This is a genomic window from Aurantimonas sp. DM33-3 (genome assembly GCF_014334315.1).
Lineage (GTDB): Bacteria > Pseudomonadota > Alphaproteobacteria > Rhizobiales > Rhizobiaceae > Aurantimonas > Aurantimonas coralicida.
On sequence record NZ_JACSGS010000018.1, the window covers coordinates 1 to 56,695 of the forward strand.

The window sequence follows — 56,695 nt, forward strand, 5'->3', positions numbered from 1 at the left end:
CCTCATCGATGCATCCGTGCGGGCGAGGTCCGCGAATTCCGCATCGAGGGCCCCGATCCGGTTGTCGAGGGCATGCCATTCGTCCCGCATATCCTCGATCAGCACCCTCATCCGACGGCCGATGGTCGTGTCCCCATCCGTGGTGTAGCTCTGCGGTAGCGTCGTCGATCTCGTCCGCGCATTTCATCGCGCTGTAGGACGGATCGGCGGCGCGGTGGTCACCAGCGGTTTCCGGTTAGGCTTGGGTTGCGACATCCAACCCGGACCGGAGATCCCCTGATGACCGACGACATGATGAGCCTGCGCAGCCTTCTGGAGAAGACCCCTGATGCCGATCTGCTGCGCGAGATGATCGGCCTTGCCGCCCAGCGGCTGATGGAACTGGAGGTCGGTGCTGCGACCGGCGCCAGCTATGGCGAGAAGAGTGCCGAGCGCCTCGCCCAGCGCAATGGCTACCGCGACAGGGACTGGCAGACGAGAGCCGGCACAGTCGAGTTGCGCATTCCGAAGCTGCGCAGGGGCAGCTACTTTCCCGGCTTTCTGGAGCCACGGCGCATGGCCGAGAAGGCCCTGACTGTTGATTTCCACGCGGAACTGACCCGGGAAGTCGCCTGATTTCCACTGAGATTTGACCCATGTGACCTTCCCCTCCGATCGCGCTGAGCGAGGGGGGCATTGGAGTGATCCACATGGGACTTTTGAACGTCATCCGCCGCTTGGCTCTGCGTGAGAAGCTACCGATCCGCGAGATTGCCAGGCGGACCGGGCTCTCCCGGAACACCATCAAGAAGTATCTGAAGGCTGGCACGATCGAGCCGAAGTTCTCGGTGCCCGAACGGCCGAGCAAGCTGGACCCGTTCGCCGACAAGCTTGCGGCCTGGCTGAAAGCTGAGGCATCGAAGTCACGCAAGCAGCGCCGGCCTCTGACACACCTGCACGCCGATCTTGTCGCTCTCGGTTCACCGGTTCCTACAACCGGGTGGCTGCGTTTGCTCGCGAGTGGTCTGCCGATCGGCAGCGCGAGCAACACACGACAGGGCGCGGTATCTTCATTCCCCTGACGTTCCGCTCCGGCGAAGCCTTCCAGTTTGACTGGAGCGAGGACCATGCCTTGATCGGTGGCGATCGAACCAAGCTGCAGGTCGCTCATATCAAGCTGGCGCACAGCCGGGCCTTCCTGGTCCGCGCCTATCTGCTCCAGACTCACGAGATGCTGTTCGACGCGCATTGGCACGCCTTCCGGGTCTTCGGCGGTGTGCCCGAGCGCGGCATCTACGACAACATGAGAACGGCGGTGGACCGTATTGGGCGCGGCAAGGAGCGCTAGATCAACATGCGCTTCCTAGCGATGGCAAACCATTACGTCTTCGAGCCGGAGTTCTGCAATCCAGCCTCTGGCTGGGAGAAGGGGCAAGTCGAGAAGAACGTGCGGGATGCACGACCGCGTCTTTGGCAGCCGATGCCGGACTTTCCCGATCTCGCCGCGCTGAACGCCTGGCTTGAGCGGCGCTGTCTGGAGCTTTGGCGGGAGATCCCGCATGGCCGCCTTGCGGGGACCGTTGCCGATGTCTGGGCCCAAGGGCAGCCCGCCTTAATGCCGGTGCCGCCCGCCTTCGACGGGTTCGTCGAGCAGAGCAAGCGGGTCTCGCCAACCTGCCTGATCAACTTCGAGCGCAACCGTTACAGCGTCCCGGCGTCTTTCGCGAACCGGCCCGTCAGCCTCCGTATCTACCCGGACCGGCTTGTCGTTGCGGCCGAGGGGCAGCTCCTGTGCGAGCATGAGCGGCGGATTGATCGATCGCATCACCTGCCACCGCGCACAATCTATGACTGGCGTCATTATCTCGCGGTCATCCAGCGTAAGCCCGGCGCGCTGCGCAACGGCGCCCCTTTCGCTGAACTGCCGTCAGGCTTCCGGCGATTGCAGGAGCAGATGCTGAGACAGCCTGGTGGCGGTCGCGAGATGGTCGATATCCTTGCCCTGGTCCTGCAGCACGATGAGCAGGCTGTACTGGCCGCAGTCGAACTGGCCCTGTCCGAGGGGATCGCAACCAAGACCCACGTGCTCAACATCCTGCACCGTCTGATCGACGCGAAGACGATCGACGGTCCGGTTATCGACACACCGCAAGCGCTGCTGCTGCGCCGGGAGCCCGAGGCCAATGTCGAGCGCTACGACGGTCTGCGTGCCTGCAGTCGTGGAGGCCGCCATGCGTCATGATCCCGCCAGCGGCGCCGTCGTCATCATGCTGCGCAGCCTCAAGATGTATGGCATGGCACAGGCCGTCACCGATCTGATCGAACAAGGCGCGCCTGCCTTCGATGCCGCCCTGCCGATCCTGACGCAGCTTCTGAAGGCCGAGATGGCCGAACGCGAGGTGCGCTCGATCGCCTACCACATGAAGGCTGCACGCTTCCCGGCTTATAAGGATCTGTCAGGCTTCAACTTCTCGGCCAGCGAGATAAACGAGGCTACGGTGCGCCAGCTTCATCGCTGCGAGTTCATCGAAGGAATGCAGAACGTCGTGCTGATCGGCGGGCCAGGCACAGGCAAGACACACGTCGCGACCGCCCTCGGCATCCAGGCAGTCGAGCATCACCGGCGGAAAGTCCGGTTCTTCTCGACCATCGAACTCGTCAACACGCTCGAACAGGAGAAGGCCAGGGGCAAGGCCGGCCAACTGTCCGAGACCCTTGCCCGTCTCGACCTCGTGATCCTGGACGAGCTTGGATACCTGCCGTTCAGTGCCTCCGGCGGCGCGCTGCTCTTCCATCTGCTGAGCAAGCTCTACGAGCGCACCAGCGTTGTCATCACGACCAATCTGAGCTTCAGCGAGTGGGCCACCGTCTTCGGCGATGCCAAGATGACCACCGCTCTACTCGATCGGCTCACCCATCGCTGCCACATCTTGGAAACCGGAAATGACAGCTTCCGCTTCAGGGCGAGCACCGCAACCACCAACCGCAGAAGGAAGGAAAGCGAACATACCTTGACCCAGTCATGACCATCTCAACTTAACTCGAAGCCGGGTCACTTCTCGATGGAAAACCCGGGTCAGTTCCGCGTGGAAATCAACATAAGGGGATCCTCGATCGCGTCGGAATGTCGAAATGCGGAAACGGTGGTATCCGTCGTCATAGATGGGGTGGTTGCCGCCCTCCCGATACGGCATCGCAATGTGCCAAGGTCGTGGTGTTAAGAGCCACGAAGCGGAGAGGACGGCAGATGAAGGATACGATGATCGGCGTGGATCTGGCAAAGAATGCGTTCCAGCTCCACTGCGCCTCGATGACGGGGCAAGTGAAGTTCCGAAAGAAGCTGACGCGGCTGCAGTTCCTGAAGTTCATGGCGGAACAGCTACCAACTGTGGTGGTGATGGAGGCTTGCGGCAGCGCCAGCTATTGGGCGCGCGAGATGGTCAAGTTCGGCCATGAGGTGAAACTGATCGCCCCACAGTACGTCCGGCCCTTCGTAAAACGCCAGAAGAACGACATGGCAGATGCCGAGGCAATCGTCATTGCCGCGCAACGCCCCGAGATGCGTTTCGTCGAACCGAAGTCAGAGAAACAGCAGGCGCGTGCTGTGATGTTCCGCAGCCGAGAGCGCCTTGTCCACCAGCGCACAGAACTGGTGAACGCATTGCGCGCAGTCCTTTACGAATACGGCCATACCATTCCGCTGGGAATCAGACAGCTCAAGCGAATTGAGGCGCTGCTTGATGAGCCAAACAGCGATCTGCCCGCGCTGGTCCGTGCGGAATGTCGGGACATGATGGCGCAGATCGCGGAGAAAACCACCCGAATCGAAGCCCGAACGAAGCGCGCCGCGGAATTGGCCGCCTCGGACGACATGGCAAAGCGTTTGCAGACGATGCCGGGGGTCGGACCGCTGACCGCGTTGGCGGTCGAAGCCTTTGCTCCGGACATGACAAGCTTCCGGCGCGGCCGCGACTTTGCGGCATGGCTCGGGCTTGTCCCGCGTCAGCATTCCACGGGCGGCAAGCAACGGCTGGGGCGTGTGTCGAAGGCCGGCCAAGCCGACATCCGACGACTCCTGATTATCGGGGCGATGTCGCGACTGAACTGGCTAGGCCGCCGGACTATTCCCGAGGGGTCCTGGCTCGCGCGCATGGCAGAGAGAAAGCCGCGGATGCTCGTCGCCATCGCTCTGGCGAACAAGATGGCGCGGGCAATCTGGGCCATGCTGACAAAGAACGAGGACTATCGTGATCCGGCATGGGCTGCCGCTGCATGAGCTTCATGGCGCGGACGACAGCCCGCCGCCGGTGACGGAGGTGTGAGAAGCCGAAAACCAGAATGGGCAAAAGATCGAACAGATCCGGACGGTAAAACCAGGCGATACGCCAGAGCCCCGAGCTCGTTTCATAGATTTGGACCCGTTTCGCGGATCACCATACCGGCCAGCGACACGTGAACGCCGCAGAAACAGGCCTGACACAAGACCGCGCTCGATCGCATGCTCATAGGTAGAAAACTTCTTGCATCACGGGCGGCAACCACACAAGGCGTATCGCTCCTCTGGAGGTTCGGGCAGGCTTCAACAACCGCCCCGATACGCCGCCTTTCTCAAACCGTCATCACCCAGTTTCCGCCATAGCTCGATTTTCGCCACTGGCGACCCGAACGGCCCGTGCCGAACTCGATCGCGACCGCGCGAAGACGCCTCACAAGCGCACTCGTGCCAAGTCTCGAGCGATGTCCCTTTTGTGCAACTAGAGCACATCCGGCTTAATCCGGTCCATAGCCGGCAGCGGCGAAGTAGTTGGCGCATTCGTCTGGCTTGAAGAGCGGGATGACGGCGCCGACTGCATCCCACAGCCCGTCGACTGTTCTTTTGGCCTTCGATCTCATCATTGCCTTGAGCTTGGAGAAGGCCATCTCGATTGATGGTGTGGATGGCTCCTGCTCCCGGCGTCGCACTGCGCCATGGTTGGGAAGTTGTCGTCCCGAGCAATGGAGCCTTCCACGTCAGTGCTTGCCACAGTCGGTATCGATCTCGCAAAGAGCGTTTTCCAGATCCACGGCGTCGATGAGAACGGTCGCGTTCTCATCGACGCCAGCTCCGCCCAAGCCAGTTGCTCGCGTTCTTCATGAAGCGGCCGCGGTGCCTGATCGGCATGGATGCGTGTGCGGGCGCCCACGACTGGGTCGCAGGCTTCAAGAGATGGGCCATGATGTTCGCCTCATGCCGCCGTCATACGTGAAACCCTACGTGAAGCGCGGAAAGACGGACGCTGCGGCAATCTGTGAAGCGGTGACGCGTCCCTCCATGCGGTTCGTCGCCGTGAAGAGCGAGGCCTGCTCGTCGGTTCTCGTTCTTCATCGCACACGAGACTTAATGGATTTTGCAACTGGCCTTGCCGCCGAGGACTCCTGCGCTTCGATCACAAGTCCGCCGACCGTTGCGCGTCGACAAAATGATCCCTCTTCCAGCACGAGCGCCATGTCAAATGCGAAGAGGCCCCACTTTGGCCCCACCCTCCTTGTTCAAGGCCCTGCTTCTTCTGGTAGTCTTCCCGAAGCTACAAGAATGCGTTGGTTTCATCGAAGGGCGGGCGCCGCTTGCGCGCTCCATTCCACCTTCTTGCTCCTCTTAAGGAGCCGCGATACGGTTCGTTTCCGTATCGGCGCGCCGCTGGAGAGGCTTCGCCGTGCTGAGCTTCGCCTCTAGGAGGTGCCGAACTCGCATGACCTCTGCCGGATTAGGTGCGGGCAGTTTGAATGCCGGAAGCTTGCTGCCCCCCTTCGGCGGCCGCGCATAGTGAGTGAGAGCCGTAAGGTCCGTCCCGTGGCCCAACAGAGCGCCGACCTCCGCCCGCGACAGGACCGCCTTCGCGGCGGCAGCGAACGTGTGCCTTGCCGTGTAAAATGTGGGACGGCGCGTTCGGCGCGGCCAAACCTCCTGAGAAACCTCACCGAGGGTGTCCCTGAGTTGAGCGTAGTAGGTCTCCCAAACCTTTCGCGCTCGTCTCCGATCTCGGGGCAGTTGGGTCGCTATATGTGCCAGCCAGTCTTGGATCGCATGAACTTCGGTGCTGCAGCCGCTCCACGACAAGCTCCGGGTCGGTCCGTGCGACCGGCCGTTCGTACTCTTGCCGTTCTGCACCTCCAACTTCCATTCGTTTTCCGCGTCCTCGAAAAGCTCCGCATTGATCCACTCGCAAGGCCGAAGGCCGGTGACGAGGCCGGCCGTGAACAATAGGAGAACCGCCGGGGCGTGACGCCGGTGGGAATCCAAGAGGGCCGCGACAATCTTCGCCCAATCCTGCTCGCAGATACGCTTCTGCTTCAGCGCAGAAGTTCGGGAAGGGATCTGCCCCCGTGGCGACAGCGGAGTTCCGCGGGTCGAATCGAGGATGGCTACGGCCCGTTGCACCTCCATACCCAAGCTCGGCCGCAAGCCTTTGACGTCAAGAATGGCTTCAAAGACCGAGATCGATGCAGCACGATACTGCCGGAAGCTGGAAGTGGCCAACACACTGCGGCGGTCTTTGAGCCACGCGGCGAAGCCCGGGAGCGAAGGGCATCCTGACGCATCGAGCTGATAGTTCGCCAAAAGCAGTGCGACGCGATTTTCGTAACGGTCGGTCGTTTCTGCAGATCGGGAAATCACCCCACCAGAAAATGAAGCACTATCAATAGCTTGTAGAGAGGTCGCCGTCACAGCGCGACCTCCAAGGTCCAGTGCCCAGTTTCATCCTGTCGGGTGCACCATCTCCGTACCAATCTGCGAACACCGAAGCGCCAGCGGCTTTGCTTTCTGCACGGCTCGCCGTCCCGAACATCACCTGCTCGAGTATCGCCGACGATGCGGATCGTCGCGTCGTTCGCCTCGACCTGCTCAGAGCGGGCGCGCGGGTACGCCTCGGAGAGCAAGACGTCACCGGTGGGGTGTTCTCGCGCATGGTCCGGCCGATCGGACCGGGTTTCCGTGACGGGATCCACCGCTAATTCTGAGGTACCTGGGCCGGATAGACGATTCTTCCGTCGCCCGTCTTCTCCGCTCCCGGCGTCGGGGTGGCAGGGTCGATGCGGCCGGGGGCCATCAGGTGATCGACAGAGTGTCCGTTGAGCAGGAGATGGTCCGTGATGATCCGGCGGTGGCAGCGCCACCAGACCGCCTCCGAGCACATCATGGCGATACGCTGATCTCGACCACGGCTTAGAAGATCCTCGAACGCGGCTGCGAACGCTTCGCCGAGGGCGTAGTCCGCGTAATTGTGGAAGCTCTGGAGGCGCCACATGGCATTGCAGCATTCATCGACGCCGGATTGTTTGCGACGTCGACCTCCGAGGTCGGGGGCGTGCAGATAGCCGATCTGAACCTGTCCGAGCTCATCCGGGAAGCTGTCGATATTGTAGACCGGATTGCTGCGGGAGCGCGGAAAGGAGCGAACGTCCACGAGGAGGCCGATCCGGGCCTCCCGCAGCATCCGGATGGTCTCCTGAAGCTCGCGGTTCGAATGACCGATGGTCGTGAACTGCGCGACCATCAATCCACCTTCGTCAGCGCACTCTCCTTATGCGCCGCGATGTGGTCGGTCTTGTCGCTCTCGATCTCGTATTGGGGGTCATCTTTCGACGCTCGGCGACGGTGGCCCTTGTAGTCGAAATCGGCATGGTGAACCCTGAGGATCCTCCCGGTCACATGACCGGCTTCGGAATTCCAGCCGACGTGGTCGCTTTCGGAAAACTTCGCCATGCCGTCCTCCTTCTGCAGCGAAATTCCTCCTGTGCCGCATTGTTCCGATCGGCTGGCGAACCGGGCGGGGATCCCGGATCTGGCGCGATGGTCCGCGCCAGTGCCGCAGCGGCGGCCAGCGCTATTGCGGTTCCATTCGTCTCGGCGCGGCTGGCCTCGTCGCTGTCGCAGACTCATATAACCTCCGACGCAAAGCGGAGATGACCATGGCAGAACACGAAGTCGAGCAGACGCGGAACGACACGCTGATCGCAGAGAACGGCGAGCGCGCGATCTACAGATTCGAGATCAGGAAGCCTGACGGCATCTGGACGCCCATGTTCCGAGGGCAGGACACCATTCATGACGTTCAGGGCGGCGAAGTGGCTGCCCCGGCGCATCCGACCTTCCCCACCGAAGAGCAGGCCCGGGAGTGGCTGGAGGCTCGCACGGACTGACGCGCCGGTTGTCCGCGATTCTTGCCGCATTTCGAGCGCGGGGCTGCCCGGCAGTTCCGCGTTCGCAGGCTGGGTCTGATCTGCGTGTCACTCACGGACGCGGATCAGCCCGCCTAGTCTTCTCACCATGCGAGCAGATGCGTTTGGGCGACGGCCTGAATCATCTCAGCACCGCGACCTGACGCAGGCGGTCGGCGGCGAAATCGACGAAGGCCCGGACCTTTGCGGCGGCCCGGCGGCCTTCGACGTGAACGAGATGGATCGGCAACGGTTCGGGCTCGTGATCGGCGAGCACCGTCTGCAGGGTTCCGCCCTCCAGATCGGGCCCGATCTGGTAGGACAGCACCCGGCACAGGCCCCAGCCGCTGCGCACGATGGCGATCGAGGCGGCCACGCTGCTGACCGTCAGGCGCGGCTCCACCCTGACGATCCGGGTTCCGTCCGGGCCGAACCGCCAGGCCTTGACGGGACCGTCGGGCATGGTCGCGACGAGGCGGTGCTGCGCCAGATCGGCCGGGTCCTGCGGAATTCCGTGCTCGGCGAAATAGGCCGGCGCCCCGCAGACCACCCGGCGGACCTGACCGATCCGCACCGCGGCGAGATCGGAGGACGCCAGGGGACCGATCCGCAGGGCGACATCGATCCCTTCCTCGACGAGATTCACGATCCGGTCGACCATCAGCACTTCGGCGCTCATCCCCGGAAAGGCGTCCAGGAACCCGGTCAGCAACGGCGCGATGTAGATCCGCCCGAACTCCTGCGGACAGGTGACGCGAAGTTGACCGACCGGCTTGCCGGCTGCGCCGGACGCTGCCTCGTCGGCGGCCTGCAGATGCGCGAGGATTTCGCGCACCTCCGCCAGATATCGCCGCCCCACATCGGTCAGCCGAACCTTGCGCGTCGTGCGGGTGAACAGCCGGGCACCGAGGCTTGCCTCGAGGGCGTTGACGCCCCGCGTGGCCGACGGACCGCTCAGCCCCAGGGTCCGGGCTCCACCGGCGAAGCTCTCCGCCTCGGCGACGGCAACGAACATCCTGAGAGACTGCAGCCGATCCACCGCGGCCTCCATTGCTTCGAGAACTGCAACAGTGCGCTGCTGGTTTCGCCCATTCTTCCGGAAGATGAGCATCGCTAGCTTGTCGGCGAGACGCAAGCCACGCCCATCCGAAGGAACGCGATCCATGCGCCAGGACAGCTCTCCCGCCACCCGACCGGTGACCCTCTATCGCAACCCGAATTCCGGCCATTGCCACAGGGTGGAGCTGATGCTCCGCTTCCTCGGGCGGCCCTATGCGACGGTCGACCTCGACATGGCCAATGGCGCCCACAAGCAGCCGGATTTCCTGGCGCTCAGCCCGCTCGGACAGGTGCCGGCGATCGAGGACAATGGCGTCACGCTGGCGGATTCGAACGCCATCATCACCTATCTCGCCTTGCGCTACGGCGACGGCCCGGCCTGGACCGGCCGCACGCCGGTCGAGGCGGCGGAGGTCCAGCGCTGGCTGTCGATTGCCGCCGGCGAGATCGCCTCCGGCCCCTGCGCGGCGCGACTGGTGACCCTCTTCGGCGCCAGGCTCGACCACGATCTGGCGAAAGCGCGGGCACATGCGCTCTTCGCTGTGATGGACACCCATCTCGACGACCGCGACTGGCTGGCCGCCGATCGCCCGACCCTCGCCGACGTGGCGGGCTACAGCTACATCGCCCATGCGCCGGAGGGCGGCGTCAGCCTCGCCCCCTACCCCCAGCTTCGCGCCTGGCTCGCACGGATCGAGGCGCTCCCTGACTTCATCGGCATGGCCCGGTCGCCGGCGCTCGCCTGACACCGGCAGCAGGCCGCCCGGACACGTTCCGCTGCAAACCCCAGGAGCAGCCCCATGGCGTTCCCCACTTTCCACGCCGGCGAACTGGAAGCGCAGCGCCGGGCCGGCGTCGGCGACGTCGCGGCCGCGGCCGCCGGCTTCATCCGCGACCGGATCCCCGAGCAGCATCGGGCCTTCTTCGCGTCGCTGCCGTTTCTCGTCATCGCAAGCGGCGACGAGGCCGGCCAGCCCTGGGCCTCGATCATGGAGGGTCCGGAAGGCTTTGCTACCTCGCCGAACCCGCGCCAGTTGCGGTTGGCGGCCAGCCTCGACCGTGCGGACCCGCTGGCCGCCACCCTCGCCTCCGGCAGCGCGATCGGCATGCTCGGGATCGCGCTCGACAGTCGCCGGCGCAACCGCCTGAACGGGTTCCTGCGCCCCGAGGGGACGGGCTATGTCGTCGACGTCCACCAGAGCTTCGGCAATTGCCCGCAATATATCCACGCGCGGGAATGGTACCGGATCGAAGCCCGCCAGACCCCTCCCGCCCGGCACTTCGACCGGTTGCAGCCATCCCACGAGGCCTGGATCGCGGCTGCGGATACGCTCTTCATCGGCTCGGGCGTCGGGGCCGACGGAAGCCGCACGGCGGGCGGCTTCGATGCCTCCCATCGCGGCGGCGAGCCGGGTTTCGTGCAGGTCGCGACGGACGGCTCCCTGCAGATCCCGGACTATCCGGGCAATAATTTCTTCAACACCATCGGCAATCTCATCCGCGACCCCAGGGTCGGGCTGCTGTTCGTGTCCTTCGAGACCGGAAGCCTTCTGCATATCGCCGGGTGGGCGCGGATCGAGTGGGATGCGGCGGGCAGCGACGATCCGCAGGCGCGGCGCGTGATCCGCGTCGCGATCGATCGCGTGGTGGAGCGCCCCGGTGCCCTGTCGCTGCGCTGGCGCCGGGACGGCGTGGAAACGCTGGGAATGACGGTGATCGACAAGGTCGTCGAAAGCGATGCCATCACCTCGTTTCATCTCGCCCACCGGGACGGCGGGCCGCCGGCGCCGTTCCAGCCAGGCATGCATCTGCCCGTTGCACTGACGGTCCCCGGACAGCCGGGCCCGGTGCGGCGCAGCTATTCGCTGTCCGGCAGCCCGACGGCGCGGCATTACCGCATCAGCGTCAAGCGGGAGGACCGGGGGATCGCCTCGCGCTTCCTGCACGATGAGATCGCTGTGGGCGACACGATCATGACGGGGCCGCCGGCGGGTGCCTTCCAGGCTCCGTCCGGCGACAACCCGCTGGTGCTGGTCAGCGCGGGGGTCGGCGTCACGCCGATGCTCTCGATGCTGCATGCCGGCGTGGAAAGCCGTTCGGGCCGGCCGATCCGGATCGTCCACGGCGCCCGAAACCGGCGCAGCCACGCTTTTGCCGCCGAAATCGACGCGCTGGTTGCCGTGGGCGCGTCCATCGTACGCCGGATCTATTACAGCGCCCCGGACGCCGCGGACGCGCCCGGCGTTCACTTCGACAAAGCGGGGCGGATCACGGCCGCGGACCTCATCGCCCTTAATGCAGGTGCAAATGCCGATTACATGCTCTGCGGTCCCGAGCGTTTTCTCGCGGACATCCATGCGGGCCTCGAAGCCGGCGGCGTCGATCCCGGGCGGATCCATTTCGAGACCTTCGGTCCCGGCGGATGAGACGCCGATCGGAGGGTGAAGCAACTCCGCCGGCGCGCCGGCCAGACCGGATCGGGATGCGGTGCCCGCGCTGTCCTAGCCGAGGGCGTCGATGACGCCTTGGGTCGTCGTCACGGTGGCGACGTTCTGCATGGCGTAGTTGATCGAGGCCTGGTGCCAGTCAGCATTCATGGTCGAACAGGCATCCTGCGGCACGATCATGTGGAAGCCCTTGTCGGCCCCGGTGCGGGCGGTGTGCTCGACGCTCATGTTGGTCCAGGCGCCGCAATTGATGATCGTGTCGCGTCCGCCATGGCGCAGATAGGCTTCGAGCCGGGAGGTCTCCCAGGCGCTCATGCTCATCTTTTCGACCACCAGATCGCCGGGCTGCGGGGCGAGGCCATCGACCGGGGCGGCGCCCCAGGTGCCGCGCACCAGGGCATTTTCGCGCTTCAGGCCCTTCATCAGTTCGGCATGCTGGGCGAGATAGGGCGCGCCCGGCTCGATCAGCATCCAGACATGCAGCACCATGATGCCGCGCCGGCGCGCCACCTCGGCCAGCCGCGCGGCATTGGCGACGACGTTCTGGGCCCGGGCATGGTCGGGCGCGCCTGAGGCGGCAAAGGCGCCGCCGTCGATGATGACGTCGTTCTGCAGGTCCTGCAGGATCAGGGCGGTGCGGGCCGGGTCGATCCGTGCGTCGAGCCGCGGGCGAAGGTTCAGCGCCGGAGCGGCCACCCGGCCCGATGACGGCGCCGGGGATGGCGTGGGGGTGGGGGCCGGGGCGGCAGCGGCGCGCCGCTGCGTGGTGCGCGGATACATGAAGGGTTCGTCGCGGCCACGGGTCAGGGTCTGGACCGAATAGAGCGACGACGTCGCGCACAGGAACAGCGTCGACCAGTCGTCGCCGCCCCAGTGCAGATTGGCGACCATCTCGGGGCAGTTGATCTTGCCGATCAGTTCGCCGTGGAACGAGTAGACCCAGACGCCGCCGGGGGCGGTGACATAGATGTTGCCGTCCTTGTCCGCCTTCATGCCGTCGGGCAGGCCGGGCTTCAGCCGGTCCTGGATGCCGCCGGCGAAGAGCCGGCCGTTCTCCAGCCCCTTCGCCGTCACGTCGAACAGCCGGATATTGGCCTGCTCGGTGTCGTTCACCCACATCCAGCGCTGGCAGGGCGAGAAGGTGAGGCCGTTGGGCTGGCTGAACAGATAGCGGTCCACGACCAGTTCGGGCTCGTCCCCCGGGACATGGCCCGGGGCAAGGCGATAGACGCCCTGAAAGCCGAGCTGCAGCGGGCGCGGCACGCCGAAATGCTCCCGGCGACCATAGGTCGGATCGGTAAACCAGATCGCGCCGTCATTGCCGACGACGATGTCGTTGGGGCTGTTCAGCTCGCGGCCCTGATAATGCGAGCAGAGGACGGTACGCGTCCCGTCGGGCGCGATGCGCGCGACGGAAGAGGTGGAATGCTCGCAGACCAGAAGGTTCAGGTCGGCGTCGTAGGTCATCCCGTTGGCCTTGTTGGTCGGCTTCTGGATGACGGCAACGCCCTGCCCCGGCGTCCACTGGCGGCGCGTATCGGCGGGCATGTCGGAGAAGATGAGGTTGCCGTTCACCGGGTGCCACAGAGGCCCCTCGGTGAAGGTGAAGCCGGTCCCCAGCAGGCGGACGGGGGCGTGTTCCTCGACGATGTCGCGGAAGAAGCCGTCCGAGATCGCTTCATGTGCCATGGCCTTGCCCCTCTCGTCGCGAATGGATGCCGCGCCCGGCACCAGCCGGCCGCCTCTGGTTGGCGGCGCGGTTCATGCCCCTATGCCCCCTGGTCAGCCGGCAAAGTCAGACCGGGAACCAGGGACGGTTCGGCAGGGTCTCGGTCATCGGGCCGGGCACGGTCATGCCGAGCCGCCCGACCACCTTCTGGCGCTCGATCTTCGCCGGCCGGTCGTGGATCGGCAGCAGGAAGGTGTAGTTGTTCAGGAGCTTCTTGATCGCGCCCTTCTCGGCCCGCTTGGATTCGGAATGGTTGCCGGTGACGCGCGGCTCCATCCAGTTGTTGGTGTGGACGTGGTTCACGATCTGGTCGTTGAAGTCGTAGATGACGTCGCCGCAGATGCAGGCGAGGCCCTCGGCGGTCTCGACGATGACATTCATCGAGCCTTCGGTGTGGGCCCCCGCCGGCTCGCACCAGACGCCCGGAATGATCTCCTCGGCGCCGGTGATGTCGAGATCGAGGAAGCGCATCGCCTCGGGCTCGTAGATGCGGTCGACCAGATGCTTGATGTCGGGCTTGGGATATTGCGGGAACATGATCCCCGACACCGAGAACTCCATCTCGCGCCGGTTGATGACCACGGTCGTGTTCATCGGGAACAGATCGTCCTTGCCGGCATGGTCGATATGCAGATGGGTGTGCAGCACGTAGCGGATGTCGCCGAGCTTCAGCCCGTGCCGGGCGAGTTGGTTCTCGATCATGTTCTCGTGGAACTGGAGGCCGCGCATGCCGAGGCTCTCCATGATGGCGTTGTCGCGGTAGCCGGTGTCCACCACGATCGGATATTCGCCGCCGGTGATCAGAAAGCCGTAGACCGGCACCCTTCGGGTGCGGCCGCATTCGTGCCCGAGGACGAGGAAGCTCGTCTCCAGCTCGATGTCGCCATAGTCGAGGATGTGGATCTGCAAGGCCATGATGGTCTCCCCCCTTGTGTCGTCTACAGCCGGTAGATGCGGGCTGCGGTGTCGTTGAAGATCGCGGATTGCTTCTTGGCGGACAGGGACTTCGCCCCGGCGCGAAAGGCGTTGAACAGCTCGGTGTAGGAGGTCCAGAGCTTCTCGATGGGGAAGTTCGACCCGTACATGCAGCGCTCGGCGCCGAAGAGCTTTTCGGTCGCGAGGATCATCTCCTCGATGAAGGCCGGATCGTTGCGATGGATGAAGGTGCCGAAGGCACTGAGCTTGGTGACGACGTTCGGGCAGTCGGCCAGCCGTTTCATGCCGTCGCGCCAGGCGCCGTCGCCGGCCTCGGACCGGTCCTCCTTCATGCCGGCGTGCTGCAGGATGAAGGTCACCTCGGGGCAGGCCCGGGCGAGCTCGGCGGCGCCTTCCATCTGGCCCGGAAACACCTGCAGGTCGAAGCTCCAGCCATAGTCGGCGAGCCGGGCGACGTTCTTCTGCACGGTCTCGTCGCGGGCGAGATCGGGGGTCCTGGCAAAGCGGTAGAGCGGGTTCTCGTGCCAGTGGAGCTGCTGGCGGATGCCGCGCATCCGGTCGTGGCGCTTCAGCTTGTCGAGCTGGGCGGACACGTCGCGTTCGGTGAAGTCCGTATAGCCGACGATGCCGGCGATGGTGCCGTGCTCCTCGGCGATTTCCTGAACCCAGGCGACCTCGTCGGCGGCCCAGTTCGGGGCCCAGTTGGCCTGCACATAGACCGATTTCGCAATGCCCGTGCCGGCGAGGTCGGCCTGGTATTCGCGGATCGAATAGTCGCGCATGATCGCGCGGTAGGGCCCGAAGATGCGCGGCTGTTCCGGGCCGATCAGCCAGGGCAGGTCCGCCTGGCGCCAGATGTGATGATGCGCGTCGATCATTTTCGTCTCGCATATTCGAGGAAGTGATCCGCCACCCGGCCGGGCGAGGCGCCGTCGCCGAGATGGTCGAGGACGGGCAGGATTATCTGCAGCCCCGCGGTGCGCGGGGCGTAATGCGGGTCGGCGGCCAGCGGCGACAGCCAGTCGACCCGCCAGGCGATGCGGGAGAGGCGGTTGACCGCGTCGACCATCGCCGCCGGCGAGCCGCGCTCGAGGCCGTCGGACACCACGGTCACCGCCGCGCCGCGCGCAAAGCCGGCGTAGCGCGGCACCGCGAGAAAGGCCTGCAGGGCCTCGCCGATCCGCGTGCCGCCATCGAAATCGGCAACGGCCTCGGCGGCGCGGGGCAGCGCCTGTTCGGCGTCGGCCGGCTTCAGGGCCGCGGTGATCCGGGTCAGGCGGGTGCCCAGCGTGAACACTTCCGCCCGGTCGGCGGCCTGCACCAGCGCATGGCCGAGGCGGATCATGCCCTCGCTCTGCGTCTTCATCGAGCCGGACACGTCGATCAGCAGCAGAACCCGGCGCTGGCGCGACTTGCGGCGCGTCTCGTGCAGGCGCAGCACCTCGCCGTCGCGGCGGGCGGCCTCGCGCAGGGTCCGACGCAGATCCATCCGGTCGCCGTGCCGGGTTGCGCGCCGGCGGTAAGACAGGCGGCGCGGCAGTGCGGCCGGCGCGTGCCGCAGGAGGCGCGCTGCCGCCGCGTCGTCGCGGCTGGCGATGCTGCGCGACGTCAGGCGTTCGGCCTCGGTCGCATCCGCCCCCGCCTCGCTCTCCTCGTCCCCGGCTTCGATGTCCTGCGTCCCGCCGGTCGGCTCGTGGGCTTCCGATTCCTCGTCCTCGGTCTCTGACGGGGCCCGGATGACCTGGTCGAGAAACACGGCGCGGAAGATCGCGTCGTATTCGGCAACACGTTCGGGCGGCACGGCAAACAGCGCCCGCCCGGCGCGCCAGATATCGGTCATGTCCCGCGGGCCGAGAACGCCCACCGCCGCGATGAAGTCCACGGTCTGGTCGGGCGAGACGGCGAAACCGGCCTGACGCAGGGACGGCGCAAAGCGCAGGAACGGATCGAGGGCGCGCGGGGTCATGCCGCCTCGCCCGGCAGGATCGCCGCCAGCCGGTCCCGCATGTAGGAGAGGTCGTCATGGTCCTTCAGCGCGACGCCGATCGCGCGGGCGAAGGCGTCGGGCCAGCGGGCGCCCTGCGCATTCAGCAGCGTGGCGGCCTCGGCCCATTCGACGGTTTCGGCGACACCCGGCGGCTTGGCCAGCGGCTCCTGCCGCAAGAGGCCGACCGAGGCCACCACGGCCCGGGCCGTCGCTTCGGCGACGCGCGAGGCGCGGGTCATGACGATCCGGGCCTCGAGCTCCGGCGAGGGATAGTCGATCCAGTGATAGACGCAGCGGCGGCGCAGCGCCTCGTGCAGGTCACGGGTGCGGTTCGACGTCAGCGCCACGACCGGCGGCTGCACCGCGCGCACCGTGCCGGTCTCGGGGATCGAGATCGTGAAATCGGAGAGGAATTCCAGGAGGAACGCCTCGAACTCGTGATCCGCCCGGTCGATCTCGTCGATCAGCAGCAGCGTGCCGGTGGGATTGCGCAGTGCCGCCAGCAGCGGCCGTTCGAGCAGGTAATCCTCGGAATAGAGATTGACGTAGTCCTGCCCCGCCTGCCGGATGGCCAGCATCTGGCGTGGGTAGTTCCATTCGTAGAGCGCCGAGGCGGCATCGATCCCCTCGTAGCATTGCAGCCGGATGACGCTGCGGCCAAGGACGCCGCCGAGCGCCTTGGCCGCCTCGGTCTTGCCGACCCCGGGCGCGCCTTCCAGAAGCAGCGGCTTGCCGAGCGCCAGCGCCAGATAGGCGGCCGTCGCCAGCGCGTCGTCGGCGATGTACTGGGCGCCGTCCAGCGCCGTCTGCAGCTCCGCGGGAGACGAGATGCCGGCTATGGTCGCCCGGGTCACCATCAGGCGGCGCGTCCTTTCGAGCGGGCCGGCGGGCGGGCGCCGCCCATTTCGCGCAGGCCGCGCAGGATCTTCTCCGGCGTGATCGGCAGCCTGTCGCAGCGCAGGCCGATCGCGTCGTAGATGGCATTGGCGATGCCGGGCAGCACGGGGTTGGCGCACATCTCGCCCGGCCCCTTGCCGCCAAAGGGCGCATCCTCGGCCGGGCGTTCCAGGACGGCGATGTGGTGGGGCACGATCTGGGCGGGCCCCGGCATCAGGTAGTGGTTGAAGTCCGTCGCCCCGTGCCGGCGGTCGGGATAATAGGGCTCGGTGGTCTCGTAGAGCGTGTGGCTGACGCCCATCCACGCCCCGCCGATCAGCTGCTGCTCGACCAGTTTCGGATTGAGCGCACGCCCCACCTCATAGGCAGAGTTGATCTCCTTCACCTCGACCTCGCCGGTCTCGTCGTCGACCTCCAGGTCGATGATGAGGGCCGCATGGGCGAAACAGGTCACCGGCGTCATCTCGCCGGTCTCGGGATCGGCGCTGGATGGCGGGATCAGGAAGATGCCGCGGCCCGACAAGGTGCGGCCCTGCTTGAACTGCGCGGCGATGGCCGTCTCGGCCACGGTGATCGCGCGGCCCGGCGCGCCCTTGACGTGGATGTTGCCCTTGCCGTCGGTCGTCAGGTCGCCGGCATCGACTTCCATCTCCTCGGCCGCCGCCTCCAGCATCTGCCGCCGCGCCTCGGCGCTCGCCCGGATCACGGCATTGCCGACCCGGTGCGTGCCGCGCGAGGCGAAGGAGCCCATGTCGTGCGGGCCGGTGTCACTGTCGGCGGTGTCGACATAAACGTCCTCGATCGGCACGCCGAGGGTTTCGGCGGCGATCTGGCGCGACACGGATTTCATTCCCTGGCCGAGATCGATGGCAGAGAGCGCCACCATGAACTTGCCGTCGGGCGTCGAATGGACCAGCGCCTGCGACGGGTCGCCGCCGAGATTCATGCCGATCGGATAGTTGATGCAGGCAAAGCCCCTGCCCTTGTGAATGGTCATGTCAGCGCCTCCGCGTGCCGGACAGGAAGGGCGAACTGCCGGGACGGCGCGTACCGCGGGAGAACGGCTTGTCGGGCCGATAGGGCTCGGGTTCGGTCGGTGCCGGCCGCTGGTAATGCGCATCGTGCGGCGCCCCGGTTGTCGAGGCGGGCGGCGAGCCCGGCGCCGGCTGCGTGCCGTAGGATGGTGACGCGGGCGGCGGAGCAGATCGCGCGGCCGGGGACGGCGCGGCTGGGGGCGGTGTCGGCCGGGGCGGCACGATACCGCCGCCGGTCTGGGACGCCGGCCGATAGGGCGCGGAAGGCTGTGCGGCGCCGGAGGCCGGGCCCATTGCGGCGGGCGGCGTCTCGCTACCCATCCGGTGGCCGATGCGGTCCGCCTCGATCTGCATGTCGGGGTTCTGCGGCGGCGCCGCGACGATGGTCGCGCCATGCTGGCCGGCCGGCACCCGGCCGCGGCCGTTTTTCGAAGGGGCGGTCGAGGCCGTGCGCCCGGCCCGGCGCTCGCCGATCCGGCCCTCGTCGTCGGTCACCGTCTCGGGGATCGCCACCCGCTCCGGCGTGCCGCCGCCCGTCAGCGACGATTGCGCCATCGCCTCCCCGGACAGCGGCCATTGCGCCTTGCCCGCCGCCACCTGGCAGCATTCGATCAGCGCGGTGTTCTTGGCCTTGCGCCGATGCGCCTTCATGTCGCCGTCGCGATAGGCGTTGAGGATGCGCAGCTCGATCGGGTCCATGCCGACGGCCTCGGCGACACGGTCCATCTGGCATTCGATGGCAAAATCCACCGCCGTGATGCCGAAGCCCCGCATCGCCGTCGCCGGGGTGCGATTGGTGACGCAGCAATAGACGTTGGACGCCACATTGGGGATGAAATAGGGGCCCGGCAGATGGCCGGTGCCCTTGACGATGGCGTAGGAGGACAGGCGCGTATAGGCGCCGCTGTCGAAGAAGCCGGTGAATTCGCGCGCGACGATGCGCCCGTCGGCCATCACGCCGTCCTTGAGCCGCCAGCGCTCGGCGCCGCGCGGCGCGCCGACCTGCATCTCCTCTTCCCGGTCCCAGGCAAAGCGCACCGGCCGCCCGGTCAGGATCGCGCCGAGAACGGCGGTCGGCTCGACGATGCTGTCGACCTTGCCACCGAAGCCGCCACCGGCCGTGCCGCCGATGAAGTGCAGGCGCGAGGACGGGATGTCGAGGAGCTTGGCCGTGGTGCCAAGCGAGAAGAACAGCGCCTGCGTGTTGGTGTAGCAGACATAGCGGTCGTTCTGTTCGGGCGCCGCGATGGCCCCGCAGGTCTCGATCGGCGCCTGCTCGATCGGCGACATCTGGTACTCGGCCTCGACGATATGGTCGGCGCGGGCGAAGGCCGCGTTCACGTCGCCGAAGCGCAGTTTCTGGTGATCGTAGCGCTCGTGATAGTCGAAGCTGTTGTTGGGATAGACCTCGTTGACCACCGGCGCGCCGGGCTTCAGCGCCTCCTCGGGGTCGAGGACATGGGGCAGCACCTCGTAGTCCACCCGCACCTGGGCCACCGCCTCGCGCGCCAGGCGTTCGGTGTCGGCGATCACCCAGGCCACCGTCTCGCCCTTGTAGCAGACCTTGTCGTGGGCGCAGAGGGGCTCGTCGTCCTTGCCGAAATTGATCAGCGACAGCAGGGTGTTGAGGTTGTTCGGCACGTCCCTCGCGGTCGCGACGCGGCGCACGCCCGGCATCCGCTCGGCCTCGCGCGTGTCGATCGAGCGGATTCGCGCATGGTGGTGGGGCGAGCGGACGGCGCGCATATGCAGCAGGCCGTCGAACAGATGGTCGTCGTAATAAGGCGTGCGTCCTGTGACATGGCCGAGAATGTCCTGGCGGATGGTCGGCTGGCCGATCTCCTTCAGCGTGTCGTCGCGTTCGTCGGCGAACAGGTCCTTGCGGAACTCGATGCTGGTCATGCCGCGCCCCTCATCCGCTGGCTCGCCCTCATGACCGCGTCGATGATGGGTTCGTAGCCGGTGCAGCGGCACAGATTGCCGGAGATCGCCTCGGCCACCTCGTCGCGGCTCGGGCTGGGCTGCCGGTCGAGCAGCGCCTTGGCGGCCATCAGCATGCCGCTGGTGCAGAAGCCGCACTGGGCGGCGAACTCTTCCATGAAGGCCGTCTGGAGCGGATGGAGCTGCGGCCCGCCGGCCAGTCCGCCGGTGGTATTGATGCGCCGCCCCTCGACGGTTTCGGCCAGTGTCAGGCAGGCCAGATGCGGCTGGCCGTCGATCAGCACGGTGCAGGCGCCGCAGGTGCCCTGGGCGCAGCCCTGCTTCGGCGACAGATCGCCGGCGCCGCGCCGCAGGACGTCGATCAGATTGGCGCCCTCGTCGACGAACAGCGCGGTCTCGGCGTCGTTCAATGTGAATCGGACGGGTGTCTTGGCCATCAGCGCGCCTCCCTCAGCAGCAGGCGCCGCAGATGCACCGGGGCGACCTCGCGCCGGTACCATTCGCTCGCCAGCGCGTCGTCGGCCGGGGCGAGCCCGTCGAGACAGGCGGCCACCGCGCGCTCGATGCCGGCCGGGTCCAGTGTGCGGTCCCGCAAAGCGCGCTCCGCCGCCTTGGCGCGCAGCGGGGTCGGCCCCATGCCGCCGAAGGCGATCCGCGCGTCGGTGATGCGGCTGCCGCCCTGCAGCCAGGCGGCGATGGACAGCATCGACACGCCCTTCGGCTTGACCCGGCTGATCTTGGCCCAGCGGAATTCCGACGCGGTGGCGCGCGGCAGGATGACCGCCGTCACCAGTCCGCGCTGGCGGTCGCGACCGGCGAGGAAGGTTTCCATCGGCTCGGAGGCACCACCGGCCATCTCGACCCGCGCATCCAGCGCCAAGAGCGCGGTGGCCAGGTCGCCATAGGGATGCGCCGCGAAGAGATTGCCGCCGACTGTCGCCATATTGCGGACCGCAGGCCCGCCGATCATCCGGGCCACCGGATGCAGGATCTCGGCGTCGCGCGCGGCGAGAAGATCGGCCATGGTGGCGCCGGCGCCGATCCTCAGGCCGGTGCCGTCGGACCGTATCTCGCGCGGCATGGTGCGGGCCCGCACGATGCGGTCGAAGGACGGATCGGCGTAGTTCACGCCGCGCATCACCAGCGTGCCGCCGGCCAGGAAGCGGGTGCGATCGCCCATCTGCCGGGCCGCCTCGTCGAGTGTCGCGCAGGTCTGAACGCTCAGCATGTCAGGCCCCCAGCTCGGTTCGGATCGCCTCGAAGCCGGCGACATAGATGCCGTCGCCGACCGCGGCCCCCAACTCGGCCTCCCGGCCCTTCGGCGTGTCGAAACGGCTTTCCCAGTGCCAGAAGGTGGCGTCGCCATCGGTGACCGGGGACAGCCGGATGTGGGCGACGTAGTTGAGCAGCGGGATCGGCGTATCGAGCAGGCAGTAGGTCATCGACATCTCGGCATCCGACAGGGTCAGCAATTGCTCGCGCAGCTCCTCGCCGGTCTCGAGCCGGAAGCGGCGCACGGCGCCCACCTGGTCGGTCACGCGGCCGCGCTCGACCTGGCTGGTGGCGACCGCCGGGTGCCAGCGGTCGTGGCCATTGAAATCGCGCACGATCTCCCAGACCGCCTCGACCGGCGCCTCCAGAACGGTGCTGCGAACGACGTGAACCATGAGCGCCGCCTAGCCCCCGAAATGCCGTTTGAGCGCGTCGAAACCGCCCTGGAACACGTTGCGGCCGGTGCCGGTGACGAGATCGGTCTCGTCCTTCGGATCGCAGCTGAATTCGGCCGACCATTCGGCGAAGCAGTGTCCCGTATCGGTGACCGGCGTCAGGCGCAGGGTCGCCATGTAGTCCGACCAGGGCTGCGGGCCGTCGAGCATGACGTAGGTGACGAACAGGTCGTAATCCGACATGCCGACGAGCTGCTCGCGGATGTTGTCGCCGCTCTGCAGGTGGAAGCTGCGGATGCAGCCGATCTTGTCGGAGGGCAGGGCGTCCTCGATGCGGCTGTCGCGGATGCGCGGATGCCATTTCGGCAGCGCGTTGAAGTCGCGGATCCGCTCCCACACGCGGGACGCCTCGGCCGGAATGACCGAGCTGACATAGACCCTCGCCATGTCAGCGGCCCTCCTTCTTGTCGGCGGCGACCTTCGGCGCCTTGGCCCGCGCCGCTTCCGACGCCGCGCGGGTCATGTCGGAGGCGTTGCGGAAGATGTCGGACTTGGCGATGTTCGCCCCGTCGATGCCGATGTCGGAGAGGAGGCTGTCGACGAAGGGCGCCTGGACGCGGTAGCGCAGGGCCGAGTTCATCACCTCGTCCGTCGGGCTCGGGCCCTGCCCCCCGCCGCCGCCACCGCTGGCGCCATTGCCGCTGCCGCCGCCATTCGCCCAGTCGAGGCCCTGTGTCCCCGACCCGCCGAGCTGCATGATGCGGATGTCGTTGATCTTCTCCAGCGGCTTGACGCTGGCCGCCACGATGCCTTCCACATGCTCCAGCATCTTGCGCTTGAACAGGCTGGCGCGGGCGCCGTCGGTGAGGACGTTCTCGGCCTCGTTGATGAGCTTCTGCGCCTCGGCCTCGACCGCGGCACGGATCTTCTCGGCCTCGGCGCCGATGCGCTTGCGCTCGGCTTCCAGCTCGGCGCCGGTCACGCCGACCGTCTTGGCACGGCGTGCGACCTCGCTCTCGGCCGTGGTCTTGACCTTCTCGCTGGCCTCGACGGCGCGGGCGCGGGCGTTCTCGGCCTCGACCGCGGCGGCGCTTTCATCCAGCGACTTGCGATACAGCGCGATGGTCTTTTCCATCGTCGCTTCCTCGACGGCCCGTTCGCGGGCGATCTCCAGCTTGCGGCGCTCGGCCTGATGGCCGATGCGGGCGTCGTCGAGACCCCGTTCCGAGGCGATCTTGGCGCGCTCGACCTCTTCCTGGCTGGCGATCTCGGCCTCGCGCAGCGCCTGCATGCGGGCGACCTCGAGCTGCTCCAGCACCTTGCGGCGCTCGAGCTTGCGGGAATCGAGGTCCTGCTCGGCGAGGATCTTCTCGGCATCGACCGTCTTGGCCTTGGAGACGCGGGCCGCCTCGATCGCCTCGTCGGCGGCGATCTGCGCGGCATCCATCGCCTTGTTGCGCTCGATCTCCAGCTCGCGGATGCGGCGGTCGCGGGCGATCTTCTCGGCCGTGGTCTCCGCCTCCTTCTCGATCCGCTGGCCCTCGACCAGGCGGCGCGAACTGATCTCGGCGGCCTCGATGGCCTCCTGATGCTCGATCTCGCGGGAGCGGATTTCCGTGTCCCGGTCGATGGCGGCGGCGCGGGTGCGCTTCTCCTCGGCGATCCGGGCCGTGGCGATCGCCTCCTGCGCCGTCACGCTGGCGACGTCCACGGCGCGGTTGCGGGCGATTTCGCGCTCGCGCATGTCCTGCTCGTAGGCGATGCGGTCGGCCGCGAGCTTCTTCTCCTTGGCGATGCGCTTGGCCTCGACAGCCTCCTGCTTGGCGGTGTCGGCAAAGGCCACCGCCTGTTCGCGGGCCAGATCGCGCTCCTTGGTGCGCTCCTCGCTCTCGATCCGCTCGACCGAGGTGCGAGCCTCGGTGGCGATCCGGGCCTTCTCCACCGCCTCGCGCGACGCGATCTCGGCCTCGTCGATGGCGCGGTTGCGGGCGATTTCGAGGCTGCGAACCCGCTCCTCCTGTCCGATACGCTCCTTGGCCGTGGCCTCGGCAGCCTCGATCTCGGCGGCGTCGAGCAGGCGGCGGCGGGCGATCTCCAGCGCACGGGTCTCCTGTTCGGAGGCGATCCGCTCGGCGGCGAGGGTCTTCTCGCGGGCGATCCTGGCCGCCTCGGTCGCCTGCTGCGAGGCGATCTCGGCCTCTTCCAGCGCCTTCTTGCGCTCGATCTCCAGCGAGCGGGTCTCGCGGTCGGAGGCGATGCGGGCGGCGCTGACGGCGCGTTCCTGGATGATGCGCAGCTTCTCTGCCGCTTCGCGGGCGGCGATCTCGGCCTCCTCGATGGCCAAATTGCGGGCGATCTCGCGTTCGCGCGTCGCGCGCTCCAGCGAGATGCGGGCCTCGCTGACCTCGTTCTCCTGTGCGATGCGGGCTTTTTCGACGCTCTCCTTCGCGCTGATCTCGGCCTCGTCCACGGCCCGCTTGCGGGCGATCTCGTTGGACTGGGTGTCCTGGTCCTTCTCGATGCGGGCGCGGGTCAGCTCGCGCTCCTGGGCGATGCGCGCCTTCTCGATGGCTTCGCGCGCCGCGATCTCGGCGGCGTCGGTGTCGCGCGTCGAGGTGATGCGGGTTTCCGACAGGACGCGCTCCTGCTGGATGCGGGCCTTTTCGATGGCCTCGCGCGTCGTGATCTCCGCTTCGTCGATGATGCGGGCCCGCTCGATCTCGTGCTGGCGGATCGTCTGTTCGGACGCGATGCGCGCTTCGGCGATGCTGCGCTCGTTGGAGATGCGGGCCTTCTCGATGGCCTCGCGGTTCAGGAGGGTGGCCTCCTCGCCCTCCTTCTCGCGTTCGGAGCGTTCGCGGGCCAGATCGGCGCGCTGCTGGGCGCGGCGGAACTCGATCTCGCGCTCCTGCTCCAGCCGGGCGTTCTCGCTGTCGCGCTCGATCCCCAGCGACTGCTTCTCGGCCTCCAGATTGCGGGCGCGGATCAGGAGGGAGGTTTCCTGCTCGATGTCGTTGCGCATCTTGCGCCGGCTCTCGATCGCCTCGATGACGCTCGTCAGACCCTCGGCGTCGAAGCGGTTCGAGGGATTGAAGAACTCGATCTCGGTCTGGTCGATGTCGAGGATCGCGACGCTTTCCAGTTCGAGCCCGTTCTTGTCGAGCCCCTCCTGCGCGGTGGCGATGACCCGGCGCACATAGTCGCCGCGATGCTCGTGCAGTTCCTCGATCGTCATCTCCGCGGCGACGGTGCGCAGCGCCGAGACGAACTTGCCCTCCAACAGCTGATGGATGCGTTCGGGCTCCAGCGTGCGCCGGCCGAGCGTCGAGGCGGCGAGCGTCACGCCCTCCCTGGTCTGGGCGACGCGGACATAGAAGGACGCCTCCACGTCGATCCGCAACCGGTCCTTGGTGATCAGGGCCCGCTCACGCTCGCGCGTGACGTTGAGGTCCATCGAGTTCATGTTGACGGGGGTGATGTCGTGGACGATCGGCCAGACGAAGGCGCCGCCGTCGATCACCACCTTCTCGCCGAGGAAACCGGTCCGCACAAAGGCGATTTCCTTGGTCGACCGCCGGTAGAGCCAATTCATCACCCAGTAGAGGATGAACACGACGATGACGGCCAGGATGAGCCAGAGGATGAGTTGTCCGATGAGTTCGCCGGTCATTACTGATCCCTCCCCGCTTCGGCCCTGCGGCCGATCATCTTGAACCGTCGCGTCTGCTCGGTGAGCGCGATTTCGGTCGGCAGCCGTTCCATCGAGGAAGCGCCGTAGAAGCCGTGGCAATTCGTGGTGTTGGCGAGGACGTATTCGGCGTCCTCGGGCTGGGCGACCGGGCCGCCATGGACGAGGACCAGCACGTCCGGATTGACCTCCAGCGCGGCCTTCGCCAGCCGGTCGGTCACCGCCGGCGCGTCCTGCAGCGCCACGCCGGTTTCCGCGCCGATCGCGCCGCCGGTGGTGAGGCCCAGATGCACGACGATGATGTCGGCACCGGCCGCCGCCATGGCGCGGGCATCGTCCTCGCAGAACACGTAAGGGGTCGTCAGCATGTCCCGCGCATTGGCGAGGCGGATCATCTCGACCTCCAGCGCGTAGGACATGCCGGTCTCTTCGAGATTGGCGCGGAAGCTGCCGTCGATCAGGCCGACGGTCGGAAAGTTCTGGACGCCGGAAAAGCCCGCCGCCTTCACCTCGTCGAGGAAGCGGTCCATCATCCGGAACGGGTCGGTGGCGCAGACGCCGGCCAGGACCGGCGTGCGCTTGACCACCGGCAGGACCTCGTTCCCCATCTCCAGGACGATGGCGTTGGCGTCGCCATAGGGCATCAGGCCGGCCAGCGAGCCGCGCCCGGCCATGCGGAACCGGCCGGAATTGTAGATGACGATGAGGTCGATGCCGCCGGCCTCCTCGCATTTGGCCGACAACCCGGTGCCGGCACCGCCGCCGACGATGGGCTCGCCCGCGTCGCGCATGGCGCGAAATCTCGTCATCAGGGTCTGGCGGTCGTGCATGGTCAGGCTCTCCGGGACAGTTTCGACGGGCTTTGCGGGCGCGAATGCAGGCTTCGGAAGCTGCGCAGGATCTCCGCCGCGAAGGCCGGGTCGTTGATGTTGTGGGGGACGCGAACGAGCTTGCGGGACGCGGTCTGACGCACCGTTTCTTCCAGCGCGGCAAACAGCGCGCGGTCGGCGGCCGGGTCCCAGAAGGTCTGGCCGGGCGCATCGAGCGCCGAGACGCCGCCCTCGGGCAGGTAGAACCGCACCGGACCGTTCATGCGGTTGAGCTTCTCGCCGATGAAGCGGCCCATCTCGGCGTTTTCCGCCGGTGTCGTCCGCATCAGGGTGATCTGCGGATTGTGCTCGTAGAACAGCCGGTCGCGATAGCGCTCGGGCACCGTCTCGGGGGCGTTGAAATTGACCATGTCGAGGGCGCCGCAGGCGCCGATATAGGGCTGTCCGCTGGCGATCATCGCGTCGAACCGGGTTTCGTCGGCCGCGAAGACGCCGCCGGCGACCATGTCGCAGATCTCGGTGGTGGTCAGGTCGAGGACGGCGCCGAGCATGCCGCTCGCCACGAGCTTTTCCATGGTCCGCCCGCCGGTGCCTGTGGCGTGGAAGACGAGGCAGTCATAATCGGCTTCCAGCTCCTTCACGACGGCCTGGACGCAGGTCGTGGTGACCCCGAACATGGTCAGGCCCACCGTCGGGCGGTCGGCCGCCGGGGCAGCGCTCGCCCGCGCCTTCACCATGCCGGCGACGGCGTTGGCGGCATTGGCCAGAACCTGCCGGGTGATCGTGTTGAGCCCCTGCACGTCGGCGACGGACGGCATCAGGGTGATGTCGGAGGCGCCGACATATTGCGCGGTGTTGCCGGAGGCGACGGTCGAGACGACGAGCTTGGGAACGCCGACGGGAAGGCTGCGGAAGGCCGGCGCCACCAGGGCCGTGCCGCCCGATCCGCCGGCGGCCAGCAGCCCGGCGACGTCGGTCTGGGCCTGCATCCAGCGCTCGAAGGCGAGGGTCATGCCGGCCACGGCACTCCCCCGGTCGCCGGTGAAGACGCCCGCCGCGCCGCGCGGATGGTGGCCCGCCACGACATTGGGCGGCGTGTCGGCGCCCGACGGCTTGCCGCTGGTCGACAAATCGACCATGGCGACGCGCAGTCCGGCAGCCTTGACGATGTCGCGCATGTAGCGCAGCTCGGCGCCCTTGGTGTCGAGCGTCCCGCAGACATAGACGGTGCCGCCCCGCGTCGCCGCGGGCGCCATCGGGCGGCCTGCCGTGGTCGGGGTCTCGGCCGGCTTGGTGACGGTGCGCGCGGCGCGCTCGATGACGTGGACCGGCACGTTCACCGACCAGCGGGTCGGGAGCTTCGGATTGGACAGGTAGATGCGGACCGGGCCGCTCTCGGCCGGCGTCGCGGCCTCGCGGCGCGGGGCATCGGGCCCCGACGTCTCGTCATGGGCGTGGCGGCCGACGCCGAGAAGCGCCTGCTGCAGGTCGCGGTCGGCGGCGAGAACGCTCGCCTCCATCACCCGGTCGACCTTGCCGTTGATCATGATCGCGACGCGGTCGGCGACGGAACAGGCAACGCCGATATTCTGCTCGATCACCAGGACGTCGATGTCGCCTTCCTCACCGAGCCGCACCAGCATTTCGGCGACCTGGTTGACGATCACCGGGGCAAGGCCCTCGGTCGGCTCGTCCATCACCAGAAGGCGAGGGTTGAGGAGCAGCGCCCGGCCGATGGCGAGCATCTGCTGTTCGCCGCCGGACAATTGCCCGCCGCCATTGCTGCGGCGCTCGGCCAGGCGCGGAAACACCGAATAGATGCGTTCGGGCGTCCAGGCGCCGCCCTTGCTCGCGACGAGCTGCAGATGCTCGTCGACCGTCAGCGACCGCCACAAGCGGCGCCCCTGCGGCACGTAGCCGACGCCCATGCGGGCGATCTCGGCCGGGGTGCGTCCGGCAATGGCCTGCCCGGCCAGCGCGATCGACCCGGCGCGCACCGGCACCAGGCCCATGATCGCCTTGCACAGGGTGGTCTTGCCCATGCCGTTGCGGCCGACGACCGACAGGATGCCGCCGCCGATGCGCAGGTTCACGCCCTGCAGGGCGTGGCTGTGGCCGTAATAGACGTTGAGGTCGCGGACCTCGAGGATGGGCGTACCCTCAGCCATGCCCGCCTCCGAGATACAGCGCCTGGACCTCGGGATCGTCCTCGATCTCGGCCGGCTTGCCTTCCTTGAAGACACGGCCGTTGTGCATCATCGTGACCCGCTCGCTGACCCTGAGGGCCACGTCCATGTCGTGCTCGATGATGATGAAGCCGACATGGCCCGGCAGGCCGGTCAGGATGCCGATCAGTTCGCGCCGCTCGGTCGGCGACAGGCCGGCGGCGGGCTCGTCGAACAGGATGAAGCGCGGCGCCCCCGACAGCGCCATGGCGATCTCCAGCTGGCGCTGCTGGCCGTAGCTGAGATCGGCCACGGTCTGGTCCATCACGTCGCCGAGATTGACCGTGCGCACGAGATCCTCGGCGGTCGCCACCAGCGCGTCGCGGTTGCCCGGTCGGCGAAACGAGAACCGGCCGCGCGAGACGCCGCGGCAAGCCAGATAGACATTGTCCCGGACGCTCAGCCCGCTGAACAGCAGCGAGATCTGATAGGTGCGCCGCAGGCCGCGCCGGATCCGCTCCTGGGCGGGAAACTCGGTCACGTCCTCGCCGAAAAAGCGGATCGCGCCGGTGGTCGGCGGAAAATCGCCGGTGATGCAGTTGAACAGGGTGGTCTTGCCGGCGCCGTTCGAGCCGAGCACCGCGTGGCGCTCGCCGGGGCGCACCTTCAGGTCGATGCCGCCCAACGCCTCCAGGGCGCCGAAGCGTTTCGAGACGCCGCGCAGTTCGAGGGCGTAGTCGTCGCTGGCGCCGCGCGAGGGTGCGGCGGTGCTCATGGCGCCTGCCTCCGGTCGGTGCCGGTCAGCGGATCGCGATTGCGGTTCTCGCGGAACTTGTCCCACATGCCGAGGAATCCGTCGGGCGAGAAGAACACCACGACCAGGAAGCCGATGCCGACCAGGAGCTGGAAGCGTTCGCCGGACAGGCCAAGCGAGATCAGGACGTCGGTGGAGAAGGTCTTCAGAAGCACGTAGATCAGCGCGCCGATGAAGGCTCCGATCGGATGGCGCAAGCCGCCGACGACCGCGATGACGAGGATGTCGATGGCCGGCTGGATGCCGACCGTGCCGGGCGAGATCTGCTGGCTCTGCCAGGTCAGGAGGATGCCGCCGACGCCGGCGATCAGCCCGGCAAAGGCATAGGCCGCGACCCGGTGCGCGGTAACGTTGTAGCCGAGCGCCGCCATCCGGCGCGGATTGTCGCGCACGCCCTGCAAGGCCAGGCCGAAGGGCGCGCGGCTGATGTAGAGGACGGCGAAATAGCCCACCGCCGCCCAGAACAGCGACAGATAGTAGAACGGCACCGACTCGCGCCAGTTCACCCCGAACAGCTGCGGCGGCAGCACCGAGTTGAAGCCCGAGAAGCCGTTGAAGACGTCGAAGTTCTGGCGGGTGAAGTAGAAGAACGCCGCCGCGATGGCGAGGGTGATCATGATCGTGTAGATGCCCTCGGTCCGCACGGCGAGCCAGCCGACCGCGGTGGAGAACAGCATGGTGATCGCCAGCGCCAGCGGGATCACCACCCACCAGGGCCAGCCCTGCGAGACCGCGCTGACGCCGCTCACGCCGAAGATCGCGACGAGGTAGCCGGCCAGTCCGGCGAAGGACATCTGCGCCAGGCTGACCATGCCGCCATAGCCGGCGAGGAACATCAGGCTCAGGGCGATGAGGCCGAGGACGAAGGCCCAGCCCATGATCTGGAACAGGAAGAAGCCCGAGGCAAAGGCCGGCATCACCAGAAGCAGCAACCCGACCACCCAGTAGGCCGCGGGGACCCGCTCGAGGCCCGAGGGCCGAGCCGTGACGGAGGGCCTGTCGATCGCCACCATCTAGGCGCGCCCCATAAGGCCGTAGGGGCGGAAGGCCAGCACTACGACCATGATCAGGAAGGTCAGCACCACCGCGTAGGTCGGAAAGTAGACCGAGCCGAACTGCTCAGCCATGCCGATCAGCAGGGCCCCGAGGGCGGCGCCGGGGATCGAGCCCATGCCGCCGACGATGACGACGACGAGGGAGGCGAGGAGAAACCGCGTATCCTCGCCCGGCGCGACCGACTGGAAGGTGCCGCCCACCACCCCGGCGACCCCGGCAAGGCCGGCCCCGAAGGCGAAGACACAGGCGAAAACGAGCTGGATGCGCACGCCGGTCGCCGACAGCATGTCGCGATCGTCGACGCCGGCGCGCACCAGCATGCCGATCCGGGTCCGGTTGAGCATCAGCCACATGGCGAGGCCGACGACCACGGCGGCGAGGAAGATGACGATGCGCACGGACGGATAGCGCAGGAAGATCAACTCGCCGCGCCGGTCGTAGCCGGTGGTGAAGAAGGTATCGAGCGGCCCGGAGAGCCATTGCGGCGGGGTGATGTTGTAGAAATCGCCGCCGAAGCTCCACAGCATCAGGTCGGCCAGCACGATGGAGATGCCGATGGTCACGAGGGTCTGGCGCAGATCCTCGCCCTCCATCCGGCGGAAGACGAAGATCTGCATCAGAACGCCAATCAGGCCGACGATGATGAAGGCCACCGGGAAGGCCAGCAGCCACCAGCCGGTGATGTCGGCGGTGTAGAAGCCGACATAGCCGCCGATCAGGTAGAGCGAGCCATGGGCGAGATTGACGTTGCGCATCAGCCCGAAGATCAGGGTGAAGCCCGACGCGACGAGGAAGTAGAGCCCGCCGAGGGTGACGCCGTTGAACAGCGCGTTGAGGAAGATCTTCTTGCGGCCGATGACGTCTTCGAGGCCCTCGGGCCAGACGGCGAAGATCGCCCACAGGAGGACGACCGCCACGATTGCCAGGATCGCGGTCCAGATCGGATGCCGGGTCGCAAAGACCCTCACGTCTCGGCCCTCCGGCCGGTCCGTGCCTGGCAAACCTCAGGTCGCGTCACAAAGATCACGGCTCATCTCCCCCGAGCCAGTGGCTCTTCAGGGACAGATGCTAGTTCGGGCGGGGGCTCGGCGGCATACCCGATAGTCTGGTGCGGTCCCCCATCATCGGAAAAGCGCCCGACGTCACATGCGCCACCCGGCGGTATTCGCTCGGCGCGATGCCGACATTGGAGGAGAAGAACCGGGTGAAGCTCGCCTGACTGGAAAAGCCGAGATCGAAGGCGATGTCGGTCACCGATTTGGGCGTGCTCAGAAGGTCCGAAATGGCGTTTTCGGAGCGCAGCGTGTTGATGTAGACATTCGGCGTCACGCCCATGAACTGCTTGAACAGCTTGAAGAAATGCGGGCGCGACAGGCCGACGGAGCGGGCGACCTCGTCGATCGGCATCTCCTCGCCGACCTTCTCCTGGATCAACCGCAGCGAGCGGCGCACGCGAAAGTCGGAGAACCGGCGCAGGGCCGAGGGGCGGCGGCCGTGGCGCTGGTCCCAGGACAGGCTGAAGCACTCCTGCGTCAGGGTGAACAGCAATTCGTCGAACGCCATGGCGTTCTCGTTGCCCATCAACAGGACGGTGATCCGGGTCAGCAATTCGCGCTGCCTCTGGTTGAGGGTCAGCCGCGACCGGCCGAAGGACAGCGAGAACTCCGCCATGTCGCTGTTTTCCAGGAACCACATCGGCTTGATGTAGAGAACGAGGCAGATGTTGATCCGGCCTTCCGGCACGTGGAAGGAGTGCGGCTCCCACGGGCTGACCGCGACGGCATGGCCGGGTGTCAGGTCGCTGCGCGCATTGTGCACCATCAGGCTGGCGGCATCGCCGCCCACGTAGAACACCAGATGCCCCTCGCGATGGGCATGGGTGGTGATGGTGCGATCAAGCTCGTACAGCGCGGCACGGCCGAAGGCGCCGTGACACACCGCGATAGCATGGCTCATTTCGTGATCCTCCCGATCAACGACGGCCGCGCGGCTTCTCCCTCCGCTTCGACCGGCCAATTATCGGGCCATGTTCCGCGCGGCCAGACAAGTTCGAAGAACAAAGAAACAGTCTTTGCGGTATACAGCGCACGCCGGCCGCGAGTGCTTCAAACGTGCCTAAGAGGCGGTGTAGGCCGTCTTCACGCTGCTGTAGAATTCCGCTGCGAAGGCCCCCTGCTCGCGCGGCCCGAAGCTCGAGGCGCGCGTTCCGCCGAACGGCACGTGATAGTCGACGCCGGCCGTCGGCAGATTGACCATGACCATTCCGGCACGCGCGTTGCGCTTGAAATCGCTGGCGTATTTCAGGCTCTCGGTACAGATGCCGGCGCACAGCCCGAAATCGGTCTCGTTGGCGGTCGCCAGCGCCTCGTCATAGTCGCGCACCCGGATGACGGAGGCGACGGGACCGAACACCTCCTCGCGATTGATGGCCATGTCGCTGGTCGTTTCGGTGATCAGGGCCGGCGACAGGAAGAAGCCCTCCGTCGCCTGCGTCACCCGGTCACCCCCGACCCTGAGGCTGCCGCCCTGGGCTCGTGCGCGGGCGATGGCCGCCTCGTCGATACGAAGCTGCGCTTCGTCGACCACAGGCCCGATGTCGGTGCCGTCCTCCAGCGCATGGCCGGTGCGCAGCCCGGCAAGGCGCTCGGCGACCGCGCTGACGAAACGGTCGTGGATGCGCTCGGTCACGATCAGCCGCGACGAGGCGGTACAGCGCTGCCCGGTGGAGAAATAGGCGCCGTCCACGGCCGCCGCGACGGCGCGGTCGAGATCGGCATCGTCGAGGACGACGAGCGGGTTCTTGCCGCCCATTTCCAGCTGCACCTTGCGCTGCAACGGCGCGCTGGCGGCCATGACCCGCGCGCCGGTCGCCTGCGAGCCGGTGAAGCTGATCGCATCGACGCGGGCGTCGTCCAGCATTGTCTGCCCGACGACGGAGCCGGGACCGGTCAACAGATTCAGGACGCCGGCCGGCAATCCGGCGCGCTGCAGAATATCGGCCAGCGCCCAGGCGCAGCCGGGCGCCAGTTCGGCGGGCTTGAACACCACCGTGTTGCCCCAGGCGAGCGCCGGCGCGATCTTCCAGGCCGGGATCGCCATCGGGAAGTTCCACGGCGTGATGATGCCGACGACGCCCACCGGCTCGCGGGTGATCTCGATATTCACGCCGGGACGGACCGACGGCAGGAACTGGCCGCCGGTGCGCAGCGGCTCGCCGGCGAAATAGCGCAGGATGCGACCGGCCCGCGCCACTTCGGCGATGGCATCGCGCAGGACCTTGCCCTCTTCGCGGGCCAGCAGGCGGCCGAGTTCGTCGGCCCGGCGCAGCACCTCCTCGCCCGCCCGGTGCAGGATGTCGGACCGGGTCTGCGGATCGGTGCGACCCCAGGCGGGTGCGGCGGCGGTCGCCGCGGCGATGGCGGCCTCCGCCTCGGACCGGCCGGCCTGGGCATGGACATCGACGATGTCGGAGACGTCGGACGGGTTCACATTGGGCAAGCCGTGGGAGGTCGTGACCCATTCCCCGCCGATCAGCAGCGGCTTCAAAAGACCCCCTCCAGCACCGTGCGGGCAGCGCCTTTCGGCAGGATGTCGGCGCGCTCGGCCTCGGACACCGCCTCGTCGAGATCGTCCGGCGTCAGCCCGAGATCCGACAGGCGCGGCACGAGGATGGGGATCGCGCCGAGATAGGCCGACAGCCGCTCGGTCGCGGCGCCCTCGCGCCGATCCGCGCCGGCACCGATCATCCGGCCGAGGAGATCGGTGCGCTCGACTTCCGCCTCCATCGCCGCCAGCGCTCCCGGCAGGAGCAGCCGCGCGGCGGCCAGCGCATCGAGGCCGGAATGCTGGGCGGCCAGCACCACCGCCAGCATCTGGGCCGGGCCCAGCCCCTTCTGCTGGCTCAGCGCGGCATTGAGGCCGGCGGCCATCAGCTCGCGGCTGACCGTGACGTCGGGGGCCGCCGCGAGCCGCGGCAGATTGGCGACGCTACGGCTGAAGGCGTCGAGCGCCATGCCGTCGGCGGTCGGATTGTAGGTGGAGGCCAGATAGGATTCGAGACTGCGCACCAGGCTGCGCAGGGCCGAGCGCAGATTGTCCTCAGCACCGGCCGACAGGATCAGCGTCGGATCGCAGATCAGGACGTCGGGCAGGCCGCTGCGCCAGCTTTCGACATTGCGCCGGCAGGGGTCGGGCAGGCCGTCGATGCCCGGCACGGCATAGAGCTTGGGCCGCGGCCCGAATTGCGACAGCATCTTGCGGGCCTTGCGGCCGAGCTCGATCGCCCGGGCCGCCCCGAAGGCGATGATGGTGTCGACGCGCTGGCCGGCGAACTGCTCGCACAGGGCCACGGCGGCGGTCGACAGGTCGGCCGTTTCGGCGAGATCGAAGGACAGGATGTCGGTTGCGACCGGCAGGCCGGACAGGATGACCTCGCGGCTCTCGGCGGCGCCGGGCGCGTCGGGGACGATCAGCAGCGGTGCGAGCAGCGCCATGCTCTCGATCTCCGAATGCAGCGCCTCGGCGAGAACGGCGTCGGCAAAGTGCACGCGCGTGGGATAGGTGATGAGCGTCATTGCCCCGGCCGATGCGATATGTCGGGAAGACGGCGGCCCGGGCGCATGCGCACCCGGGCCGCTGGCTCTCGCGTCAGTAGGACTTCTGACAGGCCGGAACGTCGCGGCTCGGCAGGCCGATGGCATCGAAGGCGGCCCGCTCGATGCCCAGCGTCTGGTTCACGTCGTCGACCTTGCGGACCATCTTGTTGGCCAGCGTGCCGTCATCGAGTTCCACCACTTCAGTCACGAAGTTCGCGCCGATCGCCTGGCGGTTCTCGTCGAGGGTGATGTCGCCGTTCGGCGCCTCGAGCTTGAGGTTCGACAGGCAGTCGCGGAACTTCGTCTGGCCGTCGGAGAGGTCGCCCTCGACCGTGCTGAGGCACTGCAGCGCCGCGCTGGTGGCGTTGTAGTAGCCGGTCGCGAACAGCGACGGGGTCGGGAAGCGATCGCTCTCGGGGAAGCTGTCCTGATAGAGCTTCACCCATTCCTGCCAGCGCGGATCGTCCCAGGTGTCGGCCTGCGGGCCGGAGGACGGGACCCCGATCAGGGCCTGCTTGGCGCTGCCTTCCGACGACAGCACCGATCCGTCGACCATGATCGAGCCGCCGATGAGGTTCGCCTGGCCGCCGGCCTGCTGATACTGGTTGAGGAAGTTGACGGCGTCGCCGCCGCCCAGGCCCAGATAGATGGCGTCCACGTCGTCGGGCAGCGCCGCGATGATCGAGCCGAAATCCTTGGTGCCCAGCGGCACCCAGAACCGGTCGGTGATCTCGCCGCCGGCCCGGCAGAACTCGGTCACGAAGCCGAAGACCTGAGTATAGATGAAGGAATAGTCCTCGCCGATGGTGGCGACGTATTTGTAGTCCTTCTCGTTGAAGACGTATTCGCCGAGACCCGCGGACCATTGCGCGCCGTCGATGTTGAAGCGGAAGAAGTTCTCGGACGGCGTGACGTAGGTGGTCTCCATAGCGCCGGAGATGCCGTTGATGAAGGTGACGTCCGGCCGGGTCTTGGAATAGTCGCGGATCGCAATGCCCTCGGAGCCGGACAAGGGCCCGATGACGATGTCGACGCCGTCCTGGTCGACCAGCTTGCGGGCGCCGCGGGTGGCGCTGTCCGGCGTGGTGTCGGTGGACTGGGTGATGACCTCGATCTTGCGGCCACCGGCCTGGTAGTCGGCCGCCTTCAGCGCCGCCTCCAGGCCGCGCACGCCGTCCTGGCCCGGCACGGTATAGGTCCCTTCGAGCGTTACCAGCACGCCGATCTTGACCGGTTCGGAACTATCCTGCGCCACAGCCTGCGTTGCGCCCGCGGCAAGCAGGGCGAGTGTCGATAAACCGCACATCCATGTAGTTTTCATCTGTTATCCTCCCATAGACTTCGGTCCGCACCACGCCGCTCCTGAGACGGGCCGCCCGAATGCCAAGCCTGACCGAGCCGGCCGAAAGACCGATCACCGGAAGTGCGCTGGCGTATCCTGTGATCTTTTTTTTGCGCCTTGGCGCTTACTGTCGGTCCGCCGGGTCACGCTGCGACAGGCCGCCGAGGCGCAGGCCGAGCACCAGCGCGCCGCCGACCGCGACGAGGGCGGCGATCATCAGCGTCTGCTGCCAGACCGGCCCGTCCGACGGGAGGGTCGAGACAATGCGGATCAGGGCGCCCGCGACACCCAGCGCGAGCGCTTCGAACAGCCCGTCGAGACGCCGCGAGAACAACAAGGCGGCGACGCGGAAGGCGGCGACCAGCATCAGCGTCTGCCCCAGAAGCGCCAGCGCCGGCGTACAGCGGATCATGTTGCCGAGGCTCGTGGCGTCCGCGACGCAGACGCCGTCGGTGAACAGCAGCATGTAGAGCTTGAGGATCAGCGCGATGGCGAGGCCCAGGCCCAAGAGCATCTGGCAGACCACGAGGACGATCTGGGCCGGGCGCTCGAAGGCGCGATAGAGCGACAGGGCCGCCGGCGTGGGCTGGCGGGGTTCCACGTCGCGCTCGTCGTCGCGCCACCGCTCGTCCTGCATGCTTTCGCCCCTCCGTGCCGATACCGGCCAAGGGTCCTCGCCCGGTCGCATAGGCTCAAGCCCGGCGCGCGGCATGCCGTACCCAGGCGTCTGATAAAACGCGTCCGTCTGGCCAGTGGGCGGGAAGGTCGGCCCGCCTCCGCGTTCCGGCATCGCGCCACACGATCGCGCGAGCGGCGGCATCGGCGCTGGTCCGGCAGAGGGTTCGGCAGGCATAATGATCGGCGCGCGGTTGCCGCAGATCAGCGGGCTGCGATCGAGGGAGTGGTGCCGGTTTGGGTTTGCGAGCGACGACAGATGCGGGACGCCCCTGCGCGGAGGGTATCGGCAGCAGGCGCCCGGCGCGGCGCGCGACAGGCTGGCCGGCAGTGGCCCGCGCATGGGGATGCCGCGTGGTCGCGGCGGGGATCGCGGTGGCGATGATGGCAGGGGCCGCTCCTGCCGCGCCGGCCTGTTCCGGGGAGCCGCGCTTGCAGATCAATGGCGTCAATCTGATCCGCACCGAGAATGCGCCCTTCGGGTCGCCGGCCAGCCGCGAGAGCCTCGCCCGGCTGGTAAAGCTCGGCGCCGACAACGTGGCGATCGTGCCGTTCCTCTGGCAGCCGGGGCCTGACGATCCGCAAATCGGGCTCGGGTCCGACATGAGCCTCGACGAGCTGCGCGTAGCGATCGCGGCGGCGCAGGCGGCGGGGCTCGACGCCTTCGTCAAGCCGCATGTGTGGGTGCCGCAGACATGGGCCGGCGCCATATCGATGCCCGACGATGCGGCGTGGACCACCTGGTTCGGCCATTACCGCACGGCGCTGATCGACATTGCCCAGGTGGCGGCGGATGCGGGCGCCACCTCCCTCGCCGTCGGCACCGAGCTGGTGCAATCCACCGGCCGGCCGGAATGGCCTGGGCTGATTGCGGAGATCAGGGCGATCTTCCCCGGCACGCTCGTCTATGTCGCCCACAATGCCGACGAGGCCGAGACGGTGCCGTTCTGGGCGCAGCTCGACCGGATCGGCGTCAGCCTCTATCCGCCGCTCGGCGCCGACGATGCGCGCCAGGACTGGGCGGCGGCGATGGCCGACCAGCTCGACCGCATCGCGGCCGTGTCACGGAAGAGCGGGCGGAAGGTCTGGGTGGCGGAGTACGGATTGCGGTCGGCCGTGGGCGCCGCGGCCAAGCCGTGGGAGAGCGCCGAGGAACGCGACGCGGCGCCCGACGACGTCCTGCAGGCGAGAGTGATCGCCGAGTGGCACTGCCAGTTCGACCCGGCCGTCGTCGAAGGCGCCTGGGTCTGGCGGTGGTTCACCGATCCCGACGCAGGCGGGCGGACCGACACCGATTTCACGGTGCAGGGGAAACTCGCCGAAGGCGTGCTGTTCTGCCAGTGGCGCGGCGGCTGCTGAGCCGCCGGACGGCTCAGAACCGGTGCCAGACAGCGGCGACGAGACCGCGTTCGCGCAGGGCGTTCTCGCCGGCGATGGTGGCGACACCGCCGAGCTGCAGCGACCAGCTTTCATTGACGTCCCAGACGCCGCTGAGCTGCAGCTTGTGTTCGCTGCCGCTGACGAAGAACGATTTCTCGCTGCCGTCGCCGATCGAGTTGAACGACTGGACCAGAAGCAGGAGATCGTCGGCCGGACGGGTGCCGAAGGTCACGTCGGCCTTGAACTCGCTCGGCGGGTCGCCGAAGCGGGCGCGATAGCCGAGCTGGACGTCGAGGAAGGACGACCAGCTTCCGATGCCGAAGGAGCGGCCGTAGAGCATCCGCATGTCGAGCTCGGGATCGGTGTTGCCGATGGAGGCCGGATCGTCGTCGTCAAAGGTGCCCGGGATGCGGGCGACAACCTGTCCCGACAGCACCGAGACATCGTCGGACCACAGCCTGACGCGGCCGCCCAGCTCGGAATAGCCGAGCCCGAAGCGCGAGGCGTCGGTGGGCTGGCCGATATCGACCGACTGGATCTGCGGCTGCAGGATCGCCGTCACCGCGTCGGTGATGCCGTATTCGATCAGCGTGTTCAGCTCGAACTTGCGATAGTCGGGAATATCGACGGCGTTGCCATCGTCGTCGAAGCCCTTGGGCGAATCCGTATAGGTGCCCGAGACGATGATTTGACCGTGGCCCTTCGCCTGGGTCCAGGCGCCGGCATTTGCCGCGGCCGTACCGGCTCCAACAACCGCGGCGGCGAGCAGCGCGCGCAGGGCGACCGCGCCGATCATGGGACGAGCAGCGCGGTGCGGGTGACGACGCGGTCGCCGCCATCCTCCGCGGCCCGCTCGGCCGCGGCGATCGCGTCCGCGACCACGTCGCGCGGGGTCTGCTCGCGCCCGTCGGAGATGACCGTGCCGACGCTCAAGGTCGTGCCGGTGCCGGCGACGCCGGAGCGCGCGCGTGCGGCGAGCTCCGCCAGTTCGGCCTCGGAGCAGTTTCTTGCAAAGGCGACGAAGATGCCGTCGTCGTAATGCGCCAGATGGTCGCCGATGCGAGCCGGCAGCGCCTGCAGGACACGTGCGGTGCTCTTGATCAGATCGCGGGCCGCCTGTTCGCCGTCGCGGACGCGCAGCCGGTCCAGATCGTCGATCTGCCAGGCCAGCGCCCCGAAGCGGGGCACGTCGGCGGCGGGGGCCCGCTGGACGAGCGCCTCGAAGGGTTCCCAGCCGAGAAGACCGGTCAGAGGATCGACAAAGGTCAGGGCACTGGCGGCCCTGCCGGCTTCCGGCCCGCGCCCGGTTTCCAGAAGCTCGGCCTCGCGGGCCTGGCGCAGATCGCGCTCGCCGCGCAGGCGGGCGATGCTGCGCACACGCGCCAGCAGCTCGAGCCGATGGATCGGCTTTGTGACGTAGTCGTTCGCGCCGGCGATGAAGGCCTGGGAAAGGGAGTCGGAATCACTGAGGGAGCTGACCATCAGGATCGGCAGATCCTGGTGCCGGGCATCGGCGCGGATGCGCGCACAGACTTCGATGCCGTCCATGCCGGGCATCATGACGTCGAGCAGCACGAGGTCGAAGGCGTCATCCGACCCGCTGCCGCCCTGCGCCAGACGATCCAGCCCCTCCTGCCCGGAGGTGGCGAAGGTCAGATCCTCGTAGCCGCCGGACGACAGGGTGACGGCCATGATGTCCCGGGCATCCTCGGAATCGTCGACCACCAGTATGCGCATCACTTCCCCCTTCAACGCGCCCGGCCCGTCCCGAAACCCGCTACAGCGCGGGCGGGGTGCGGGCCGCCGCGGCCGCCCCTGTCTCATCCGGCAGGCTGCGGCTCCGGTTCCGGCCGGCGTGCATCGCGGACCAGTCTTTCATACACCCGCCATCCCTCGAAATGGTAAACGAGCCCATAATCGCGGGCACCGTTGCGGAAGAGTCGCGGGAACGCCTGGTTGATGCGATCGCGCACCACGATGTCGGCCGCCGGGTCGCGGACCGCGACGAAACGCGTCTGCAGCCTTGCCGCCAGAAGATCGAGTTCGAAGCGCGCCGAGCCCGGCACGACAAGGCCGGCACCGGTGCCGCGCAGCGCCACCAGCTCGGGATAGGCATTGGTGTCGACGAGGATCTCCGACCGGGAGGCGAGGAAGCCGGCGAGTTGCCCGAACGGGGTCGGCGCGGCCTCGGACCGTCCGAGTGCGGCATCGCGCCACGCGGCGGTGTCGGCGGTCGGATTGTCGGCCAGCCAGAAGACGCTGCCGACGAGGCCGGCGGCGAGAAAAAGGCTGGTGCGCATCATGCGCCGGCTGTTGCCCGAGGCAAAGATAGTGAAAGCGGCGGCAAGGCCGAGCACCGGCGCCAGCGCCACCGTCGGATCGAAGCGGGCGCCCAGGAGGCCCGATAGGGCAAATCCGAGGATCGGCAGGCTCAATAGTGCGATCATCGGCACGAACAGCGCCGGATTGCGGCCGGCCCGCACGGTGGCGAAGATCAGGACCGGGGCGCACAGCACCAGACCGCCGATCATGCGGAGGGCCGCCTGGCCCGGTGTCTGCGGCAGGGCATAGGCGTCGAATGGCGCAGCCAGCGTGCCGAGAAACGCCCAGGGCGCGTCGGCGAAGACCTGCCCGACATAGGCGAAGGCGAGGAAGGCGAAGCCGAGCGGAAAGAGCAGCGACAGATAGAGGCTGCCCGGCGTGCGTTCGATGAGATGCGGTGCGGAGGCCAGCGCCAGAAGCGGCAGGGCGGCCAATGCGAGGGCGATGCCATAGGGATGCGAGAAGGCCATCAGGGCCAGCGCGAAGGCCAGCGTCATCACGTTCGAGGCGGTGCCGTCCGCCCTTAGGCCGATGAAGCCGGCGGCGAACATGAAGACGGAGGTGACCAGCAGCACCAGGCCCGGCCCGTCGGCCAGGGCCCGCAGGAACAGCGGGTTGGCGACCAGCAGCAGGGTGATGATCGCGGCCACAACACGCCCGATGCCGGCACTGCCGAGGCTCGACGCGACGACGACCGCGAACAGGCCGCCGGCCAGCGCGGCAGCCGTCAGCGCCGGCAGTTGCGACGGATCGCCGACGAGCGCGGTGCCCAGCGACAGGAGATAGGGCAGCGGCGGATAGGCCGTGGCGACCGCGCCGAAGCTGTCGCGCCCCTCGGCGGCGAGGATCGCCTGCCCCGAGGAGGCCAGAACGCCCGACGAGACATAGCCATGAGCGGCGGTCCAGAGCAGCGCGGCGAGGCAGACCAGGAAGAAGACGGCCCAGATGGCGAGGAGGCGCAGGGCGGCGATCATGCCGCCACCGCCGTCGCCGCTTCGGGCTTCTCCCCGTCGGCGCTCTTCGCCTGCTCCAGCTCGTTGGCGGTGAACTTGGAAATGCCGTGCTGGGTCTTCTCCCAGTAGAACGGATTGACGATGAGCTGCCACAGGCCCTTGTAGGCGGCGATCGAGGTCAGCACCCAGTACCAGACGACGGTGATGCCGTAGGGGGCGAGTTCGAGCCAGCCCCGACGGAAGGGCGCGATCATCGTCAGGTAGATGAACAGGCCATTGCCGGCGAGCAGGTTGAGCAGGGCGAAATACAGGATCGTCTGCGGAAACAGCGCGTCGAAGCCGGTGGTCTCGGTCAGGAGCCAGCCGGCGAAGATCAGCCAGAAGATCGGATTGAGCAGCCCCGACAGCATGGTGCCGCCGATGAAGAAGACGAAGCCCGCCACGCCGAGCGGGCCGATGGTGCGGATCAGATGCAGCGGCCGGCGGGTGTGGACGAGGAAGGTCTGCATGTAGCCCTTGATCCAGCGCGAACGCTGCCGGATCCAGTTGCCGGTGTTGCAGTTGGCTTCCTCGAAGGTGGTGGAATCGATCACCCGGACCCGGTAGCCCTTCTGGGTCATGCGGATGCCGAGATCGGCGTCCTCGGTGACGTTGAACGGGTCCCAGGCGTGCAGTTCGCGCAGGACGTCGATCTTGAAATGGTTCGAGGTCCCGCCGAGCGGGATCGGCACACCCAGACGTTCGAGGCCCGGCAGCATCAGGTCGAACCACAGCGCGTAGTCCAGCGTGAACATGCGCGTCAGCCAGTTTTCCTGCGCATTGTAGTAGTTCAGGCGGCACTGGATGCAGGCGGTGTTCGGCTCGCTCCGGCGGAAGGCGGCGACGACCTTGCGCAGCTGGTCGGGCTCCGGCTTGTCCTCGGCGTCGAAGATCACGAGGAGGTCCCCGCGCGCGAATTTCAGCGCGTAATTGCAGGCCTTCGGCTTGGTCTGCGGCATCGAGGCCGGCACCCGGACGATCTCGAAGATGCCTTCCAGGCCGAGGGCCTTGGCCGCATCGATCGTCTCGTCGTCGGTCTCCTCCAGCACGATCTTGATGTCGAGCTTGGCCAGCGGATAATCGAGATTGCGCAGGGCGTGGGCGAGGATCGGCAGCACTTCGGGCTCCCGGAACATCGGCACCAGGATCGTGTAGACCGGCAGGTCCGCCTCGCGCAGCAGTCGCGCATCGACCTCGATGGTGCGGCGGCGGCGGGACTGGCCGAAGCCGCCATACCAGACGAGGCCGGCCTTGAAGGCGAAATTGCCGAGATAGAACAGCGTCACGAGGCAGTTGATGGCGATCAGCGTGCCGAGCGGCGCGAGATAGAAGCCGATGGCGAGCAGCGTGAACAGGCCATAGGCGCCGACGATCTGGTTGGTGGTGATGACCCGCTGGGCCGACATTTCCGGGTCGATCTCGGCGAGCTCGTAGACCGCCCGGTGAGACAGGTCCTCGCGGAACACCCGTTGCAGCGACCAGACGATGTCGAATTTCGACGTGACGACCAGGTCGAAGGCCGGGCCGAACTTGCGACGCAGGAAGAGAATGACCTCCGGCCCGGGCCGGGCCGTCGCGATCTGCAGCCGGCCGTTCACGCGGCGCCACGGCAGGACGAGGTTGCGGGCGCAGTCGTCATGGTCGGCCGGATCGAGCAGCGCGTCGTCCGGCGGCTCGTCGATCAGGTTCACGAAGGGCAGATCGAAATGCTCGGCGACGGTTCGGTAGAGTTCGAGCGGCCGCGCCCAGGTGCGCGTCAACAGAACGTCGATCAGGCTGACATTCCAGGCTTCGGCGCGGGTGCGCGTCTCGTCCAGTTGGGCCAGCGTGATGAGCCGCTTCTGGACGAGACGGTTGCCGATCGCGACGTCGGTTGCGCTCAACGCCATCGCGGTCAGCCGGCCCGGCGACGCCGGTAGATGCGCGACAGGAGGGTGACGAAGATAAGCGTGCCGATAATCCAGAGCGCGCCGATGATCCACGGCCAGTATTGCCGGGCCAGATCCGTCAGCGACAGGCGATCGGGATAGGTGACCTGCACCAGCTGGTCGCGCGTGGTCGAGAAGGCGAAGGCCAGGCCGGCCTCGTCGACGAGGGCGACGTCACCCCGGTCGAGGGCGACCGGCACGATTGGAGCCACCGCGTCGCCGGATGCCGCATCGGCGTTAGGCCGGATCCAGAGGCCCGTGACGTCGCCGGCCCGCACGATCTGCACGATGGTGTAGTCGTCGAGACCGCCGATATCGAGCAGCGGATCGCCCCCGGCATCGGTCAGCCGGACGCGGCCCTCGTCGAAGCGGACGGGGCTGTCGATCCCTTCCGGCAGCATATCCGCAACGAGGATGAACGGCGCCTGCGGCGCTTCACCGACCGGGCCGTAGCGCAGGTCGAAGGGCGTCTCCGCCGAGATCAAGCCGGCGACCAGCGAGGCGGCGGCGGCTCCCTTCAGCGAGCCGGCGGCGGCCTCGGGCATGAAGACCGTGACGCCGGACCCGAAGGCCGAGGTCGCCTCGAAGAACTCCGCCGCCGGCCGGCCGAGCGCGGTCGTCTCGATGCTGCTCGTCGGCAGAAGCTGCACGGGAAATCCCTGCGGGGGGTTGGCGCAATCGCCGGTATCGGGCTGGCGCTGGGCCAGAACCCGCAGCGCGTTTTCGCGGCCGGCCAGCCCGGCGGGGATCGATGCCGACAGGGTCACCGGATTGCCGCCCGGCGAGGTGGTGCTGGCCAGGAGGTAATTGTTGAGGAAGGCGGCGATGGTGACATTCGAGCCGCGGGTGTCGGTTGCCACCGCCAGATCGAGATCGAGCCGGGACGGGCGCGTGCCGGCGGGCAATTGCGAACCGAGAAAGGCGGCGTCGAAGACGACCTGATCGACCAGGCTGGCGCTGGTGAGCGGGATGCCCAGATCGGCAAAGCTGGTCGCCGAAGCCGTGTCCTCGCCATCGTTTGCGGCGGCGACCGACAGGGACGACCCGAGCGCCAGGGCCTGCCAGCGCGACGACAGCAGCTCGGCGGCGGCCTGGGGGCGGTCGCCGCTGACCAGCAGGCCGGGCGCGTTGCCGAGCGACAGGACGGAGAGACCGCCTGCGCCGGCGAGCGCGGGACCGGCATCGGCCGGGGGCTCGAAGCTCAGCGCGATCGTGCCGGTGGACCACAGCGCGTCCCCGGAGCCGTCCGTCGCCGCGGGATCGGCCGCGCGGTCGAAGGTGACACGGGCGTTGCGGGCGACGAGCGCCGCATTGATGCGGATCAGCGCCGCCATCTCGGCTTCGCGCAGATCGCGTTCGGGCATGCGGATGACGACGTCGTCCGGCATCATCGCAAGGACGCGGTCGATGGTGTCGAGCGCGGCCGGATCGAGCGCCACCTCCAGCGCCGAACCGGGCAGGACCGACAGGAAATCGCCGGCGACGCGCTGGTCGACGCAGCGATCCTCGGTGATCGCCCCGCTATAGCGCAGGGTCACTTTGACGAAGCCGTTCTCGACGCTCGCCGGATCGATGGCCTTCTCGACGGTGAAGCTCTCGTCCTCGTTGCCGAGCCCACGCGCAAAGACGATCTGGTCGCCGACCAGCACCTGCATGCTGCGCCGGCTGGCAAACGCACTCTGCGAGCGCAGCGACAGGCGCAGGACCATGTCCTGTGCAGCCTCCGCCACGACGGGGAAGAACAGTTCGCGCTCGCCGTTCAGCCCGGAGAATTGCAAACCCTCGTCGAAGCCGAGTTCGCCGAGGCCGATGACGCGTCGCACGCCCGCTGCGCGCGTTGCCGCGTCGTTCGTGGAGGCCGCGGTCCCGCTCGGCGCCGTCGCCGGTGCGCCCTGCACGGCCTGCCCGTTCTGGTCCGGCTGCCCCGCCGGTGCGGTCTGGGCCAGTGCGGTTCCGGAAGCGGCCGCACAAGCCATGACCGAGATCGCGACTGCGACCGTCTTGCGGGCAAGCATCATGAATATGTCTCGTTCTGTTCGTCCCGAAGCGTGCGAAGGTTTTCGAGGCCGTCCTCGACCTGTCGCTTCTCGTCGTCCGTCAGGCTGCGGTTTGTTTCGGCGGCCGGGGCGATCACGGCTTCGAGCCGCCGGGCCTCCGCGCCGATCTGCGGAAAGCCGAGGGTCGGCGCATTGCCGGCCATGGCGTGCAGCGCCATGCGCAGGGAGACCACGGCCGCGGGGTCGGCGGTCGCCGTCGCCAGGGTCGTCTCGATCTCGGTCATCTGCCCCGGAAAGCGGGCATGGAACCGCTGGCCAAGCGCGAATATCCTGCTGCGGAAGTCATCCGTCCCCATGTCGCAGTATAACCTCGCCTTTCGATCACAAATATCGTGTGAACTCTTGGCCGATCCAGCCACGATGCGGCCCGTTGCTGGCATCACCGCAGAATTCGCGCGAATCCCTGCGGCGTCCGTCAGCACGTTTTCGGAGCTATCGGATATGGCGGGATCGGCAAGTCCGTAAATCTGGGGATTGACTTGTGCCGGCTGTGCACCGGTCGCATCCACCGCAAACGGGCGTGTGACGTGAACGAAAACGTGATGCCGGAAAGCCTCACGATCCGGATCGCGATGGACCGTTTTCGCCTTCGGGTGTACCCTTGCGGCATGAGCGGCGGCGGTGGGCCGGCAGGCGCTCAGGCCCGGCCGTTTCGCTTCATTCGACCACTTCTGAAAGGAGCTGGACGATGACGACCGCACCAAGCATCCCGCATTCCGCAGAGACAATCGGCCCGGACATCCGGCGGATCGGCGCGGCCGATCTCGTCGCCTGCCTGAAGGCCGGCATCGCCGATTTCACGGCCCGGCCGACCCATTACGCCTTTCTGTGTCTGGTCTATCCGCTGATGGGCCTGGCGATCGGCGTCTGGGCGGCGGATCAGGACATCCTGCCGCTGATCTTCCCGCTGGTCGCAGGCTTTGCCCTCATAGGCCCGGTGGCGGCGATCCCGCTCTATGAGATCAGCCGGCGGCGCGAGCGCGGGCTCGACGCAAGCTGGTCGGACGCCTTCGAGGTGCTGCGTTCGCCGGCACTGCCATCGATCCTCGGCCTCGCCAGCCTGCTGCTGCTGATCTTCGCGGCATGGCTCTATGCGGCCCAGGCGATCTATATCTGGCTCTATGGCAGCCTGTTCGTGGCGACGTCCTACGGCGCGTTCCTCGGCGAGCTGTTCACCACCACGCGCGGCTGGACGCTGATCGGCGTCGGCAATCTGGTCGGCCTCGGCTTCGCGCTCGTGACGCTGGCCATCACCGTCGTCTCGTTTCCGCTGCTGCTCGACCGCCATGGCGGCGTCGCCGAAGCGATGGCGACCTCCGTGCGGGTGATGCTGCACAATCCCGGCACGGTGCTTCTGTGGGGCCTGATGGTGGCGGGACTGGTCTTCGCCGGCTCGCTGCCGCTGCTGATCGGCCTGCCCATCGTGCTGCCGGTGCTGGGACACGCCAGCTGGCACCTCTACCGCCGCGCGGTGGCGCCAGCCGGCGGCTGAACGCGCCAGGCGGCGGGCGACGTGCAGCAGCGCTACGACGCTGCCGCGACGGCCGTTTCGGTAATGACAGCCGAGTCGCATCCCGCGCCGGAAAAGGCGAAGACCTCCATGTCCTCGCCGACGCCGCGCAGCGGGAAGGTGCCGAGGCTTTCGAGGGCCGAACTGCAGCTCGCCCGCTCGGCGAAGGCCCGCGACAGGAGCACCGGCCGTTGCACCGTCTTGGTCAGGTTTTCCAGGCGCGCGGCCGCGTTCACCGCCGGGCCGATGACGGTGAAGTCCAGACGGTTGCGCGAGCCGATATTGCCGTACATCACGTCGCCGACATGGATGCCGACGCCATAGCGCAACGGCTCGCGACCGGCCGCGACATGGCCGGCATTGAGGACATCCATCGCCTGCTGCGCTTCGGCCAGCGCCTTCAGCAGGTCATCGCAGGCGGTCGGACGGTCGAGGGGGAAGATCGCCAGCAGTCCGTCGCCGATGAATTTCAGGATCTCGCCGCCATGGCGCTCGACCGGCTCGCAGATCGCGTCGAAATAGCCGTTCAGGAGCTCGATCACGTCGTCGCGCGGCCACAGCTCGGAGATCCGGGTGAAGTCGCGAAGGTCGCAGACCATGATCGCGCCGGCGACCGTCGTGCCGCTGCCCCGGGTGATGGCGCCGGCGAGGATCTGGTCGCTGGCATGGGGGCCGACATAGGTTTCCAGGAGGGTGCGCGCGAGCCGGTTCTTCAGCCGGATCTCGCTGACCAAGGCGAAAGCCGGCAGGAGGTCGGCGAGGAAGGCGAGATCGGTGTCGGAAAAGCCCTCCGGCGCATCGCTGGCAAAGGACACCACATGGCGCCGGCCGAACGTGTGCTCCAGCGGCCAGGCGACATAGTCGGTCATGCCCTCGGCGCGAAGCTCGCCGAACAGCGAGTATTCGTCGGCGGCCGCCGGCTCGCGGGCGAGGCGCAGGCGCACTTCGCTGGCGCCGCCATGCACCGCGGCGATCGGGCTTTCGAGATATTCCGCCGTTTCCAGCGCGCCGTGCTGATAGGTCTGGATATCGGCGTCGGGCGTATTGTGGCGCCACAGGATGCGCGCGCCCAGCCATTGCGGATGGTGGATGCGGAAATGCACCGTGGCGCGGGCCACCGGCAGCCCGCCCGCCCGCAGGCGGTCGCAGAGCTGCTGGAAGATGTCGTCGATGAACCGCTCGTCCTGGGTCTCGCGCACCAGCCAGTCGAGAAGCCGCGTGCGATGGAGCGGCCAGGTCCCGGTGTCGCAGGAATCGACCCGGCCTGCAGAGCGAGTGGGCTCCATCGTCATGTCCTCGAATATCTGGCGCTGATCCCCTTGGAATGGGGATGCCGGCGCCGCGGCGCAAGAGTGACAGGACGCCGCCGCCGGCAGTGTTGCCGGCCGGCACCGGCGGCCTTTGTCGCGCAGGCCGCTCCACGGTGCGGCGGCTCGAGGCCCTGAAATTCTGGGGCATGGATGCGGGACGCGGAGGCATTGCCGCGACCGCCGTCGCTGCCGATGATGGCGGCGCAGCGTGAGGCGTGAATGCGGTGAACGAACCGTCGCCCGCGCCGCGCACAGATTCTCCGGGCGCGGCAATCCTGCCGGCGCACCGGAAACCGGGAGTGACAACGCGTGTCCGAATTTCGTCGCGGGGCTCTCCGCCTTGCCCTCTGCACCGTCGTGCTTGCCGGATCGTCCGTCTCTGCCCCCGCCGGCCAGGCCGCTTCGACGGTGGCCGTGCCCGTTTCGTCGGATACCCCGGTCCGCATGGCGCAAAACCGGATGCGGGAGATGGCCGAGCGTCGCTGTGGCTGGCTGGCCAATCCGACACCGGCGAATTTCTGGCTGACGGATGCTGACAGCACCTGGACCCTCTCCGAACAGGGCCGCGATCTCGGTAACCGGTTTCACGACATCTCCTGGCCGGAATTCGCCGCCGACCAATGGGTCGAGACCAACGGCTCCTACGGCTATGGATGCGCCTGTTTCGACGGGGTCGTCGATCACCGCAGCGCCATCGTGGTGCGGATCGACCGGCTGCAGCCGCGACCGCTGAACGCCTGCCTCGCCGATCCCGCCCTGCCCTCGATCAACTGACGATCCGGCACCGGTTCGCCGCCATGGCGGGTTCCGGCCCAGTGCAGCGACAGCAGGTCCCCTCCAACGGAGCGTTCCCATGCAGAAGAGAGTGTTCGCGGCGCTCATCGGCGCGTCCCTTTGCGCGTCGCCGGCACTCGCCGACGAAGCCTGGGTCCTGCCCGGTGGCGGCGAGGCCACCTGGGACGACGATGTCAACGGCGTCGCGGTGCTCAGCTATCCCGTCGGCCGCTCGCCGGAGCGGGTGCGCCTGTATGTTCCGGGCCTGTCTGCCGCAATCGACGATCGCGGCACCTTCCACGGCTACTGGATCGGTCCCAGCGGCGATTCCGACTGCGCCGCAACCCTGACCGGCCCCGACGGGACCCGGTCGGCGGCTTTCGGCCAGGCCATCATCACCTTCGACCAGCCCAGCTTTCCGTCCGGATGGTCGGCGCTGATCGGCCAGTGCTTCGACCCGCCCTCGGACGAGATGCGGGCGGATGCGATCTACGGCAACCAGATCGTCGTGCCGCGCAATTGAGGCGATGCGTTCCGGAGATGGACGCACAGGCCAAAGAGCGGGATGGACAGGCATTCCGCAGGTGCGGCGCCCTGCCTAGACTTGCCTGATACCGGATCGCACCGGCTCGACTGATCCGTTCCGTCCCACACGGCATCGATGTCCTGCCCCACCCGAACGAGGCGACGACCATGACCTCCACCATCCGCGGCATTCTCGTGGTCGCCGGCCTGGCGCTGGCGTCGCCCGCGGTCGCGCAAGGCATCGTCGACGAATTCTGCACGACGATCACCGAGAACGACAAGTCGGCCTCCGACGGCTTCCAGTTGACGGATGCGGCCTCGATCCTGCGTCAGGATCGCGCCAATTTCCACAAATTCGGCTATCGCGACCGCGGCGATCAGGATGACAGCACGTTCGGCTCGAGCAGTGCCCGGGCCCAGATTCCGGCCATGCTAGACAATGGTCAGACCGACCCGAGCGTTCTGCGGGCCATCGTCCGGGGAACGCCGCGCATCTGCGTCGAGGTCTATCCCGGCTACCTCTACGTCTACGTCAATTGACGCGCAGAACGCGCCGGCCGGTGGCGCCGGACGTCCATGTTTCGACAGGTATCCAGCCGATGAAATTCGTCACAGTCTGTGCGGCGGCCATGGTGGCATCGACCTTCCATGCGAGCGGCCCCGCTGCGGCACAGGCGCTCGATCCGTGGTGCGAGCAGCAGGGCCGGCTGACCTGCGGCGACCGGGACGGCGTCCTGAGCATGACCGACTGCAGCAGCGAGCCGGATTTCTGGTCCGGCATTCCCAACGAATGCGTCGGCGACCTGCAGACCATGGTCGAGATGGAGCGTGAGGCCGGCGTCGGCGGCGGGTCGGCATCGCAGCCTGCCGGCACGATGCTCGGCTTCTCCTATGGCGGCATCCTGCGCGAAGGGCCTGGGATGGATTTCCGCAGGATCGCCTCGCTGCGGGACGGCGACGAGATCGAGATCCTGGAGGACACCGGGATCTGGTTCGACGGCTACAAATGGTTCCGGGTCGCCACGGCGCGCGGCACGGGTTTCCATTGGGGCGGCATCTTCTGTCACGAAGGCGGCGTCAGCGTCGACGGCATCCTGTCGAGCTGCAACTGATCCGCGACATCTGGCGCGGGACCATTCGAGCCGCCCGCCGATCATCCCCTACCTCGAGGAAATCCGCATGAACCGCCCCGTTCTGATTGCCGCCAGCGTCGGCTTCGCGCTCCTCGTCGGCGCCACGTCGATCGTCCTGGCCGACACGCTGCTCGCCACCAGTACCACGGCGATGGCGATCACCGGCGATGTCGAGATGGACGATTTCAGCATGGTCTTCGCCGACGGGACCCGCCTCGATTTCGATGAGCTGGTGGGCGACAGCTTCGTGGTGGACGGCGAAACCGTCAACGCTTCGGTCTATTCCGTCGCAGCGCCCATGGATCCGGTGCTGCTCAACGGGAACCGGCTCTGCGGCTCGGGACCGGTGACCTATGTCGCAAGCTGGGGCAGCGACAGCGACGTCGCGGTGGCCGTCTTCGACACCCAGGACATTCCCGGCAGCGACGCCGACATGTGCGCCCTCTATTATTATACCTACCCCAACTAGGATCGCCGGTGCCGCCCTTCGCCACGTGCCGCCCGGCCCGACCCAATTGACGGGTCCGAACGACCCCTCAGTGCGCCGGGCCCTCGCCCGGCCGTTGGCCCTGACGACGCTGGTGCTCTACAGCCTCTATCTGACCGGCGAGTTCCTCGTCGCCGGCGCTCTGACCATGGCGTCCGACATCGGCATCAGCGTACTGATGCTGGCTGCCTGCATCGCGCCGGTCGCCGGCCTTGCCGGGCTGGTCTTCGCAACGTCGGGCCGGTTTCGCAGCATTCTTCTCGCCCTTCTCTTGATCTGCGCGGCCGGTGGCGTCGCACTCGACGTCCATGCCCTGCATTTCGCGGCGCCGGATGGCCAGAACGCCATGGTCGTCGCCATGGTGGCCGTCTGGCAATTCGTCGTCCTGATCCTCGCCGGCGCCGCGGCGCTGGTCTTTCAGCGCGTTACGCGTCGCCGGTCCGCGGCCGCGCGCTGAGCGCTTCGGCGGCGGGTCCCCGACACCCCTCCGCGTTCCGATCGGTGCAGGCCGGTCACCCCTTCGGCATTTCGCCTCTGAGCCATTGCGATTGAACGGATTTTCCCCTTAGACACGATTGGGGGACGTTGCAGGTGGCGGGGAGTGACCGGTGTCGACGAGTGATGATGGGCGCGCACGACCCGACGTTCCCGTCCTGCGTTTTTCCAGCGACGCCTTCGCCCTGAAAGACCGTTTCGAAGCCTATCGCGATCTCTATGCCGGCGGCACCGAAGTGACCCGTCTCGGCGCCAGCTTTGCCGCGCAGTTCGAGGCGCGACCGCTGGGCGAGTTGGTCATCTTCGAGCGCTGGCTGAACGACGTCGCCCATGAACGGTCGGCGCAGCGGATCCGGCAGGACGGGTTCGAACATTTCGTCATGCAGCTCAACCTCTCCGGCGTCCTCGTCGTCGAGACCGCCGACGGGGCTGCGACCGTCAGGCCCGGCGAGATCATCATCCTCGATACCGGGCGGCCCTACGGCAATCGCTGCGGGAACGCCCATGTCCTGACCTTCTCTGTGGCGCGATACGTCGTCGAGCGCGCCTATCTGGGTGGCCAGGATCTGCACGGCCGCATCCTGGGCGCCGAGCGCGGCGCGCTCCTGGCGGATTTCATGGCGTCGCTGACCCGCAATGCCCGCATGCTGTCGGCCGACGCCGTCAACGGCATGGTCGGCATCTTCTCCGAGCTCCTGACGATCACGCTACGCCAGGACGACGGCACCGCCAGTGCCGAGGCGCGGGGCAAGCTCAAGCTTGCCCAGGAGCTGATCGAGGAAGGGCTGTCGCGGCACGATCTCGATCCCGCCGTGATCGCCGCGAAGGCCGGCATTTCCCGCTCGCGCCTCTACGAGATGTTCAAGCCCCATGGCGGTGTCGCCATCTACATCCGGCGGCGGCGGGTGCATCGCTTTCGTGCGCTGCTCAGCCAACGGCGCGACATGCGCAGCATCGCCGAACTCGCCTTCGCCTGCGGTTTTGCCAGCGAAAGCCATGCCAGCCGGACCTTTCGCGAGGTCTTCGCCATGCCGCCCGGACAGTTCCGGCGACGCCAGGGCGGTCCCGCCTCGCTACCGACGGTGATGGCGGTGCCGGGACGCGACGGCTTCGCGCCCTGGGTCAGCTCGCTCAACATGCGGGCGCAAGCCTCAACTTCATGAAGCCTGACATGCGGGCGAAGCCGAACGGGGCGTGGAACCTGGCGCTCGCCCTGGCCATGGTGCATCTGGTCTCCTCGCTCGACCGGCATCTCCTCAGCCTTGTTCTCAGTCCGATCAAGACAGAGCTCTCACTGAGCGACACCCAGCTCGGGTTCCTGCACGGCACGGCCTATGTCCTGCTCTATGCCGCCGCGATCGTCCCGCTCGGTTACCTGGTCGACCGGTTCGACCGGCGCCGCATCATCCAGGCGGGCATCCTCGCCTGGACCGTCGGGACGGCCGCCTGCGCGCTGGCGCAATCCTATCCGCAACTGGTGCTGGCGCGCATGCTGGTCGGCCTCGGCCAGGCGGCGCTCGTGCCGGCCGCGACCAGCCTTCTCGCCGACAGCTTCGCCGGCCGCGGGATCGGCAAGCCGATCGCCGTCTTCACCTCCGCCGCGACGTTCGGCCGGGGACTGGCGCTGCTGGGCGGCGGCGTGGCGCTCGGCTGGATAGGCCTGTGGGCTCCGGGCAGTCCCCTGGCGAGCCTTGCGCCCTGGCGCACCCTGCTGCTCCTCTCGCTGATCCTCAACCTCGTCGCCTTCGCCTGGCTTTCGGCCATGGACGAGACGCCGCGCAGCCAGGGCAACGCGCCCCGCCCGCCGGGCATGTTCGCCGCCGCTGCCGGCCGCTGGGGACTTTATCTGGCCTATCTCGGCGCCTCGGCGGCGGCGATCCTGCTGGTCCAGGTCACGGCGGCGTGGGGGCCGACGCTGCTGGTCAGGGGCTTCGACCTGACCCCGGCCGCCAGCGGTCTGCTGTTCGGACCGATCGTGGTCGGCTTCGGCCCGGCGGGAAACGTCTTCGGCGGCTGGGCGATCGATGCACTCACGCGGCAGGGGGTGCGTGCCCCCTCGGCCTGGGCCGCGGTCGTCGCCCTGCCCGCGGCGCTGTTCGCCGGCGCGGTGTTCTGCCTCTCGGCCGACCTCGTTGTCGCGCTCTGCGCCCTTGCGGCGATCACCTTCTGCCTCGGCTTCACGACGCCGGCCGGGCTCGTGGCGATCCAGCGGATGACGCCGCCGGGCCTGCGCGGCCGGGCCACGGGCCTCTTCGTCCTCATCGTCACGATGGTCTCGCTGGGGCTCGGGCCGCTGACGGTCGGATGGTTCAGCGACCATGTCTTTACCGGCCCCGCCGGCCTGCGCCAGGCGACCCTCGCCGTCCTCGCCCTCGGCGCCCTGCTCGGAACGCTTTCGGCGCTTCAGGCCGCCAGGCTCGAGCGGTTGGCAGGAATGGACCTGCCGGGCGATGCCGGCGCCCGTGCCGGCGTCCCGAACGGCGCGCGAAAACTTCGCGCCTGAACCGTCCCGGCGAAAAGCCTCCTGTGGCTCAAGCTCCTGACTCTTATGGTAAAATACCGGAGATTTCGAGCCTAAGGAATACGGTGGTCGAGGTGATAGCGCGCCCGGCTGAAGGCCTTCATTGACGTAAGTGCCCCTTACATGTCTATCTCAACCAGGCGGTGCATCTCTCCCGCCTCAGTTGCGGGCCGCTCCATGTGCGGCGACCGGACCGACATCTCAAAACAATAAGGTGGAACGTCCATGGGTATGGGGCATATCGAGGTCGAGCTGCTGATCCACGAACACGCGCACAAGCCGATCACCGGCGAAGTGCTGGCGGTCGGGCGACAACATATCTCACCGAGCCCGGACGAGATTCTCGCGATGATGGCGCGGCACGGCGTGACGCCCGTCCGTACCGATTTCGAACCCGACACGTTGAACACGCATCATAGCGAGGGCGAGCATCCGATCCTCGACGCCTCGCTGTTCCGGGCGATGGGCAATGACACGTACTTCGTCGCGGACATCAGCCCGTATGAAGGCGCCGACTACATCTTCGACGTCTGCGGCGAGGTGCCGGAAGAGCTGATCGGCCGGTTCGACTTCATCATCGACGGCGGCTCGCTCGACAACGTCTTCGATCCCCTGTCGATGGTCCGCAACATGACGAAGATGCTGCGCCCGGGGGGCCGGATGTTCATCTTCGCCTGGTCGAACGGTTTCCCGTCGGCCTATGTGAAGATCACGCCCGACTGGATCATGGATTATTGCCTGGTGAACGAGTTCGCCGACGCCAAAATCTATGCGTCGCGCTGCGACATGCCCTTCGACGATCCGAAGCTCGGGCAGAGCGTCGATCTCTTCCACTACCATCCCTATATCGACACGCCGAACGGGCCGGTGGCGGAAGCAGCCTATGTGCGTGTTCCAGGCTACGGATCGACCTATTGCATCGCCGAAAAGGGCGAAGACACGACGCATAACCGCATGGCCGTGCAGAAGCATTATCGCGGACAGGACGTGGAGCCGTATCTGACGTCGGCGAAACGTTTTCATGAATCGACCCAACCGGCATTCTCGCTGCCGGGCGCCGAGGTCCCGGACATGCCGCCGATCAGCGATCAGATCACGGTCCGGCCGGTGGCGCGGTTCGGCACGCCCAGCACGATCAGCCTGCCGGACGCCATCTTCAGGAGGCTCGACCAGATCGGGACCGACACCCGGCTTGCCCGGCTCGAGGCCCGGCTTCAGGCGGCCGAGGCGGGGCAGCGCGTGGGAGAGCTGTCGAACCGAATGTATTACGAGATCCAGGGCGTTGCGACCCAGCAATATGCACTCGGAATGCAGGTCGCGACGGTCTCGGACCGCACGTACAGCGAGTTCCAGAAACTCTCGCGTCAGCTCTACGAATATTCGGTGCAGCCTGCGACGCAGTCTTCGATTCCGGGGGTGCCGGGGCGTTTCCTGTCACGGGCACGCAGGGCGTTACTCCGGCTGGCCGGCCGGTAGATCGCGGCAGCCGGTTTCGAGCCTCTTTCGTTCGACGCTGGCGGCAGGGACAGCAGGGGCGCCGACGAACCCGTTGGCTTGCGGCAGGATCAGCCCCGCCGGCGGCGCAGCCTTTGCGCGAGAAAAATCTGGCGTGCGAAACCCTTGAGGTCGAGCGGCGGAGATGGCTGCGGGCCGTAGAGGTGACGGTCGAGGCGGGCGAAGGCGGTCCGGGCGGCGGCGGGCAGTTCGCCGCGCGATCCCGACAGGCCGGCGGCGGCAGTCCGGGCGGCCTTGGCATCGTTGCGGGCGGCGGCCCGGCGAAGCGCCACGGCGTTGCGGTCCGGCAGGAACCGGCGCAGGCGGCCGCCGATCTCGGCGGGCGAGACCAGGCGCCGGCCCGGCAGCGCCAGGAGCAGCACGAGGAAGCAACTTCCGAGCCCTGCCAGAAGCGGTGCATTGCGGGCGATGAGGCCTGACCAGCCGCTGGCCTCGGGCTCCTCGGCAATCGCGGCGAAGGCGATGCGCTGGGATTTCAGCACCGCGTCGCGCATTTCCCGCGTCGTCGTATCGAACCAGGGAATGTGGAAGGCCCCCAGCCGGCCCGGCTGCGAGGAGACCGGCCGCATGCGCCATTGCCAGACGACGGTGGACACCGGCCCGTTCTCGGTCAGTTCGACGCTGCGCCGTTCGGGCGCGATGAAGGAGATCAGCCAGGGCGCGATCATCCGGGGCGGCGGCGGCAGCGAGCCGGGTGGCACCCCTT

The 56,695-nt window shown here is 67.6% G+C and carries 49 protein-coding genes and 5 pseudogenes (1 of these 54 cut by a window edge); 19 read left to right on the forward strand and 35 right to left on the reverse strand.

Features of this window, described 5'->3' with window-relative positions; genetic code table 11:
- Positions 1-279: 279 nt before the first annotated feature.
- From H9Q09_RS19010 to H9Q09_RS19025, 4 genes and pseudogenes are all read left to right on the forward strand, one after another.
- Positions 280-576: pseudogene (locus tag H9Q09_RS19010) on the forward strand (transposase); the annotation flags it as partial.
- Positions 577-689: 113 nt separating this feature from the next.
- Positions 690-2,221, forward strand: a pseudogene (gene istA / locus H9Q09_RS19015) (IS21 family transposase).
- Positions 2,211-3,005: an IS21-like element helper ATPase IstB gene (istB, locus tag H9Q09_RS19020; protein WP_187392342.1), complete on the forward strand. Its 795-nt coding sequence runs from the start codon at positions 2,211-2,213 to the stop codon at positions 3,003-3,005. Before istA ends, istB begins: the two are co-directional and overlap by 11 nt.
- A gap of 221 nt (positions 3,006-3,226) precedes the next feature.
- Positions 3,227-4,255, forward strand: a complete 1,029-nt coding sequence (locus H9Q09_RS19025; protein ID WP_187392343.1) for an IS110 family transposase — start codon at positions 3,227-3,229, stop codon at positions 4,253-4,255.
- 494 nt (positions 4,256-4,749) lie between these two features.
- Here the strand turns inward: H9Q09_RS19025 and H9Q09_RS19030 are convergent.
- Positions 4,750-4,905 (reverse strand): annotated as a pseudogene (locus tag H9Q09_RS19030) (IS630 family transposase); the annotation flags it as partial.
- Between the two features lie 69 nt (positions 4,906-4,974).
- Here H9Q09_RS19030 and H9Q09_RS19035 point away from each other — a divergent pair.
- A pseudogene (locus H9Q09_RS19035) lies at positions 4,975-5,362 on the forward strand (IS110 family transposase); the annotation flags it as partial.
- Between the two features lie 252 nt (positions 5,363-5,614).
- On the opposite strand, the gene H9Q09_RS19040 reads toward H9Q09_RS19035, so the two are convergent.
- The 3 genes from H9Q09_RS19040 to H9Q09_RS19050 form a co-directional block, all read right to left on the reverse strand.
- Positions 5,615-6,685, reverse strand: a complete 1,071-nt coding sequence (locus H9Q09_RS19040) for a hypothetical protein (protein ID WP_187392416.1) — start codon at positions 6,683-6,685, stop codon at positions 5,615-5,617.
- A 283-nt stretch (positions 6,686-6,968) separates the two neighbouring features.
- Entirely contained in the window at positions 6,969-7,514 is a 546-nt protein-coding gene (locus tag H9Q09_RS19045) for a DUF488 domain-containing protein (protein WP_187392344.1), read from the reverse strand.
- Positions 7,514-7,723: a DUF2945 domain-containing protein gene (locus H9Q09_RS19050; RefSeq protein ID WP_187392345.1), complete on the reverse strand. Its 210-nt coding sequence runs from the start codon at positions 7,721-7,723 to the stop codon at positions 7,514-7,516. The genes H9Q09_RS19045 and H9Q09_RS19050 overlap by 1 nt, the downstream gene beginning before the upstream one ends.
- A 206-nt stretch (positions 7,724-7,929) precedes the next feature.
- On the opposite strand from H9Q09_RS19050, the gene H9Q09_RS19055 reads away from it, so the two are divergent.
- Positions 7,930-8,160 carry a hypothetical protein gene (locus H9Q09_RS19055; protein ID WP_187392346.1) on the forward strand — a complete coding sequence of 77 codons (231 nt, stop codon included), beginning with the start codon at positions 7,930-7,932 and terminating at the stop codon, positions 8,158-8,160.
- Positions 8,161-8,320: 160 nt separating this feature from the next.
- Here H9Q09_RS19055 and H9Q09_RS19060 read toward each other — a convergent pair whose 3' ends face one another.
- Positions 8,321-9,217 (reverse strand): LysR family transcriptional regulator, encoded by an 897-nt coding sequence (locus tag H9Q09_RS19060; RefSeq protein WP_187392347.1) that lies wholly within the window; start codon positions 9,215-9,217, stop codon positions 8,321-8,323.
- Between the two features lie 124 nt (positions 9,218-9,341).
- Between H9Q09_RS19060 and H9Q09_RS19065 the strand changes: the two genes are divergently transcribed.
- On the forward strand, positions 9,342-9,983 hold the full coding sequence (locus H9Q09_RS19065; RefSeq protein ID WP_187392348.1) for a glutathione S-transferase: 642 nt from the start codon (positions 9,342-9,344) through the stop codon (positions 9,981-9,983).
- Positions 9,984-10,037: 54 nt separating this feature from the next.
- A complete protein-coding gene (locus H9Q09_RS19070; RefSeq protein WP_187392349.1) occupies positions 10,038-11,663 on the forward strand; it encodes a pyridoxamine 5'-phosphate oxidase family protein in 1,626 nt (541 codons plus the stop codon).
- Positions 11,664-11,738: 75 nt separating this feature from the next.
- Here H9Q09_RS19070 and H9Q09_RS19075 read toward each other — a convergent pair whose 3' ends face one another.
- The 22 genes and pseudogenes from H9Q09_RS19075 to H9Q09_RS19180 form a co-directional block, all read right to left on the reverse strand.
- Complete coding sequence (locus H9Q09_RS19075; protein ID WP_187392350.1) at positions 11,739-13,373, reverse strand: isochorismatase family protein; 1,635 nt, start codon at positions 13,371-13,373, stop codon at positions 11,739-11,741.
- A gap of 106 nt (positions 13,374-13,479) precedes the next feature.
- The gene (locus H9Q09_RS19080; RefSeq protein ID WP_024350879.1) at positions 13,480-14,328 is read right to left on the reverse strand and encodes an N-acyl homoserine lactonase family protein; all 849 of its coding nucleotides are present in this window, start codon (positions 14,326-14,328) and stop codon (positions 13,480-13,482) included.
- A gap of 23 nt (positions 14,329-14,351) precedes the next feature.
- A complete protein-coding gene (locus H9Q09_RS19085; protein WP_187392351.1) occupies positions 14,352-15,227 on the reverse strand; it encodes an amidohydrolase family protein in 876 nt (291 codons plus the stop codon).
- Positions 15,224-16,315: a VWA domain-containing protein gene (locus H9Q09_RS19090; protein WP_187392352.1), complete on the reverse strand. Its 1,092-nt coding sequence runs from the start codon at positions 16,313-16,315 to the stop codon at positions 15,224-15,226. Before H9Q09_RS19090 ends, H9Q09_RS19085 begins: the two co-directional genes overlap by 4 nt.
- Positions 16,312-17,193: a MoxR family ATPase gene (locus tag H9Q09_RS19095; RefSeq protein WP_187392353.1), complete on the reverse strand. Its 882-nt coding sequence runs from the start codon at positions 17,191-17,193 to the stop codon at positions 16,312-16,314. Before H9Q09_RS19095 ends, H9Q09_RS19090 begins: the two co-directional genes overlap by 4 nt.
- Entirely contained in the window at positions 17,193-18,230 is a 1,038-nt protein-coding gene (locus H9Q09_RS19100; protein WP_187392354.1) for a molybdopterin cofactor-binding domain-containing protein, read from the reverse strand. The genes H9Q09_RS19095 and H9Q09_RS19100 overlap by 1 nt, the downstream gene beginning before the upstream one ends.
- A 604-nt stretch (positions 18,231-18,834) precedes the next feature.
- Positions 18,835-20,169 (reverse strand): annotated as a pseudogene (locus H9Q09_RS19105) (molybdopterin cofactor-binding domain-containing protein); the annotation flags it as partial.
- The gene (locus tag H9Q09_RS19110) at positions 20,166-20,645 is read right to left on the reverse strand and encodes a (2Fe-2S)-binding protein (RefSeq protein WP_187392356.1); all 480 of its coding nucleotides are present in this window, start codon (positions 20,643-20,645) and stop codon (positions 20,166-20,168) included. The gene H9Q09_RS19110 and the pseudogene H9Q09_RS19105, both read right to left, overlap by 4 nt.
- Entirely contained in the window at positions 20,645-21,436 is a 792-nt protein-coding gene (locus H9Q09_RS19115) for an FAD binding domain-containing protein (RefSeq protein ID WP_187392357.1), read from the reverse strand. The genes H9Q09_RS19110 and H9Q09_RS19115 overlap by 1 nt, the downstream gene beginning before the upstream one ends.
- Position 21,437: 1 nt before the next feature.
- A complete protein-coding gene (locus tag H9Q09_RS19120; protein WP_024350887.1) occupies positions 21,438-21,875 on the reverse strand; it encodes an SRPBCC family protein in 438 nt (145 codons plus the stop codon).
- 9 nt (positions 21,876-21,884) lie between these two features.
- Positions 21,885-22,322: an SRPBCC family protein gene (locus H9Q09_RS19125; protein WP_187392358.1), complete on the reverse strand. Its 438-nt coding sequence runs from the start codon at positions 22,320-22,322 to the stop codon at positions 21,885-21,887.
- A 1-nt stretch (position 22,323) separates the two neighbouring features.
- The gene (locus tag H9Q09_RS19130; RefSeq protein ID WP_187392359.1) at positions 22,324-25,545 is read right to left on the reverse strand and encodes a flotillin family protein; all 3,222 of its coding nucleotides are present in this window, start codon (positions 25,543-25,545) and stop codon (positions 22,324-22,326) included.
- Positions 25,545-26,372 carry a phosphoenolpyruvate hydrolase family protein gene (locus H9Q09_RS19135; protein WP_246716238.1) on the reverse strand — a complete coding sequence of 276 codons (828 nt, stop codon included), beginning with the start codon at positions 26,370-26,372 and terminating at the stop codon, positions 25,545-25,547. The genes H9Q09_RS19130 and H9Q09_RS19135 overlap by 1 nt, the downstream gene beginning before the upstream one ends.
- 23 nt (positions 26,373-26,395) lie before the next feature.
- Positions 26,396-28,561: an ABC transporter permease gene (locus H9Q09_RS19140; protein ID WP_187392361.1), complete on the reverse strand. Its 2,166-nt coding sequence runs from the start codon at positions 28,559-28,561 to the stop codon at positions 26,396-26,398.
- Entirely contained in the window at positions 28,554-29,333 is a 780-nt protein-coding gene (locus tag H9Q09_RS19145) for an ABC transporter ATP-binding protein (protein ID WP_187392362.1), read from the reverse strand. The genes H9Q09_RS19140 and H9Q09_RS19145 overlap by 8 nt, the downstream gene beginning before the upstream one ends.
- Positions 29,330-30,385, reverse strand: a complete 1,056-nt coding sequence (locus tag H9Q09_RS19150) for a branched-chain amino acid ABC transporter permease (RefSeq protein WP_187392363.1) — start codon at positions 30,383-30,385, stop codon at positions 29,330-29,332. The genes H9Q09_RS19145 and H9Q09_RS19150 overlap by 4 nt, the downstream gene beginning before the upstream one ends.
- Positions 30,386-31,369, reverse strand: a complete 984-nt coding sequence (locus H9Q09_RS19155; RefSeq protein ID WP_348646334.1) for a branched-chain amino acid ABC transporter permease — start codon at positions 31,367-31,369, stop codon at positions 30,386-30,388.
- Positions 31,370-31,496: 127 nt separating this feature from the next.
- Positions 31,497-32,384 carry an AraC family transcriptional regulator gene (locus H9Q09_RS19160; RefSeq protein WP_024350895.1) on the reverse strand — a complete coding sequence of 296 codons (888 nt, stop codon included), beginning with the start codon at positions 32,382-32,384 and terminating at the stop codon, positions 31,497-31,499.
- A 159-nt stretch (positions 32,385-32,543) separates the two neighbouring features.
- On the reverse strand, positions 32,544-33,974 hold the full coding sequence (locus H9Q09_RS19165) for an aldehyde dehydrogenase family protein (RefSeq protein WP_187392365.1): 1,431 nt from the start codon (positions 33,972-33,974) through the stop codon (positions 32,544-32,546).
- A complete protein-coding gene (locus tag H9Q09_RS19170) occupies positions 33,971-35,002 on the reverse strand; it encodes an iron-containing alcohol dehydrogenase (protein WP_187392366.1) in 1,032 nt (343 codons plus the stop codon). Before H9Q09_RS19170 ends, H9Q09_RS19165 begins: the two co-directional genes overlap by 4 nt.
- 73 nt (positions 35,003-35,075) lie before the next feature.
- Positions 35,076-36,344: an ABC transporter substrate-binding protein gene (locus tag H9Q09_RS19175; RefSeq protein ID WP_187392367.1), complete on the reverse strand. Its 1,269-nt coding sequence runs from the start codon at positions 36,342-36,344 to the stop codon at positions 35,076-35,078.
- A 145-nt stretch (positions 36,345-36,489) separates the two neighbouring features.
- Positions 36,490-37,002 carry a hypothetical protein gene (locus tag H9Q09_RS19180; RefSeq protein ID WP_187392368.1) on the reverse strand — a complete coding sequence of 171 codons (513 nt, stop codon included), beginning with the start codon at positions 37,000-37,002 and terminating at the stop codon, positions 36,490-36,492.
- A gap of 470 nt (positions 37,003-37,472) precedes the next feature.
- Between H9Q09_RS19180 and H9Q09_RS19185 the strand changes: the two genes are divergently transcribed.
- Positions 37,473-38,399, forward strand: a complete 927-nt coding sequence (locus H9Q09_RS19185) for a glycosidase-like protein (RefSeq protein WP_187392369.1) — start codon at positions 37,473-37,475, stop codon at positions 38,397-38,399.
- 13 nt (positions 38,400-38,412) lie between these two features.
- On the opposite strand, the gene H9Q09_RS19190 is transcribed toward H9Q09_RS19185, so the two are convergent.
- From H9Q09_RS19190 to H9Q09_RS22810, 6 genes are all read right to left on the reverse strand, one after another.
- Positions 38,413-39,216: a hypothetical protein gene (locus H9Q09_RS19190; protein WP_187392370.1), complete on the reverse strand. Its 804-nt coding sequence runs from the start codon at positions 39,214-39,216 to the stop codon at positions 38,413-38,415.
- A complete protein-coding gene (locus H9Q09_RS19195) occupies positions 39,213-40,157 on the reverse strand; it encodes a response regulator (protein WP_187392371.1) in 945 nt (314 codons plus the stop codon). Before H9Q09_RS19195 ends, H9Q09_RS19190 begins: the two co-directional genes overlap by 4 nt.
- Positions 40,158-40,240: 83 nt before the next feature.
- Complete coding sequence (locus H9Q09_RS19200; RefSeq protein ID WP_187392372.1) at positions 40,241-41,716, reverse strand: hypothetical protein; 1,476 nt, start codon at positions 41,714-41,716, stop codon at positions 40,241-40,243.
- Positions 41,713-43,623, reverse strand: a complete 1,911-nt coding sequence (locus H9Q09_RS19205; protein ID WP_187392373.1) for a glycosyltransferase family 2 protein — start codon at positions 43,621-43,623, stop codon at positions 41,713-41,715. Before H9Q09_RS19205 ends, H9Q09_RS19200 begins: the two co-directional genes overlap by 4 nt.
- A gap of 5 nt (positions 43,624-43,628) precedes the next feature.
- The gene (locus H9Q09_RS19210) at positions 43,629-45,680 is read right to left on the reverse strand and encodes a hypothetical protein (protein WP_187392374.1); all 2,052 of its coding nucleotides are present in this window, start codon (positions 45,678-45,680) and stop codon (positions 43,629-43,631) included.
- On the reverse strand, positions 45,677-46,420 hold the full coding sequence (locus tag H9Q09_RS22810; RefSeq protein WP_187392375.1) for an Hpt domain-containing protein: 744 nt from the start codon (positions 46,418-46,420) through the stop codon (positions 45,677-45,679). The genes H9Q09_RS19210 and H9Q09_RS22810 overlap by 4 nt, the downstream gene beginning before the upstream one ends.
- On the opposite strand from H9Q09_RS22810, the gene H9Q09_RS19220 reads away from it, so the two are divergent.
- On the forward strand, positions 46,408-47,211 hold the full coding sequence (locus H9Q09_RS19220) for a DUF2189 domain-containing protein (protein WP_187392376.1): 804 nt from the start codon (positions 46,408-46,410) through the stop codon (positions 47,209-47,211). The genes H9Q09_RS22810 and H9Q09_RS19220 overlap by 13 nt on opposite strands.
- Before the next feature lie 32 nt (positions 47,212-47,243).
- Here H9Q09_RS19220 and H9Q09_RS19225 read toward each other — a convergent pair whose 3' ends face one another.
- On the reverse strand, positions 47,244-48,521 hold the full coding sequence (locus tag H9Q09_RS19225) for an adenylate/guanylate cyclase domain-containing protein (RefSeq protein WP_187392377.1): 1,278 nt from the start codon (positions 48,519-48,521) through the stop codon (positions 47,244-47,246).
- Between the two features lie 486 nt (positions 48,522-49,007).
- Here H9Q09_RS19225 and H9Q09_RS19230 point away from each other — a divergent pair, with 486 nt between their 5' ends.
- The 9 genes from H9Q09_RS19230 to H9Q09_RS19270 all read left to right on the forward strand — a co-directional run bounded on the left by H9Q09_RS19230 (position 49,008) and on the right by H9Q09_RS19270 (position 55,950).
- Positions 49,008-49,313, forward strand: a complete 306-nt coding sequence (locus tag H9Q09_RS19230) for a DUF4087 domain-containing protein (RefSeq protein WP_187392378.1) — start codon at positions 49,008-49,010, stop codon at positions 49,311-49,313.
- A 79-nt stretch (positions 49,314-49,392) separates the two neighbouring features.
- Complete coding sequence (locus H9Q09_RS19235) at positions 49,393-49,836, forward strand: hypothetical protein (RefSeq protein ID WP_187392379.1); 444 nt, start codon at positions 49,393-49,395, stop codon at positions 49,834-49,836.
- 170 nt (positions 49,837-50,006) lie between these two features.
- Positions 50,007-50,378, forward strand: a complete 372-nt coding sequence (locus H9Q09_RS19240) for a hypothetical protein (RefSeq protein WP_187392380.1) — start codon at positions 50,007-50,009, stop codon at positions 50,376-50,378.
- A gap of 59 nt (positions 50,379-50,437) precedes the next feature.
- Positions 50,438-50,950: an SH3 domain-containing protein gene (locus tag H9Q09_RS19245; RefSeq protein WP_187392381.1), complete on the forward strand. Its 513-nt coding sequence runs from the start codon at positions 50,438-50,440 to the stop codon at positions 50,948-50,950.
- Positions 50,951-51,017: 67 nt separating this feature from the next.
- Positions 51,018-51,440 (forward strand): hypothetical protein, encoded by a 423-nt coding sequence (locus tag H9Q09_RS19250; RefSeq protein WP_246716239.1) that lies wholly within the window; start codon positions 51,018-51,020, stop codon positions 51,438-51,440.
- 70 nt (positions 51,441-51,510) lie between these two features.
- The gene (locus H9Q09_RS19255; protein WP_187392382.1) at positions 51,511-51,915 is read left to right on the forward strand and encodes a hypothetical protein; all 405 of its coding nucleotides are present in this window, start codon (positions 51,511-51,513) and stop codon (positions 51,913-51,915) included.
- A gap of 151 nt (positions 51,916-52,066) precedes the next feature.
- Positions 52,067-53,116: a helix-turn-helix domain-containing protein gene (locus tag H9Q09_RS19260; protein WP_187392383.1), complete on the forward strand. Its 1,050-nt coding sequence runs from the start codon at positions 52,067-52,069 to the stop codon at positions 53,114-53,116.
- Positions 53,113-54,456, forward strand: a complete 1,344-nt coding sequence (locus H9Q09_RS19265; protein WP_187392384.1) for an MFS transporter — start codon at positions 53,113-53,115, stop codon at positions 54,454-54,456. The genes H9Q09_RS19260 and H9Q09_RS19265 overlap by 4 nt, the downstream gene beginning before the upstream one ends.
- A gap of 243 nt (positions 54,457-54,699) precedes the next feature.
- A complete protein-coding gene (locus tag H9Q09_RS19270) occupies positions 54,700-55,950 on the forward strand; it encodes a class I SAM-dependent methyltransferase (RefSeq protein WP_187392385.1) in 1,251 nt (416 codons plus the stop codon).
- Between the two features lie 89 nt (positions 55,951-56,039).
- Here the strand turns inward: H9Q09_RS19270 and H9Q09_RS19275 are convergent, their stop codons facing one another.
- A protein-coding gene (locus tag H9Q09_RS19275; protein WP_187392386.1) for a BatD family protein crosses the window boundary here: on the reverse strand, positions 56,040-56,695 show its 3' portion. The gene runs 565 nt beyond the window's last position; only the last 656 of its 1,221 coding nucleotides appear in the window; the start codon falls outside the window, past its right edge; its stop codon occupies positions 56,040-56,042.

Excerpts from the sequence above, each read along its gene's own strand:
- istB (WP_187392342.1), top strand. The coding sequence starts at position 2,211 with ATGCGTCATGATCCCGCCAGCGGCGCCGTCGTCATCATGCTGCGCAGC.
- H9Q09_RS19025 (WP_187392343.1), top strand. The coding sequence starts at position 3,227 with ATGAAGGATACGATGATCGGCGTGGATCTGGCAAAGAATGCGTTCCAG.
- H9Q09_RS19045 (WP_187392344.1), bottom strand. The coding sequence starts at position 7,514 with ATGGTCGCGCAGTTCACGACCATCGGTCATTCGAACCGCGAGCTTCAG.
- H9Q09_RS19050 (WP_187392345.1), bottom strand. The coding sequence starts at position 7,723 with ATGGCGAAGTTTTCCGAAAGCGACCACGTCGGCTGGAATTCCGAAGCC.
- H9Q09_RS19055 (WP_187392346.1), top strand. The coding sequence starts at position 7,930 with ATGGCAGAACACGAAGTCGAGCAGACGCGGAACGACACGCTGATCGCA.
- H9Q09_RS19065 (WP_187392348.1), top strand. The coding sequence starts at position 9,342 with ATGCGCCAGGACAGCTCTCCCGCCACCCGACCGGTGACCCTCTATCGC.
- H9Q09_RS19070 (WP_187392349.1), top strand. The coding sequence starts at position 10,038 with ATGGCGTTCCCCACTTTCCACGCCGGCGAACTGGAAGCGCAGCGCCGG.
- H9Q09_RS19075 (WP_187392350.1), bottom strand. The coding sequence starts at position 13,373 with ATGGCACATGAAGCGATCTCGGACGGCTTCTTCCGCGACATCGTCGAG.
- H9Q09_RS19080 (WP_024350879.1), bottom strand. The coding sequence starts at position 14,328 with ATGGCCTTGCAGATCCACATCCTCGACTATGGCGACATCGAGCTGGAG.
- H9Q09_RS19085 (WP_187392351.1), bottom strand. The coding sequence starts at position 15,227 with ATGATCGACGCGCATCATCACATCTGGCGCCAGGCGGACCTGCCCTGG.
- H9Q09_RS19090 (WP_187392352.1), bottom strand. The coding sequence starts at position 16,315 with ATGACCCCGCGCGCCCTCGATCCGTTCCTGCGCTTTGCGCCGTCCCTG.
- H9Q09_RS19095 (WP_187392353.1), bottom strand. The coding sequence starts at position 17,193 with ATGGTGACCCGGGCGACCATAGCCGGCATCTCGTCTCCCGCGGAGCTG.
- H9Q09_RS19100 (WP_187392354.1), bottom strand. The coding sequence starts at position 18,230 with ATGACCATTCACAAGGGCAGGGGCTTTGCCTGCATCAACTATCCGATC.
- H9Q09_RS19110 (WP_187392356.1), bottom strand. The coding sequence starts at position 20,645 with ATGGCCAAGACACCCGTCCGATTCACATTGAACGACGCCGAGACCGCG.
- H9Q09_RS19115 (WP_187392357.1), bottom strand. The coding sequence starts at position 21,436 with ATGCTGAGCGTTCAGACCTGCGCGACACTCGACGAGGCGGCCCGGCAG.
- H9Q09_RS19120 (WP_024350887.1), bottom strand. The coding sequence starts at position 21,875 with ATGGTTCACGTCGTTCGCAGCACCGTTCTGGAGGCGCCGGTCGAGGCG.
- H9Q09_RS19125 (WP_187392358.1), bottom strand. The coding sequence starts at position 22,322 with ATGGCGAGGGTCTATGTCAGCTCGGTCATTCCGGCCGAGGCGTCCCGC.
- H9Q09_RS19130 (WP_187392359.1), bottom strand. The coding sequence starts at position 25,545 with ATGACCGGCGAACTCATCGGACAACTCATCCTCTGGCTCATCCTGGCC.
- H9Q09_RS19135 (WP_246716238.1), bottom strand. The coding sequence starts at position 26,372 with ATGACGAGATTTCGCGCCATGCGCGACGCGGGCGAGCCCATCGTCGGC.
- H9Q09_RS19140 (WP_187392361.1), bottom strand. The coding sequence starts at position 28,561 with ATGGCTGAGGGTACGCCCATCCTCGAGGTCCGCGACCTCAACGTCTAT.
- H9Q09_RS19145 (WP_187392362.1), bottom strand. The coding sequence starts at position 29,333 with ATGAGCACCGCCGCACCCTCGCGCGGCGCCAGCGACGACTACGCCCTC.
- H9Q09_RS19150 (WP_187392363.1), bottom strand. The coding sequence starts at position 30,385 with ATGGTGGCGATCGACAGGCCCTCCGTCACGGCTCGGCCCTCGGGCCTC.
- H9Q09_RS19160 (WP_024350895.1), bottom strand. The coding sequence starts at position 32,384 with ATGAGCCATGCTATCGCGGTGTGTCACGGCGCCTTCGGCCGTGCCGCG.
- H9Q09_RS19170 (WP_187392366.1), bottom strand. The coding sequence starts at position 35,002 with ATGACGCTCATCACCTATCCCACGCGCGTGCACTTTGCCGACGCCGTT.
- H9Q09_RS19175 (WP_187392367.1), bottom strand. The coding sequence starts at position 36,344 with ATGAAAACTACATGGATGTGCGGTTTATCGACACTCGCCCTGCTTGCC.
- H9Q09_RS19180 (WP_187392368.1), bottom strand. The coding sequence starts at position 37,002 with ATGCAGGACGAGCGGTGGCGCGACGACGAGCGCGACGTGGAACCCCGC.
- H9Q09_RS19190 (WP_187392370.1), bottom strand. The coding sequence starts at position 39,216 with ATGATCGGCGCGGTCGCCCTGCGCGCGCTGCTCGCCGCCGCGGTTGTT.
- H9Q09_RS19195 (WP_187392371.1), bottom strand. The coding sequence starts at position 40,157 with ATGCGCATACTGGTGGTCGACGATTCCGAGGATGCCCGGGACATCATG.
- H9Q09_RS19200 (WP_187392372.1), bottom strand. The coding sequence starts at position 41,716 with ATGATCGCCGCCCTGCGCCTCCTCGCCATCTGGGCCGTCTTCTTCCTG.
- H9Q09_RS19205 (WP_187392373.1), bottom strand. The coding sequence starts at position 43,623 with ATGGCGTTGAGCGCAACCGACGTCGCGATCGGCAACCGTCTCGTCCAG.
- H9Q09_RS19210 (WP_187392374.1), bottom strand. The coding sequence starts at position 45,680 with ATGATGCTTGCCCGCAAGACGGTCGCAGTCGCGATCTCGGTCATGGCT.
- H9Q09_RS19220 (WP_187392376.1), top strand. The coding sequence starts at position 46,408 with ATGACGACCGCACCAAGCATCCCGCATTCCGCAGAGACAATCGGCCCG.
- H9Q09_RS19225 (WP_187392377.1), bottom strand. The coding sequence starts at position 48,521 with ATGACGATGGAGCCCACTCGCTCTGCAGGCCGGGTCGATTCCTGCGAC.
- H9Q09_RS19230 (WP_187392378.1), top strand. The coding sequence starts at position 49,008 with ATGGCCGAGCGTCGCTGTGGCTGGCTGGCCAATCCGACACCGGCGAAT.
- H9Q09_RS19235 (WP_187392379.1), top strand. The coding sequence starts at position 49,393 with ATGCAGAAGAGAGTGTTCGCGGCGCTCATCGGCGCGTCCCTTTGCGCG.
- H9Q09_RS19240 (WP_187392380.1), top strand. The coding sequence starts at position 50,007 with ATGACCTCCACCATCCGCGGCATTCTCGTGGTCGCCGGCCTGGCGCTG.
- H9Q09_RS19245 (WP_187392381.1), top strand. The coding sequence starts at position 50,438 with ATGAAATTCGTCACAGTCTGTGCGGCGGCCATGGTGGCATCGACCTTC.
- H9Q09_RS19250 (WP_246716239.1), top strand. The coding sequence starts at position 51,018 with ATGAACCGCCCCGTTCTGATTGCCGCCAGCGTCGGCTTCGCGCTCCTC.
- H9Q09_RS19265 (WP_187392384.1), top strand. The coding sequence starts at position 53,113 with ATGAAGCCTGACATGCGGGCGAAGCCGAACGGGGCGTGGAACCTGGCG.
- H9Q09_RS19270 (WP_187392385.1), top strand. The coding sequence starts at position 54,700 with ATGGGTATGGGGCATATCGAGGTCGAGCTGCTGATCCACGAACACGCG.